Consider the following 54,545-nt stretch of genomic DNA (forward strand, 5'->3'; position numbering starts at 1 on the left):
AGCAGCGCCGAGTCGGCTTGCTCGAGGCTCAGCGGCGAGCGCCCGCGCGCTTCTGCCGAATCCAGCGTTCCGCGCTTGCGCGGCCCGCGCGGCTCGCCGCGCGCGGCGTCGTAGCTGATGATGAGCGTGTTGCGGTCGAACATCGCGCTCTGGAAGCGTGCGTAGGGGCACATGTACTTGCAGACCTGCTCGCGCAGCACGCCCGCATTGCCCCAGGTGGCGATGGAATAGAACAGCACCCAGAAGATTTCCCAGCCGGTCCAGGCGAACGGCCAGGTGCGCAGCGCCAGTTCCTTGATCGGGGTAAAGAAGCCGACAAAGGTGAAGCCGGTCCACAGCGCGAACACGATCCAGGCCGCGTGGCGGCTGCCGCGCTTGAGGATCTTCTCGCGCGTCCAGGGCGACTTGTCCAGGCGCAGGCGCGCGCTGCGGTCGCCCTCGAACAGCTGCTCCATCCCGATGAACACTTCCGTCCACACCGTCTGCGGGCAGGCGAAGCCGCACCACAGCCGCCCGGCCAGCGCGGTGAAGAAGAACAGGCTCATCCCGGCGATGATCAGCAGCACGGCGAGGAAGATGAAGTCCTGCGGCCAGAACGCCAAACCGAATACGTAGAAGCGTCGCGCCGGCAGATCGAACAGCACCGCCTGGTGGCCGTCCCAGGTCAACCATGGGAATACGTAGAACATGCCCAACAGCACGATCGTGGCGAGCTTGCGAAGGCGCTGGTAGCGCCCGTCGATCTCGCGCGACTGGATCTTGGGCTCGGCGACGTAGAGCGCGGTATCTACGCTGACAGGGATTTCCTTTTTCACTGCGGGGGCCGACAAGATCGCGGCCCTGCTCCTTTACGATCTTGGCAAGGGTCGGTTGAAGCGGATGCGCGGGTGCAGCAGCAGCCAGGTGAACAGGCTCGAACTGGCGGTCGCGATCCAGAACATGAAGAACCCGACCGAATAGCCAAACTCGCGCGGAATGTCGAGTTCCGGAAAGGTCATGTCACGCAGCGCCAGCGGATCGACGAAGGCAAAGAACACCATCGTCATCACGCAGGCCGAAAAGAAGCTCGGCCAGGCGATGGCTCCCACGCGCTGCACCAGTGGCAGCGCGCAGGGATAGTTGGGCTGGACCGGCTCGGTGCCTGACATCACTGCGCCCCGCCGCCGTGCGACTGGGCCCAGACCCATGCCGCGACCACGCGCGCGCGGGTCTCGCCGATGATCGGCTCGTGCGCCGGCATGGCGCCGTTGTGGCCCTTCAGCACCGCATCGCGGATCGTGCCGAAGTCGCCGCCGTAGAGCCAGATGTCGTCGCTGAGGTTGGGGGCACCGAGCAGCGGATTGCCGCCGCCGTCCGCGCCGTGGCAGGCGACGCAGACCATGTCGAACTTCGGCTTGCCGGCCGCCGCCATGGCGGCGTCCACGCGCTGGCCGGAGAGCGACTGCACGTAAACCGCCACCTCGCCGGCACCTTTCTCGCCGCCCACCACGTCGCCGAACGGCGGCATCACCGCCTGGCGGCCATGTCGCACCGTGGTGAGGATGTCGTCGGGCGAGCCGCCCCATTGCCAGTCGTCATCGGTCAGGTTCGGAAAGCCGCGCGCCCCCTTGGCGTCCGAGCCGTGGCAGGTGGCACAGGTGTTGGCGAATATCTTGCGGCCCAGCGGAATCGCCTCGGGATCCCTGGCGATCTCGTCGATCGGCAGGCCCTCGTAGCGCGCGAACGTGGCATCCAGCACCGCGCGCGCCTTGGCGGCATCGGCGTCGTGTTCACCCACCGAGGTCCAGCCGAGAGTGCCCACGAACGAGCCGAAGCCCGGGTACAGGACCAGATAGCCGATGGAAAACACGATGGTGATGTAGAACAGGTTGATCCACCAGCGTGGCAACGGTTTGTTGTATTCGGTGATATCGCCGTCCCAGACGTGCCCGGTCTCGTCCGGAGCCGGATCGCCGGGCCGCAGCGACGAGGTGCGCCACAGCAGCCAGACGCAGCCGCCGACGTTCAGGACGATCAGCGCGATGACATACAGCGACCAGCCGGCGCTCATGGGCCTTCTCCCTTCACGATCTCGTCTTCCAGCGGCAGGTGCGCCGCCTCCTCAAAATCCGCGTTGCGCCGTGAACTCCAGGCCCAGAAGCAGCCGTAGAGGAACAGCACCAGCAGCACCACGGTGACGATTCCGGTCACGGTGCCGCTGCTCATGGCGCGGCTCCGGCGGCCGCATCGACGCCGGGGCGCGGCGCATGCCGTCCCAGACCCTGCAGATAGGCGACCAGCGCGTCGAGCTCGGTCTTGCCCTCGACCGCGGTGGCGACGCCCGCGAGGTCTTCGTCCGAATACGGGTCGCCAAGCTTGCGCAGGGCGGTGATCTTCCGGACCACCTCGTCGGCGCGGATCGTGCGCTCGGCCAGCCACGGATAGGACGGCATGTTGGACTGCGGCACCACGTCGCGCGGGTTCATCAGGTGCACGATGTGCCAGTCGTCCGAGTAGCGCCCGCCGACGCGCGCCAGATCCGGCCCGGTGCGCTTGGAGCCCCACTGGAACGGGCGGTCGTAGACCGATTCACCGGCCAGCGAATAGTGGCCGTAGCGCTCGGTTTCGAAGCGCAGGGTGCGCACCATCTGCGAGTGGCAGTTGTAGCAGCCTTCGCGCACATAGACGTCGCGCCCGGCCAGCTCCAGCGGCGGATAGGGCTTGACGCCCGGTGCCGGCTCCACGGCTTCGGCCTGGAACATGAGCGGGATGATTTCCGCCAGCCCGCCCAGGGAGATGGCGGCGGCGATCAGCACCGCCATCAGGCCCACGTTGCGCTCGATCTTGCCGTGTCCGGTGACTTTTTCCTGACTCATGATCGTCTCCTCAACCGTGCGCCGGGGCCGGAACCGCCACCGGCACGATCCTGTCGGTCATGCCGTAGGTCCTGATGACGTTCCACGCCATCAGCAGCATGCCGCTGAGCACCATCACCCCGCCCAGGAAGCGGAACAGGTAGTAGGGATAGGTGGCCGCGACCGATTCGACGAAGGTGTAGGTCAGGGTGCCGTCGTCGCCGGTGGCGCGCCACATCAGGCCCTGCATGACGCCGGCGATCCACATCGAGGCGATGTAGAACACCACGCCGATGGTATGCAGCCAGAAGTGTGCGTCGATCCACTTGACCGAATACATCTGCTGCAGGCCCAGCACGCGCGGATACAGCGCGTAGAGCGAGCCGATCGAGATCATCGCCACCCAGCCCAGGGTGCCGGCGTGCACGTGGCCCACGGTCCAGTCGGTGTAGTGGGAGAGCGAGTTGACCGTCTTGATCGAAAGCATCGGGCCTTCGAAGGTGGCGATCATGTAGAAGCTCAGCGACACGATCAGGAACTTCAGGATCGGATCGGTGCGCAGCTTGTACCAGACCCCCGAGAGCGTGAGGATGCCGTTCATCGCACCGCCCCACGAGGGTGCCAGCAGGATCAGCGAGAACACCATGCCCACCGACTGCACCCAGTCGGGCAACGAGGTGTACAGCAGGTGATGCGGGCCAGCCCACATGTAGATCGAGATCAGCGCCCAGAAGTGCACGATGGAAAGGCGATAGGAATAGATCGGCCGCTGCACCTGCTTGGGCACGAAGTAATACATCATCGCCAGATATCCCACGGTCAGCAGGAAGGCCACGCCGTTGTGGCCGTACCACCACTGCGCCATGGCGTCGACCGCGCCGCTGTAGACCGGATAGGACTTCCACAGCCCGGCCGGCATCACCAGGTTGTTGACGATGTGCAGCAGCGCCACGGCGATCACGTAGGCACCGTAGAACCAGTTGGCCACGTAGATGTGCTTGACCCGGCGCTTGACGATGGTGCCGAAGAACAGCCAGCCGTAGGCCACCCAGACCACCGTGACGAGGATGTCCAGCGGCCACTCCAGCTCGGCGTACTCCTTGCTCTGGGTGATGCCCAGTGGCAGGGTGATGGCCGCGCCGACCATTGCGGCCTGCCAGCCCCAGAACACGAAGCTGGCGAGCCGGTCGGAAATCAGGCGCACGTGGCAGGTGCGCTGCACCACGTACAGCGAGGTGGCGAACAGCACCGAGCCGCCGAAGGCGAAGATCATGCCGTTGGTGTGCAGCGGGCGCAGACGGCCGTAGCCGAGCCAGGCGATGCCGTCGGTCATCTCGGGCCAGTAGAGCTGGGCAGCGATGATGACCCCCACCAGCATCCCGACGATGCCCCAGATCACGGTTGCAGCCGCGAACTGGCGCACCACCTTGTCGTTGTAGGTTTCATTGAGCGTTGTCGAAGACATGTTCGGCCTCGATGCAGGGACGGGGCATGGTGTGCCGTGGCAGGGGCGGCGCGCTTGACCTGAGTCAAATACCCGCGAAAGCGGCGCAGTTTACCGGATGCGATCGGCAACCTCACCCGTCCCAGGCCCGCTCGGATGGGGTATCCTCGGCCCCGGTGCGCCGGGCCCGCGCGGGCCCGGACCCAACAGCGGGAGGGCGGTCCATGCGTACTGTGCGGCAACTTCTGGAGTCCAAGTCTCCGGACATCCACTCCATCTCACCCGACGTCCCGGTGATCGACGCCATCCGCCTGATGGCCGAGAAGGGCGTCGGCGCGGTGCTGGTCATGCAGGGTGAAGCGCTGGTCGGCATCCTTTCCGAGCGCGACTACGCGCGCAAGATCGTGCTGGCCGGCCTGTCCTCGAAGCAAACGCCGGTACGCGACATCATGACCAGCAAGCTGATCACGGTATCGCCCGACGACGATGCGCAGACGTGCATGCAGACCGTGACCCGAAACCGCATCCGCCACCTGCCGGTGGTCGAGAACGGCCGGGTGCAGGGCGTCATCTCCATCGGCGACCTGCTCGCCGCAGTGATCGAGCAGCAACAGCACGAGCTGGACCAGTTGCAGCGCTACATCACCGGCTGAGCCGACGCCCCGGCATCAGCCTGCTGCCGATGGCGCAGCGTAAGCCGTCTCGCGCGTGGCGCGGAACGCCACCGCGGGCGCGCGCTCCTGCGCCAGCTGCAGGTTGACCCGCGTCGGTGCCAGATAGACGAGCTGGTCGGCGGCGTCCAGCGCGAGGTTCATCGCGTTCTTCTCGCGGAACTCCTCCAGCTTCTTCGCGTCCTGGCAGTAGACCCAGCGCGCGGTCGCCACGGAGACCGGCTCGAACACCGCCTCCACGCCGTACTCGTCCTTGAGCCGATAGGCCGCCACGTCGAACTGCAGGGTGCCGACCGCGCCCAGGATCAGGTCGTTGCTCATCAGCGGGCGGAAAAACTGCGTGGCCCCCTCCTCCGAGAGCTGCGTCAGCCCCTTCTGCAGCTGCTTGAGCTTGAGCGGATCCTTCAGGCGCGCGCGGCGAAACAGTTCGGGGGCGAAGTTGGGGATGCCGGTGAAGGTCAGCGGCTCGCCTTCGCTGAAGCTGTCGCCGATGGCGATGGTGCCGTGGTTGTGGATGCCGATCACATCGCCCGGCCAGGCTTCGACGGCCAGCTCCCGATCCGAGGCCAGGAAGGTCAGCGCGTTGGCGAGCTTCATTTCCTTGCCGCTGCGCACGTGCAGGGTCTTGATGCCGGGCTCGAAACGCCCCGAGCACACCCGCATGAAGGCCACCCGGTCGCGGTGCTTGGGGTCCATGTTGGCCTGGATCTTGAAGACGAAACCGGTGAGCCGCGGCTCCGCCGGATCGACGATCCGGGTGGTGGTGGCGCGCGGCTGCGGTGCCGGCGCGTGCTCGATGAAGAAGTCCAGCAGGAGCTGCACGCCGAAGTTGTTGATTCCAGAGCCGAAGAACACCGGCGTCTGGCGTCCGGCGAGGTACTCGTCCAGATCGAACGGATGGCTGGCACCCTGCACCAGTTCCAGTTCGTCGCGAAGATCGGCCAGCATGGATTCGCCGATGCGCTCGGCCAGCCCGGGCGCGTCGAGCGACGGGAAAATGGTCGAATCCTGCCGGGTGAAGTTGCGCCCCGGCTCGTACAGGTGGACCTCCCCGGTGATCAGGTGCACCACGCCCTTGAGGCGCTTGCCCATGCCGATCGGCCAGGTCACCGGCGCGCACTGGATGCCCAGCACGCTTTCCACCTCGTCGAGCAGCTCGATCGGCTCGCGGCCCTCGCGGTCGAGCTTGTTGATGAAGGTCATGATCGGCGTGTCGCGCAGCCGGCAGACCTCCATCAGCTTGATGGTGCGCTCCTCCACGCCCTTGGCCACGTCGATCACCATCAGCGCCGAATCCACCGCGGTCAGCACGCGGTAGGTGTCCTCGCCGAAGTCGGCGTGGCCGGGGGTGTCGAGCAGATTCACGATGCAGTCTCCGTAGGGGAACTGCATCACCGAACTGGTGACCGAGATGCCGCGCTCCTGCTCCAGCGCCATCCAGTCGGACGTGGCGTGGCGCGCGGCCTTGCGGCCCTTGACCGAACCGGCCATCTGGATCGCGCCGCCGAACAGCAGCAGCTTCTCGGTCAGCGTGGTCTTGCCCGCGTCGGGGTGGGAAATGATGGCGAAGGTGCGCCGGCGGCGCGCCTGCAGGGAAACGTCGGACATGGGGAAAGACGCCCGGCCGGGCGCGCAGGTCGATGAGGAAGGCGGTGATTATAGTCCTGCCTTCACGCGTTCCAGGCCACGACGAGCCGCCGTGCAGCCTCAAGTCAGTAAGGCCCCCTGTCTGCCGGACGCCGATTTCATCACCCCGCCGCCTCGCATCCAGCCAACCGCGAAGGCGCGGTCGATGCGCCCGGCCGCGCGTGGCGACACCTGTGGCAGGATGCGGCATCGCATCGGGAGTACGCACGTGCAGGACGCGACGCTGAAGCTGGAGAATGACGCGGAATCGGCGCTGCTTCCCGCGCAGGTCGGCCCCTACAGAATCATCGGCTTGCTTGGCGAAGGCGGCATGGGCCGGGTCTACCTGGCCCGCGAGAACCACCCGCCGCGCGAAGTAGCGCTCAAGGTGGTGCGCGGGCTGTCCGGCAACGCGCTGGCGCGCTTCCGGCGCGAGATCGAACTTCTTGCCCAGCTCGAACACCCGGGAATCGCGCGGCTCTATGCTGCCGGCCAGGACATCATCGCCGGCATCCCGATGCCCTGGCTCGCGCTGGAGTTGATCCGCGGCCAGGACCTGCGCGCCTGGGCCGAGCGCACCCGCCCCGACCTCACCGCCCGCGTGCGTCTCCTGATCGCGATCTGCCGCGCCGTCGAGCATGCGCACGCACGCGGCGTGGTGCACCGCGATCTCAAGCCCGGCAACATCATGGTGGACGTCGGCGGACAGCCGAAGGTCCTCGACTTCGGCGTGGCGCGGCTGCGCGACGCCGACGAGGAGATGACCCAGGCCGGACAGGTGCTGGGCACGGTGCCCTACATGAGCCCGGAGCAACTCGCCGGACACAATACCCGGGTCGACGCACGCAGCGACGTCTACGCGCTGGGCGTGATCGCCTACGAGCTGATCGGCGGCAGCCTGCCGCATCCGCGCCTGAGCACCTCCACCCTGTTCGAGGCTATCGACATCGTCCGTCGCGAAGAGCCCGCGCGCCTGCGCCGGTTGGCTCCGCAGGCGCGCGGCGATCTGGACAAGGTGGTGATGAAGGCGCTGGCCAGCGAGCCATCCCGGCGCTATGCAAGCGCCGGCGGGCTTGCGGATGACCTGCAGCGCATCCTCGGCCACCGTCCGGTGCTGGCGCGCGCCCCGACTCTCGCTTACCGCGCAAGTCGTTTCGTGCGCCGTCACCGCGTGCTCACCGTCGCCGCCGGCATCGTGTTCGTGGCGCTGGCAACCGCCACCCTGGTGAGCACGCTGGCGGCCCGGCATGCCCGTGCGGCGCTGGCCGAAGCCCAGGCACGCACCGCAGAACTGTCCGCGGTCAACCAGTTCGTCGAGCAGATGCTGACCCAGGCGGACCCGGAGCTGGAAGGTTCGCCCGACATGCCGCTGCGCCAGGTTCTGAGCGGTGCCGCGCAGACGCTGGACGCTCCCGGTACGCCGCCGCGCACGGCCGGCCAGGTTGCACTCCTGCTCGGTCGCACCTGGAGTGCTCTGGGCGAAAGCGCCACCGCGCAGGGATTTTTCGATCGCGCGCAGGACTTGCTGGATCGCGGATTCGGGCCGGACAGCCCGGAATCGGCCGAAGCGCGCTTCGCTCGCGTACAGGACTTCGCCCGCAGCGGCGAGCCATCCGACGCGATCGACCAAGCGCTGGCGCTGGAAGAAGCGCTGGCGCACATCGACGCGGAGTGGGCACGCCACCTGGCGCTGCGCGTGCGCCTGGTTCGGGCCGAGGCGCTGGAAGAAACCGGCAGCGTTGAAGCCGCCATCGCGCTCGACCGCGCCCTGCTGGCCGCCCCCCTGCTGCCGCAGCTTCCCGATGCCGCCGTGGTCACCGACGTGCTGCGCCACAACCTTGCCTATGCGTTGCTGCACAGCAACGGATTCACGGAGGCGGAAGCCCTGATCCGCCAAGTGCTCGATTCGGAAACCGCGCGCCTGGGTCCTGATCACCCGCAAACGCTCTACACCCGCAAGGTGCTGGGCCAGGCCCTGCACCGCCAGGGGCGTCTGGAAGAGGCCTCGCAGTGGTACGCCGAGGTCTACGCCCGACGCCGCGAGCGCTACGGCGACAATCACCCGCTCACGCTCGGCGCGGGTACCCAGTTGGCGGCCGCCTACAACACCCTCGATCGCCCCGCAGAAGCCGAGCCGCTGCTTCGTCGCGCGCTTGACAGCCGCATAGCGCGCGGCGAGGGCGACACGCGCGATGCGCTGATCGACCGGGTGATGCTCGTCACCACGCTCGACAAGCTCGGGCAGTCGGAGCGCGCGCTGGCGCTGGCTGACGAGGTGATCGCAATGGAGCACGGCACGCCGAATCGGGACACCCTGGCAGCCCGCAACGCGCGCGCCATGCTGCTGCTGAAGGCTGGCCGGATCGCCGAATCGCGCGCCGGCTTCGGCGAGCTCCTGCGGCTGGCACCGGACGTCGTCGGCCCCAATTTTCCGAACTGGCCGGTGTTCCTTTCCAACGCCGCCGCCGCCGACCTTGCGGCAGGCGACGCGCGCGCCGCGCATGAAAAGCTCGAACCGGCGCTGGTCCTGCTCCAAGCCAACCAGGGACCGAACCATCCGCGCACCCGCGAAGCCATCGAGCGCCTGATCGATGCTTCATCGCGGCTGGGATTGGGTGCCGAAGTGGAAGCGCTGCGCGCGCAGCTCCCGCCCGATGCGCCGTGACGCCAGCGGTCAGCCCGTCACGAATCCCTCGCCCACCGCATCCGGCCCCGCCGCTTCGCGCCGCACCGCGCTGACCCGCGCCAGCGCCGGCCCCTGCCAGAGCCATGCCTCCAGGGCATCGAGCGCGGCTTCGGGGCCGGCCGCCAGCACTTCCACCCGACCATCGGCCAGATTGCGCGCATGGCCGCAAAGACCCAGGGACAGCGCCTTGTCGCGGGTGGTGGCGCGATAGAACACGCCCTGCACCCGGCCTTCCACGAAGAAGCGCGCGGCCGTCATCGGGCGGATGCGTCGGCCGCGATGGCCTCGGCCAGCTCGTGCCCGGTCACCGGCCCGAGGAAGCGCTTGGCCACCCGCCCGTCGGGCGCGATCAGCCAGGTCATCGGCAAACCGCGCGGCGCGGGAAAATCCGCCGGCGGCTCGAACACATCGACGATCGCGATCGGATAGCTCACGGGATGCTCGGCCAGAAAGGCGCGCATCTCCTCCGGCGCGATGTCCTCGTAGGCCAGTCCGATCACCGTCACGTCGGTACGGGAAGTGGCAAAAGCGTCGAGATCCGGCATTTCCTTGAGGCAGGGACTGCACCAGGTCGCCCAGTAGTTCACCACGACCCAGCGATCGCGCTGCTGCGACAGATCGAAAGTGTCGCCATCGAGGGTGGCGATGCGAAGCTCGGGAACCGCGCCATCCTGCGCCACTTCGCTGGCGATCGCGCCCACGGCCGCGAGTCCGGATATCGCAAGGACCAGCCCGAAAAACCACGCCTTCATGTCATTCCTCCAATCCGTTCAGAATCTGCGCCACGCTGCGCCGCATCCGCTCGCGCAGCGGCGCGCGCAGCGCCTCCAGCTCGGCGGCCGCGCGCCGCCCGCTGGCGTCGCCACCGTCAGGCAAGGGAGCCTGCGTCAGCGGGATGCGCAGCGCGGCGCTTTCGTAGAGTTCGGCCAGCGGCAGGTGATTGAGGTCGCGCACCAGCGCATAGCCGCCGTCGTCCAGCCGCTGGATCACGCGCGCCTCGGAAAGCGCGGCCAGCAGGTGCATGAGGACATCGTCGCTGATCGACGGCTCAAGCTGCTGCAGGTGCGCCGTGTGCAGGCTGCTGCCGGTGCCCTGTGCCTGCGAAAAGCGCCCCAGCAGGCGCAGCAGGCCGTACAGCTCGAATCCCGCCGGCAGGCGCTGCTGCGCCGGCTGGTATCGAAACGCCGACAGCGACGCCGCCAGCGACGCGCCCAGCAGCACCACCACCCAGGAAACGTAGAGCCAGATCAGGAAAATCGGGACCACCGCGATCGCGCCGTACAGCGCCTGGTAGTTGGCGCGGGTGAGGTAGAGCGCGAAGCCCCACTTCGCCAGCTCGAACAGCAGCGTCGCCAGCGCGCCGGCGATGAGAGTGTGGCGGAATACCACGGTGCGGTTGGGAATCAGCCGATAGGCCAGGGTGAAGGTCAGCAGCTCCAGTCCCACCGGCAACACCCGCAGCAGGATCCCGTGCTGCGCCTCGTCGGCGAGCAGCGGCAGCGAGGTCAGATACGACGACACCGCGAAGCTGGCCACCGCCAGCAGCGGCAGGAGCGTCATCGCGGCCCAATAGATCAGCAGGCGCGAGAGCGCCCGCCGCGGCGCGCTGACGCGCCAGATGCGGTTGAAGGTGTCCTCGATGCGCGACAGCGTCAACAGCGCCGTCAGCAGCACCGTGATCGCACCCACGGCCGACAGCGTGCGGGCATTGCCGGCCGCTTCGGCAAGAAAGCTCGCCACGCTGTCGGCCGCTGTCGGCATGAAATTGGCGAAGATGAAGCGGGTGAGGTCTTCCACCCAGTTCTCGTAGATGGGGAACATCGAAACGATGCCGAACACCACCGCCGCCAGCGGCACCGCGGCGAACAGGGTCGCGTAGGCGAGCGTGGCGGCGGAATCGAAGCAGCGGTCCTCGATGAAGCGCCGCGCCAGGAAGCGCAGGAACGATCGCACCCGCTCGCGGTGCGGGTCGATCCATCCGAAGAGGTTGGGCAAGCCGGCCATGGACGGGAAGATACCGGGAAGAGGCGGTTGCAGCGTAGCCCTGCCGGGCCGGTCCGGGGGAGCCGGCATGACCTTCCGGCCAGGAGCCTGCGCGGTAGAAGCGTTCGAGGCGAGAAGCATCCTGTGCGAGGACAGTTTTTTGTTGCCGCCGTCCATGGCGGCAACCCTTCGGGCCATCGCTGCGCGATGTCAAAAACTTGCTCCAGGCAGTTTTTGACGGTTTGCAGGCCTGTAGCAGCGCTACAGGTCAAGAAGCGGCGGAAAAATGGACCGCACAGGGGGCTTCGCAGACCGGACAGTCTTCTGCCGCGCAGGCTCCCAGGGCGCGACTTCCGCAGGCCGGGCCGTTAGGCTTTGCGTTTTCCTTCCGGCAGCCCGCCCATGCTCGACGCCCCCCTTCCCCACGCCGCGCGTGTCGCCCTCCTCCGCCGGCGCGGCCCGGATCGCGCATGCAGGCCGGCGCCGTGAGCCGGCGCGCGCTGGCCGCGGCGTGCATCGTGGCGCTGTTCGCGCTGGCGCTGTTCTGGCAGCTGTGGTGGTTCGTTCCCGCGCGCGTGCCCGCATGGCTCGCCGCCGCGATCCACGCCGCGCCGATGCTGCCGGCGCTGGTCCTGCTCCTGCTGCGCCGACGCAGTGCGGCCTTCTGGGGCGGCCTGGGCGCGCTCTTCACCTTCAGCCACGGCGTCTCCGAAGCATGGGCCGATGCAGAGGTGCGGGCGGCGGCACTCACCGAAGTCGCGCTGTCGGTCGCGCTGGTCGTCGCGGCCAGTTGGGGCGGCCTGCGGCAGCGGTTCGCGCGCCGTCGCGGTGTATGATTGGCGGTCGACATTTTCGCGCACGGTGAATCCCCATGGACCGGCTCTGCATCGTCACCACCGGCGGCACGATCGACAAGATCTACTTCGACGACAAATCCGACTACCAGATCGGCGAGCCGCAGATCGGCCGCATCCTGAATGAGCTGGGCGTGGCGTTTTCCTTCAGCGTGATTCCAATCCTGCGCAAGGACAGCCTGCACATCTCCGATGCCGACCGCGAGCTGCTGCGCGCCACCATCGCGGCGCAGGAGGCCGAGCGCGTACTGGTCACCCACGGCACCGACACCATGGTGGCCACGGCAAAGGTGCTGGCGACGATTCCCGGCAAGACCATCGTGCTGACCGGCGCGCTCAACCCGGCGCGCTTCCGCGGCTCGGACGCCGAGTTCAACATCGGCTGCGCGGTCGGCGCGGTGCAGTGCCTGCCGGCGGGCGTCTACATCGCCATGAACGGGCGCATCTGGGATCCCGCCCGGGTGCGCAAGAACGTGGCGGCCAACCGCTTCGAGGCCGCCGCAGACTGACGCCGCACCGCGCGACGGCCCGCTCCCGCGCAGATCCATGAAAAAGCCCCGGCGAACCGGGGCTTTTTCTTTCTTCATGCAGCCTCAGGCCGCCGCTTACGGCGTGTAGCTCGCCTTCAGCGTGACGCCCGAGTAGGCCTTGTAGCCGCGCAGCATGATGTAGTAGGTGCCGGTCGAAGGCGTGGTCGCCGAACACGACTCGCTGTTGCCGGCCCTGTAGGGGCGGCAGTCGTAGGTCGAGGTCGTCGGCTGGGCACCGAAGCGCACGTACATGTCCGCATCACCGGTGCCGCCCGAGATCGAGATGCTGAGGTTCTTCGCCCCGGCCGGAACCGCGATGGTCCAGTACTTGGTGCTGCTGGCCGCACCCGAGATGCCCGTCACCGCCACGTTGTTGGCCAGCGCGCCGCCGTTGGCATTGGCACCGCCGCCGCTGACCGTCACCGAGGCGCTCTTGCTGTGCGTGGCGCCCTTGTTGTCGGTGACCGTGAGGGTCACGGTGTAGGTGCCACCCGCCGCGTAGGTCTTGCTCGGATTGGTCGCCGTGGACGTGGTGCCGTCGCCGAAGTTCCAGCTGCGCGAGGCGATGGAACCGTCGCTGTCGGTCGAGGTGTCGGTGAAATTCACCGTCAGGCCGCTCACGCTGCTGGTGAAGTTCGCCACCGGCGGCACGTTGGGTGCCGTGGTCGCGTAGCTCGCCTTGAGCGTGACGCCGGTGAAGGCGCTGTAGCCGCGCAGCATGATGTGGTAGGTGCCGACGCCGGGCGTGGCGAAGGTGCAGGTCTCGACGTTGCCGGCCCGGTACGGACGGCAATCGTAGGCAGAGGTGGTGGGCTGCGAACCGAAGCGCACGTAGAGGTCCATGTCGCCGGTACCGCCCGAGGTCTCGACCACCAGGTTGCTGGCTCCCGACGGCACCGCGATGCTCCAGTACTGGGTGCTGCTGGTCGCGCCGGAGATGCCCGTGACCGGAACGCCGTTGGTCAACGCGCCGCCACCGGGGCTGCCGCCGCCGCTGACCGTCACCGAGGCGCTCTTGCTGTGCGTGGCACCCTTGTTGTCGGTGACCGTGAGGGTCACGGTGTAGGTGCCCGCCGCGGCATAGGTCTTGCTGGGATTGGCCGCGGTAGAGCTGGTGCCGTCGCCGAAGTTCCAGCTGCGCGAGGCGATGGAACCGTCGCTGTCGGTGGAGGTATCGGTAAACGTCACCGTCAGGCCGTTCACGCTGCTGGTGAAGTTCGCCACCGGCGGCACGTTGGCGGTGCTTCCCTTGACCGCCATGACCGCCGCGTAGGCGTCGACGATGCCCGCACCGCAGCCGCCCGAGCAGGTGCCGGGCATGGCGCGCGCGGTGCTCTTCAGGGTGCTCTCGATCTGCGCCGGCGTGAGCGTGGTGGGCGAGGCGCTGATCATCAGCGCGGCGACGCCAGCGACGTGCGGGGTGGCCATCGAGGTACCGTCGTAGAAGGCGTAGGTCTCGGCCACCGGCCCGTTGGTACCGCTGTTGAGCGTGGAAAGGATGCCCTTGGCGGTGGTGGCGGTCTGGCAGCCGGTGAGCGTGGAGTTCGGGACGCAGGTTTCGCCGCCCGGCGCGGTCACGTCGATCAGCGTGCCGTAGTTCGAATACCAGGAGCGGTTGCCTTCCTTGTCGTTGGCCGCCACCGCGATCACGTTGTTGCAGTTGGCCGGCGAGGCACCGGACACGTTGACGTTGTCATTGCCCGCCGCGATGACCAGCACCGCGCCGCGCGACACCGCGCTGTTGATCGCATTCTGGGAGGTGGTGCCGCAGGAACCGCTGCCGCCCAGGCTCAGATTGATGACCTTGGCCGGGGTGGCGTTGGCGGGCACGCCGCTGACGCTGCCGCCCGAAGCCCAGATGATCGCATCGGAGATGTCCGAATCGTAGCCGCCGCCCTTGCCCAGCACGCGCACCGGCTGGATTTTGGCGTTGAAGGCGACGCCCGCGATGCCCTTGTTGTTGTTGGTGACCGCAGCAACGGTGCCGGCCACGTGGGTACCGTGCCAGCTCGACGGATAGCCGCCGGAGGCGTCACCCACGTCGGAGGGGTCGGAGTCGCGGCCATTGCCGTCACCGGCGACCGAAGCGGTGGAAATGAAATCGTAGCCGGCCACCACGTTGGCGTTGAGGTCGCTGTGGTTGGTGATGCCGGTATCCAGCACCGCGACCACGACGCCGCTGCCGGTGGAATGATCCCACGCGGCCGGCAGGTTCAGTCCGCCCACGCTTTCGAAGTAGTGCCACTGCTCGCCGTAGCGGGTGTCGTTGGGGACATACAGCGGCTGGTTGAGCCGATCGATTTCCACGTACTCCACGCCGCCCTGCTCGGCCAGCGCCTGCATGAACTTCAGCGCTTCCCCGGCATTGAGCTTGCGATTCACCATCAGCACTTCGCCACCCACCGCCAGCTGGCGCAGGCTGGACACCTCGGCCCCGAGCCGGCTTCCCGCAAGGCTCAAGGCACTGGCGCGCAGCGCACCGGTCTGGCGCGCGCCCTGGTCCTGGAACTTGATGATGAAGCGGTCGTAGGTTTCGGCCTGGTCGATGGCCGATGCCTGCAGGCGCGCACCGGCGAAGGTGACATCGGCCTGCGCGAACGCGAGACCCGGCAGACTCAACGCCAGCGCGAGCGCCACGGCATTGGCCCGCAGCGAGCGGAAGTTGCATGTATTCACGTGTGATCCCCAAAGGTTGGAAAATGAAGGTGCCGGGAATGACATCCCTTTCATCCACCGGACAGGCTCCCCGTTTCGACCATCCGCCCATGCCGCTTCCTGCGACCCGGCTTCCGCGGTTCCGCGCTCACTTCGATCAACCGTGAGCCGTTTGCCGAACCGTGGATATCTGCGAATGGCTGCGATCACCCCACTCCCCGGGAAACCGCGCCGCGGACCCTAGCAACGGAAAAAATGCGCTGTCAACCAAACCGTGAGCCGGCTCTCAGTCAGACCCGCAAAACCGCATGGCCATGCGGTTCCGTGCGCGCCATGCGAACAGGGGCTGGCGCATGATGCATCGCATCAATGCGCGAAGAATCGCCGCCGGAGGGCGGAATCTGACGCCCCGCGTCAGTCTGGACGTCCGCCGATCGTGCAACCAATCGTGCAACCAACCGGGCACGCCGCGGCGGGCGCGACCGCGGCAGACGGGGCGGCATCACGCCGATGCCGCGCAGCACGACGGGCGCGCCGCGGGAAGACTCACCACATGCCCGTTTCCAGACGCGCCGCTTCGGACATCAGCGACTGGTTCCACGGTGGATCGAACACCACTTCCACGTCGGCCTCGACCACGGTAGGGATCATCTCCAGCTTGCCGCGCACGTCCTGGGCGAGGATTTCGCCCATGCCGCAGCCCGGCGCGGTCAGGGTGATCTTCACCTCGATCCGGCGCGTGCCGTCGTCGCCATGGATGACCTCGCAGCCGTACACCAGCCCCAGATCGACGATGTTGACCGGGATTTCCGGGTCGAAGCAGGTGCGCATCTGTTCCCAGGCAAGGGCCTCGATGTCGGCGTCGGTGGCATCCTCCGGGACGCGCAGCGGCTCGGGTTTTTCCTTGCCGAGAGCATCCGCATCCTCCCCCGCGATGCGGAACAGGTTGCCTTCGACGAAGACGGTGAAGCTGCCGCCAAGCGCCTGGGTGATATAGCCGACGGCACCCGCCGGCAGGGTGACCTCGTCGCCCTGGGGAACCATTACGGCCTGGCAATCGCGTTCGAACGTCACCGGCTCACTGCTGCGGCTGTACATGTGTTGGCCATTTCGCTGAAAAGATGGTCCTGGGCCGGTTGCCGCGTCCTGCGGATCAGGTCGCGGCAACGCCGGTCGGACAACTCGCTATTCTACTGCACCCCGTCCGCATCACCGAGTCCGGAGCTTCCACGTGCGATATGCCCTGCTTGCCGCCGCCACGGCGCTGCTCGCCATTGCCGGCATGAGCGCCATCTGGAGCGCGGTGGCGCTGGTGCTGAAATCGCCCTGCGGATGGATGGCACCGGTGGCCGCGATCGATGTCGCGCTGATGCTGCGCCTGGCCGGATTGCGCGCCGACCGCGGCCGCGCGGCGCTGGCCCTGGGCACCACGCTGGCAACGCTCGCAACCAGTGCCTTCGTGATCGCCGCCATCAGCATCGGCCGTGCGTTCGGAGCGCTGCCGCACGAGGCGATCTGGCGCATCGACCCGCCGCTGGCACTGACCTGGTGGCGCTTCAACGCAAGCTGGATCGACGGCCTCGCCGCCGCGCTGGCGCTGCCGCTGGCCTGGCGGCTCGGACGCTGAGCCTGCGCGGCTTGCGGTGGCCGGGCGCTGTTGCCATGCTCCCGTCGATTCCCCGTGGACGTACCCCATGAACCCAGCCTCTGCGCGCGCCGAATCCGACGGCCTCATCCTGTTCATCGGCGGCGGCAACATGGGCCGCAGCCTGGTCGGCGGCCTGATCGCGCGCGGCACGCCGGCGGCGCGGATCGTCGCGGTCGACCCTTCACAGGAGGCGCGCGATGCCCTTGCCGCCGACTGGGGCATCGGCACCGCGCCCGACGCGGCGGCGGTGCTGCCCGATGCCGCGCTGGTGATGCTTGCGGTCAAGCCGCAGGTGATGAAGCCAGTCTGCGAATCCCTCGCCGCGGCCTTTCCGCCCCAGGCGGTGGCCGTCTCGATCGCCGCAGGCATCACCACGACCCAGCTCGATGCCTGGCTGGGCGGCGGGCGGGCGGTGGTGCGGGCGATGCCGAACACGCCGGCCCTGCTCGGTGCCGGCGCGACGGGTCTTTTTGCCAATGCCCGGGTCACTCCGGCCCAGCGCGCGCTGGCCGATACGGTTCTGGGCGCGGTCGGGGTGGGCGTCTGGCTCGACAGCGAAGCGCACATGGACCTGGTGACGGCGCTGTCCGGCAGCGGCCCGGCCTATGTCTTTCTGCTGGCCGAGGCCATGCAGGCCGCCGCGCAGCGCCTGGGACTGCCGCCCGAAGCGGCGCGCGTGCTGGCGGCGCAAACCTGCCTGGGCGCAGGGCGAATGCTGACCGAATCGGGCGAGGACGCGGGCGCGCTGCGCCAGCGCGTGACTTCGCCCGGCGGCACCACCCAGGCGGCGCTGGAAAGCTTCGCGCGCGACGGGTTCTCCGGCATCGTCGCGCGCGCAATCGAGGCCGCCGCGCACCGCGGCGCCGAACTTTCCGCGCAGGCGGGCCGCTGACCGTGTCCTACGTCAGCCAGGCCGCCCTGCTGCTGATCGAGGTCGTATTCGGCGTGCTGGCGCTGCTGTTCGCGCTGCGCGTCCTGGTGCAGTGGGCCGGGGTCAACTTCCACAATCCGATCTGCCAGGGCCTCTACCGTTTCACCAACCCCGTCCTCATGCCGCTGCGGCGCTGGCTCAAGCCATGGCGGCGCATCGATCTGGCCGCGGCACTCGTGACCCTGGCGATCGGATGCGTGAAGGCGGCGCTGACCCTGGCGCTCGCCGGGCGGTCACCGGCACCGCTCGCGGTCGCGCTGCTGGGGCTGGCGGAAACCATCGGCCTGCTGCTGATGCTCTACTTCTGGCTGATCCTGATCCGGGTGGTGATGAGCTGGATCGGTGACGGCAGCCGCCATCCGCTGGTACCGCTGGTGGTGCAGCTCACCGAACCGGTGCTGCGCCCGCTGCGCCGCGCGTTGCCGGCACCGGGTGGGCTGGACCTTTCACCGATGCTGGCGATGCTCGGCATCCTGCTGCTGCGCATCCTGCTGGTCGCGCCGCTGCAGGATCTGGCCGTATCGCTCGCGACCTGAGGCCGACGCCTACCTCTTCGGCCGCAGCATCGTTCCGGTGCACGCCGGCGCGCCGCAGCGACAGGGCCACAGCGCCTTCATCCGCGCCGTGTGCGGCACCTCCAGGCGGATGCCGTAGTCGTAGGCCAGCTCCTCGCCGGCGGCAATGTCGCGCAGGGCGTGGATCTCGATGCGGTCGCGCCGCCGATCATCGGGGTGCTCGACGACCTGCGCCTCGCAGTTGGGCGCGCAGCTGTGGTTGATCCAACGCGCGATCGTGCCACGCCGGCCGCCATCGACGATGTACTCGTCGTTGAGGGTGAAGAGGAAGGTGTGGCCGCTCTCCAGCGCATCGCCATAGCGCTCGTCGGCCTCCTCGTGGGTCATCAGGGTGCCGCCATAGCGGCACAGGACGGTGCCGCGGACAATGGCCTGCAGCGCAAAGACGCCGTTGCCGTGGATCGGCGAACGGCGGCATTCGATGGACTTTTTCATTCGGGATCGTTCACGCACCAATCGGCCGAACTCTAGCAGTTTCCCGCGCCACCCGCGGGCGCCGTTTTGCGCCTACACTCCGCCCATGGGAGCCGGGGCGCGCCAACTGGGGGCGGCAGCGATTCTGGTCAGCGCCTACGTAGCGCTGGCCTGGACTTCCCTGCTCGCCACCGGCCCCACCGAAGTCACCCTGATCTGGCCTCCCACCGGCATCGCCTTCGGCGCGCTGCTGTACTTCGGTCCGCGCTGGTGGCCCCTGCCCGCCGTCGCGGTGCTGCTGGTGCACCTGACGGTCGCGCCGGTGCCGGCTTCGTTCGTGCCCTGGTCGATCGCCGCCAACGTGGCCGGATGCGTGGGCGGCGTCCTGCTGGTGCGGCGGCTGCGTCCCGATGCGGTCAGGCGCTTCGACATCGCGTCCGGCAGCGCAATGATTCTCGGCGGGATATTTGCGGCAGTCAGCAGTGCGACGCTGGCAACGGCAGGCCTGCGGGTCAGCGGCATGACAAGCGCCGACGCGGTGTTCGCCGATGCCGCGCGCTGGGCCATGGGCGACCTGTTCGGCATCGTCACCATGACACCCGCCACGCTCCTGCTGCTGCACCATGCGTTCGAACGTCGCAGTCGGCCGCTGTCGCGCATGTCCCTGCGCTACGCGACGCGTACCGAACTGCACGCGTGGATCCTCCTTACCTGCCTGATCCTCCTCGGCGGGATCCTGATCGTCCGGGCGCTGGAAGCACACGCGCTGGCGATGGTCGGCCTGCCGCTGGCGGCCCTGACCTGGGCGGCGGTGCGGCTGCCGCCGATCGTGACTGCCGTCGCCAACGCCGTGGTGGCGGTGCTGCTCGCCACCGCCGTGACGCTCGGCCTGGCCGGCCCCGCACCGACAACGCCGATCGAGGCGACCATCCTGGCGGCCTTCCTGTGCGTCATCGCGATCATTCCGGTCACCCTCGCGATGGGCATGCACCAGAGCCGGATCGCGTCTGCACGGCTCCTGCGCCGCGCCACAACCGACCCGCTGACCGACACGCTCAACCGCAGCGCCTTCGAATACCAGGTGCGACGGGCGCTGCAGGTGCGACCGCTGCCGGCGCTGGCGCTGGCCTATATCGATCTTGACCGTTTCCGCCTGATCAACGACGCCTTCAGCCACGCGGTGGGCGACGACCTGATCTGCGCCGTGACCGGAGTGCTGCGCGCCAACCTTCCGCCGGGCGACGACCTGGCCCGGATCGGCGGCGACGAGTTCGCCGTGCTCATGCATGAGGTGGGTCCGGAAGCCGCCACGGCGCGGGCGCAGCGCCTGTGCGAGGCGGTGGCGGGCTACCGGTTCCAGACCGGCGGCCACGTAGCCGCCCCCACGATCAGCATGGGGCTGGTTCCCGTCACCGGCGGACAGACTGATTTCGGCAGCCTGCTGGCACTGGCCGACACGGCCTGCTTCGCGGCCAAGGAACAGGGCGGCAATCGCGTGCAGCGCGTGGAACCGGGGCAGCGCGACATCGTGCAGGCGAGCTCGGACACGATGCGCTGGGCGCTGCGCCTGGGGCAGGCCATCGAGGTGGACCACTTCGAGCTGCACTGCCAGTCGATCTCGCCGCTGCAGGCGGCCGCCGATGGGCCGCGCCACTTCGAGGTGCTCATCCGACTGCGCGAGCCGGGGCAGAAGCTGGTCCTGCCGGGGCAGTTCATCGCGGCCGCCGAACGCTATGGCCTCGCGGCCCGGCTCGATCGGCACGTGCTCGACACGACCCTGCACTGGTTCAACCGGCATCCCGAGCATACGCGCGGAGTCCGGCTGTGTGCGATCAACCTGTCGGCCAGCTCGCTGCAGGACGAGCACTTTCTCGACCATCTGGCCGCCCGCCTGGCCGCCAGCGCCCTGCGCCCGGATCAGCTTTGCTTCGAACTGACGGAAACCAGCGCCCTGGTCGACCTGGCCCGCGCGCAGCACTTCATCGCCGCGGTGCGTTCGCTCGGCTGCCGCTTCGCGCTGGACGACTTCGGCACCGGATTCTGCTCGTTCGGCTACCTGCGCTCGCTCGACGTGGACTTCTTCAAGATCGACGGCAGCTTCGTGCGCGAGGTGGAACACTCGCCGCTGGCCTACGCCATCATCCGCTCGATCACGGACATCGGCCGGGTCATGCGCAAGCAGACCATCGCCGAATGCACCGAGAACGAGGCGGTCCTGCAGCGGCTGGCCGACCTGGGCGTCAACTACGCGCAAGGCTATGCCATCGACCGCCCCACGGTGATCGATCGCTATTTCGACGAGGTCGCTCCGGCGCACGCGCACGCGCAGGCAGGCGCGTGATGCGCTACGGGTAACGCGATTCCATCGCTGCCGCCTCGAACTCCAGCCGCGTTCCATCCGACGCGATGAGGCGCATGTGCTCGCCTTCGCGCTGGAGGATGAAAGGGTGCGCCAGCAGAGGCAGGAAGGCGCGCTCGACCTCGCCGCCCTCGCCTTCGCAGTACCTCTTCGTGCTGCCGGGAGTGCCCAGGTCGAGGCGGTTGCCACGGAGCGTGTAGCCGGAAAAGTAGCGGTTGCAGCCGGCGTAGCCGAAGGCACGGCCCTCGCCGAAGCCGAGCGTCACCGTGCGCGCATGCGCCAGCGCCAGCGCCGCCAGCGGACCGCGATCGGCAGTGGACAGGTGTCAGAACTGCCCGTCCAGCGGCCTCGATCCGCCGCCCTCCGTCACCTCGTGCGACGCGGCATCCGCAGCATCGGAAACCGGCGCGGTGCCGCATCCCGCCAGCGCCAAGACTGCCGCCATCGCCATGCCCAGCCGGCTTGTATTCATGCTCTTTCCGGCACAAGCGGACCTGCGCCCGCGCCGCGCAATCCGCCCGGTCAGCGCTTCTTGCTCAGTGCGCCCCACAGCACCAGCAGGATCACGGCCCCCACCACCGCGCCGATGAATCCCGCCGCCTGCCCCGCCTGGTACAGACCCAGCGCCTGTCCGCCCCAGGTGGCCAGAAGCGAGCCGCCGATGCCAAGAAGGATGGTCATGATCCAGCCCATCGGGTCATTGCCCGGTTTGATCGCGCGCGCGATCAGGCCCGCGACGAGGCCGATCAGGATGGTGCCAAGAAGATTCATCATGGTGTGACTCCTTGCGTACGGTGGATCGAAGGTTCAGCAGCAGGATGCATGATCGCCGAAGCGGCTGTCGCCGGCAGCCGCGGCGGCACCGCGGGTCAGGCCCTGGCCGCTGGCCGCATGGTGCGCCGCCAGCACGTGCGCCACCGCGCTGGTCACGCGCTTGCCGGTGGGAATGTGCAGGAATTCGTTGGGACCATGAGCGTTGGAGTGCGGACCCAGCACGCCGGTGATCATGAACTGCGCGCCGGGGAACTTTTCGCCCAGCATACCCATGAAGGGAATCGTGCCGCCCTCGCCCATGTACATCGCCGGCTTGCCGAAGAAGGCCTGCGACGCCTCGGCGATCGCCGTGGACAGCCAGGGCGACATCGCCGGTGCGTTCCAGCCGGTCGAGGACTTCTCCAGACTGAACTCGACCTGGGCACCGTAAGGCGGAGAATCGAGCAGCAGCCCGCTGAGAATCTTCCCGGCGGTTTCGCCGTCCAGCGTCGGCGGCAGGCGCAGCGACACCTTCACCGCCGTGGTCGGGCGCAGCACGTTGCCGGCGCTGCCCAGCGGCGGCAGGCCGTCGACGCCGGTGATCGCCAGCGCCGGACGCCAGGTGCGATTGAGCACCAGTTCGGTCAGGTCGCTGGCGACCGGCGTCATGCCCGCGAGGAAGGGAAACTTGTCGAACACCTCGCTGCCCAGCACCTCGGCCACGCGCTGCGCCTGCTCGACGCGCTCGGCCGGGATTTCGACGAAGAGATCGTCGATGCGGATCGTGCCGGTGGCCTGATCCTCCAGCCGATCGAGCAGGCTGCGCAGAATGCGGAAGCTCGATGGCACGATGCCCGAGGCATCGCCAGAGTGCACGCCTTCCGACAGCACGTTCACCCGCAGGTTGCCGCCCGCCATGCCGCGCAGCGAGGTGGTGCACCACAGCTGCTCGTAGTTGCCGCAGCCCGAATCCAGGCACACCACCAGCGAGGGCTTGCCGATGCGCTCGGCCAGATGATCGACGTAGAACGGCAGGTCGTAGCTGCCCGATTCCTCGCAGGCCTCGATCAGCACCACGCAGCGGCAGTGCGGTGCGCCCTGCTCCTGCAGCGCCATGATCGCCGCCAGCGATCCGAAGATCGCATAGCCATCGTCCGCACCGCCGCGCCCGTAGAGCTTGTCGCCCTTGATCACGGGCTTCCACGGACCGAGATCCTCGGCCCAGCCGGTCATTTCCGGCTGCTTGTCCAGATGCCCGTACAGCAGCACGCAGTCATCGCTTGCCGGATCGGTGCCGGGAATGTCGATGAAGATCAGCGGCGTGCGCCCGGCCAGACGCACCACCTCGACCTGCATCCCCGGGATCGGCTGGGCGCGCGCCCAGCGCTCCATCAGGTCCACCGCCTGATCCATGTAGCCGTGCGCCACCCAATCGGGATCGAACAGCGGCGATTTGTTCGGAATCCGGATGTACTCGACCAACTGGGGAACGATGTCCTCGTCCCATTTGCGCGAGGTGAAACGATCAATGCGGGCGGTATCCATGGCCGGCTCCATCGGGGAAAGGCGCAATTCTACCGCGCCGCGCCGTGCGCCTGTTCCACCGCCCCGCGCGACCGCGCTACCCTCGCCGCATTGCAACCACCCGCTCGCAACCATGCCCGCCATCGTGCACCTGCTGCCTGCCAACGAATACCGCCGCGAACGCTGGCGCAACGGACAGGGCTGGACCCGCGAGATCCTGCGGGTGCCGGAGGCGGAGGATTTCATCTGGCGCGCCTCGATCGCGGAAATCAGCCAGGACACCCTGTTCTCCGCCTATCCCGGCTATCGCCGCAGCCAGGTCCTGCTGCTGGGCGATGCCCTGCGCCTGGGCTTCAGCGACGGGCGTCGCGTCACCCTCGAAGCCCCGCATCAGCGCTACGAATTCGACGGTGCCGAAGTAGTCGCCTGCCACCTTCCCGCCGGCCCGGTGCAGGTGTTCAACCTGATGTGGGATCCGCAGCGGCTGGATGCCCGCCTGCTGCACCGGCCGCTGGTCGGACCCATGGTGTTCCTGCCCGAACAGGGCGTGCGCTGGCTGGTCCACCTCATGGCCGGCCACGCGCGCCTGCGTGCGCAGGGCACGCTGGCCCTGTCTGCCGGCGACAGCCTCCTGCTCGAACCCATGCCCGGTGATCGCCTGGTGCTGGAAGGCAGCGGCGAGGCGCTGGTGCTGCGGCTGGCAACCCGCGCCGATCCGGCATCCCCCTCGTCCGACCCGTCCCGGAACGCACCACAGACCGAACCGCCCGCGCCCGATCCACGCACACCGCCCGATCCGGCATCGGCCGCACCATCCGAGCCCGATCCAGCTTGACGTCTGCCCCGCGAGCCGATCTAATAGCGCGCTCGCTGCAGCCCGCCTCGCGCCTGCATCGCATCTTCAGTACCTGGCCCGGTAGCTCAGTTGGTAGAGCAGCGGATTGAAAATCCGCGTGTCGGTGGTTCGATTCCGCCCCGGGCCACCATCCACATACAAAGAACCAGCCCTCGCGGCTGGTTTTTTGTTGGGCGGAAACATCACCGGCGCGCTGCTGGTGCAGTCGGCCACGGGGCAGGCCGGTCGCCCGATCATCCTGGTCGTCCCTGCCGACTTGGCACGGGTCACGCGCGCCGCGGTGAACACGCTGCACGCATGGGCGGCGCTGCCGCTGTCCGCCGAAAGCGGTCGATTTGAACCTGAAGGACTGGATCGCACGGTGCCTGGCAAGGCGCTTGCGTTGCAAGGATGAGCGCAACGGTGACCGAGGGTCTGGTCCCGCGATGAGCGGGGCCACGGCTGCCCGCTAGCGCCGCGGGATCGCCCTTTTCGCACCCGACTTGTCCGGACCGAACCCGCAGGCTCGACGCAGCTGTCCGCGCAGCGGAGCGGACGCAGTCCGACTGCGGCGCGCCGCTGCCGCCGCGCGAAGTTTCGGGCCGTTGCGCCGCGCCGTCAGTGCTCGTGCGCTTCCGCGCGCATCGCGTCCTCGCGGGTGCGGTGCACGGTGCCGGGGGCGTGGTGCGGCGGCGAGTAGATCGTGACCAGACGCAGGCGCTTGCTGCCGGTATTGCGGATGTCGTGGGGCGTGCCCGCGGGCACCAGCAGCATCGAGCCCTTTTCCAGCGACTGGGACGCTCCCGCGACCACCGCTTCGCCGCTGCCCTTGGCGACCACGAAGATCTGGTCGTTCCCGCCGTGCACCTCCTCCCCGATGGCCTCCCCGGGTTCCAGGCACATCAGCACGATCTGCGAATGCTTGCCGGTGACGGCCTCACGCCGGAAGTCCTTGTTGCCCTTGGCCAATTCCTTGATCGAAACAGGGTCTTTGCTCACGGGTCACCTCCGGTCACGGAATCGACAGACTGGCACGATCGGAGCACCGGCGCAATCATCGGGACGCGCGAGACGACCTGCGCAATCGCCATCGGATCCGACCCGGCAAACCACCGTGCGCACGCGTGGCGGCACGTTGCGAAGCGGCGGTTTCAATCTGCGGAAAACTTGAGCCTGCGACACCTGCCCGTACGGATCAGACCACGTCGTATCGTTGCGGTGACGCTGGTCCGGACATGGCAGTTTCGATGCTCCCTTGTTGACAGCGCTTTGCTGAGGTAGTAGTAAAACCGCGGGTATGCCGCAGTCATGCAAGGGGAGACGCATGGCCCTGCAAGAGGTTGTCTGGATCATCGCCCTGACGGGAATCGGGCTGGTCGCACTCGGATTCCTTTTGGTCATTCTGCAGGCCGGCAAGCCTGCAGACGACGAGGCAGCACGCAGGTCCGCACGCAATGCGCGGCGGCTGCAGGCATGGCTCTTCGGCATCCTGCTGGTGGGCTTCACTGTCGGCACCTGGGCGACGCTGCGCCACTATCCGATTCCACACCAGAAAAAACCGCTCGCGGCCCAGCAGGTCGTCGACGTGGTGGGGCGACAGTGGTCCTGGCAGATCACGCCATCGACCGTCGAGGCCGGCAGCGCCGTGGAGTTCCGCGTCACCAGCGCGGATGTCAACCACGGGTTCGCGCTGTACTCGCCGGACGGCCGCATCGTGAGCCAGACCCAGGCGATGCCCGGCTACACCAACAAGCTGCTGCACACCTTCGACACCCCGGGCAAGTACACGGTCATGTGCCTGGAGTATTGCGGACTGGGGCACGCCCCGATGACGGCCACGATCAACGTGGTGGCCAGCCTCGCGTCGGCGCAGCCGGCTGCAGGTGAAGCCCCCGCCGCGGGGGAGGCGGCGGCAGGCGAGCCGGTCGCCGCCAGCGGCGAACAGGTGTACGCCACGCACTGCGCGGCCTGCCACCAGCCGAGTGGCCAGGGCCTGCCGGGCATCTACCCGCCGCTGGCCGACAACGCGGCAGTCAACGACGCCGATCCGACCGCACACATCCACGCGGTGCTTTACGGGCTGCAGGGCAAGGTCATCGGCGGAGTCGCCTATCCGGTGCCCATGCAGCCGTTCAAGGACATCCTCAGCGATGAGGACATTGCCGCAGTTGTCAACCACGAGCGCAGCGCCTGGGGCAACCACGGTGACCCGGTCACGCCGGCACAGGTGACAGCGCTGCGCAGCGCGGGCCAATAAGGGGGTCGACCATGGCATCACTCACCCTGTATCCCGAAGAAGAGCGCCTGCGCGGCGGGGAACGCGTGGCGTTCAACTGGTACATGATCAGCGCGGCGATCCTGCTGGTGCTGATGATGACCTTCGGCGTGACCATGCGCATGGCGCAGGCGCGCTGGATCGGCGTGCCGCCGGACTGGTTCTACAAGCTGCTGTCGATGCACGGTGCCGGCATGGTCGGCACCATGGGCATGGTGACGATGGGGGTGATGTGGTACTTCCTGCGCAAGTACGTGCGCCTGCACCTGTGGGCCTTCGTCGCCAATTACGTCCTTTTCCTGATCGGGGCGCTGTGCATCATCGCCTCGATCTTCCTGGGCAACTACGGCGGGCTGTGGACCTTCCTGTATCCGCTGCCCACCAGCAGCATGGGCCTGTGGACGCCCGGCGCGGCGGCGCTGTTCATGCTGGGCTACCTGTTCATCGGCGTCGGCGCGCTGCTGTTCTACTTCGACGCGGCCGCAGCCATCATCAAGGTGCACGGCAACCTGGGGCGCGCGCTGGGCCTGCAGTGGCTGTTCGGCGGCACCATCGATTCGGATCATCCCAAGACCGTGGTGGCCAGCACCATGGTGATCATCGCCAACTCGATCGGCATCATCGCCGGTGCCGTGGTGCTGGTGATGGGACTGGTCAACATCTACTTCCCGCAGGTCACGCTCGACGCGCTGCTGGCCAAGAACCTGATCTACTGGTTCGGGCACATGTACATCAATGCCACGATCTACATGGGCGTGATCGTCGTCTACGCGCTGCTGCCGCGCTACACGCAGAAGCCCTATCCCATCTCGCGTCCGTTCCTGTGGTCGTGGGCGGTAAGCACGGTGTTCGTGATCGTCGTCTTCCCGCACCACCTGCTGATGGACTTCGCCCAGCCGCGCTGGCTGTCGATCATGGGCCAGGTGGTGTCCTGGGGCGCGGGATTCCCGGTTTTCCTGGTGACCGTCTATGGCGCGCTCACCAACCTCTACCAGTCCAACATCCGCTGGAACCTGCCCTCCAGGCTCATGATCCTTGCGATGTTCGGCTGGGCGGCCGGCATCGTCCCGGCGATCCTCGACGGCACGATCCGCAACAACCTGGTGATGCACAACACCCAGTGGGTGCCGGGGCATTTCCACTTCTACCTGCTGATCGGCGTGCTGCCGATGTGCCTGGCGCTGATGTTCCACGTCATGGGACGGCGCAGCGATGAGCAGGTGCCGCCGAACTCGACCGCGGACAACCTGATCGGCCTGGCCATGCTGCTGGTCGGCGGGCTGACTCTCGCGTTCTCCTTCCTGCGCGGCGGCCTCGACAGCGTCGCCCGGCGCATGGACGTGCATCTGGATGCCTGGCTCGGTTCCGATGTGGCCGGCGCGATCGGCGGAAGCCTGGTCCTGCTGGCGATGCTGTACTTCGCGATCCGGATCACGGCGGGCCTCTTGCGCAAGCCGGCGGCGGGAGGATCCGGTGCGGGTGCTGCGGACGCTGCTGGCTAGCCTTCTGATCGTCGCCGCAGGGATCGCAACGCTCGCCGCGGTTACCCACGGATTTCGCGCATTCACTGTGGAAGGCGCACGGCGGATCGCCGTGAGCGAGCACCCGCGCGCGCTGCCGGCGGCCTCGCTGCAGACCGCCGGCGGCGACACCATCGAACTGGCCAGCCTGCACGGCCGCTGGCTGCTGGTGGACTTCATCTACACCCGATGCCTCACGTACTGTTCGGTGCAGGGCAACGAGTTCGCGCGCCTCGAAACGCGGCTTTCCGGACCGATAGCGGACGGCAGGGTCGCGCTGCTGAGCATCAGCTTCGACCCGTCGCACGACGATCCCGCGCAGCTCGCCGACTACCAGCGCCGCTCGCGCAATCAGGGCCCCGGCTGGATCGCGGCGCGGCCGACGAAGGCGGGCGAACTCGATGCGCTGATGCGCTCGTTCGGCGTCATCGCGATCCCGGACGGACTCGACGGCTACGTCCACAACGCGGCGATCAACGTGGTGGATCCCGCCGGCCGACTGGTCGCGATCCTGGACTGGAACGACGCCGCCGCAGCCGAACGCTACGTGCGTGCGCGGCTGCAACCATGATGACCACCTCGACAAACCGGCGCGCGTGGGCGGGCCTGCTGCTGTGGGGCCTGCTCGCGCTGCCGCCGGTGCGGCACGCGCTCGAATCCACCATGACGCTGCACATGCTGGCGCAGATTCCGCTGCTGGCCGTGGCGGGATCGCTGCTGGCGGGCGCGCTGCCGCCGCGCGTCGCGGTGGCGGTGGCGCGCTGGGATGCCGGCGGCATCTGTGGTTTCCTGCTGGCATCGCTGGCCGGCCTGGTCTGGATGATCCCGCGCGCGCTGGACGCGGCGATTGATGCGCCGATGGTTGCGGCGGCGAAGTTCCTCGCCGTCCCCGTGCTGATCGGACTGCCGCTCGCGCTGAGCTGGCCGCGCATGGGATTCGTGGTGCGCGGCGTGTTCCTGGCCGAAGCAATCGCCACCGCGTTCCGGGTCGGCTGGCTGTACCTGGCCCTGCCGCAGCGGCTGTGCGCCAACTATCTGCTTGCCGACCAGCAGCAGGTCGGCAAGGCCCTGCTTGCGGCGGGAGCGGCGCTCAGCCTGTTTCTGGCCTGGAAGCTGCTGTGGGGCAACATCAGGATCGACGATGCGGGATAACGGTGCCGGGCCGACACCATTGGCGGCCAGTGTTTCAACGCGTGATTCCGCCATCGGCTGGAACCGGACTCAGCCGGACCTGCCGCAGCGGCGGGAAAAACTCCTTGGCGCTCATGTGCGCAAGCGCGCGGTCGCCCGAGGCCTCGATGCAGCCGACCGCGCGCGTAGGCCTGCCATTCGGCCTGCATCTCCGCGAACTTCTCCGGGTGCTCGGCAGCGACGTTGCGCTGCTCCAGCGGATCTTCGCGCAGGTCGTACAGCTCCCATTCGCTCGGTCCGCAGGGCGGTGCCAGAGAGCGGGGCGGCGCTGCGGAATGGTGGGCCGTGATGGGATCGAACCATCGACCAATGGATTAAAAGTTCGCTTTGAAATCAATAAGTTATTGAAATGCAAGCGAAGTCTTGCGAAGGCTGGTGAAGGCGAAAGAAGTTACGAATCAGCAGCTTGGCGAAGGTGCGCAGAACTGCGCGGTGTACCGTCAGTGTACTTTTACGCCTTCTGGCTCACGCCAACGCCTAGTCTTGCCGTCAGGCAGAGAAGCAACCACCAGCGCCGGCTCAAGGCCGATGCCGTGCGTTCCAAGCAGCAGCCCAAACGCCTCCAAGGGATAGACGTTGGCGCCAAAGGCGCTGATCCGGGCGCGGGCTTTCGGTCTGATTCGTAGCAACATAGGTTTACGATACCATCAGCTACTGCAGTCAAGTCCATACGGATCGCGATTGATCCAGAACAAGCATACTTCATGATGAAACGGAAGTGAAAATATGAATATAATTTCCGTCACAGGTCTTCGCCCATTGGGTATCAAAGTGCCACAGGTCGTACGCTATATGGATAAAGCATGGGTTCAGCACTTTTTCGAAACCGGAGAACTGCTTCTAACGACTTTTCAGAATTGCAGAGTACATGAAGATGCTAGTCGCCGCGATAACGACGAAGGCGTTGCGAGGTTTAGCCTTGAAAACAACATCTCATCGATGAGTGGGAACATTCGGGCGGGTAGCAATAGCTATATGCTCTGCGGAAGCCTGGTCGAATCAACTGAATTATCAACCAAATTTGAGGCGGATGCATATTTTCTGATCAATGACCCAATTCAATTCGCCGACACCATTGCAAGGTGGCTGCCAGGCTTTGCAGAGGGTCATCTCGGGCCATGCATCTATCGTCCAGAACGACGAATAAATAGAAAGGTGGATAGTCAGCTTCTTCCGGAACCACCCTTCCCAATTGATAGGCCAGAAGTGGACCCATCACAAGCAGATCTTAATGATGCGATGAACAAGCTCAGGGCCGATGCCGGAAAAAACATTCACCAGGCACTAGGATTCGACCCGCTTTTTTGCAAAGACCTCTCTTTTGCAAGTGAGGCGGAGTTTCGCTTCGTTTGGACTATTGCAGATGAAGTGAATGACAAATTGGTAATCAAGTGCCCTGCCGCAATTCAGTTCTGCAGCACACATATACCAATTAAAAAGCCCTATCAAGCAACAAGGCCCAAGGACGGTTCCGGCTTCTTTGTGGCAACCTCCACTCCTCCTTGCGAGGAGCAGTCGTAAAGTTGGTTGCAAGCGGCAAACCACGTCTCTCGTTCGTTACGCTTACAGCCCTTCATCTGTATGGCTCGGAGGGTTCGACCCGACATCACTACCCAGATCATCGATGATTCCCACCGATCCAACCGCTTCGCCTTATGAGGCACGACGGCGCGACACCCCTTTCGTCGGCGCGAACGGCTCAGCCAGCCTCCTCCATCAACCTCCATCCACCCACTCCGGCGCCCGCACCTGCCAGTCGTTCTCGAACACCAGCTCACACTGGATGCTGGTTGCATCGCCAAGGTCGAGCTGCATGTCACCCACGACCTGGCCGGCGTAGTTCTCGGTCAGGAGGTCGAGCAGGTCGCTCTTGTAGCGGCTGTCGGGGTTGTCGAGGTGCTCGCCCTTGGTTTCCAGCACCAGCAGGCGCTGGTTGCCGGATGCGCCCTGCACGGCGACCACCAGGTCGGGGTAGATCTTGTGCTTGCGCCAGCCCTGCAGGCCGTACTGGCTGCGCGCCACGTTGCGGAACCACCAGCGGGTGGCGGCTTTGCCGTCGAGGTAGCAGGCGACGTTGCGTTCCAGGCGGTTCATTCCGTCTTCGGTGGCCGGTATGAACAGGCTCTTTTCGACCGGCACATTGTCCGCGTCCCGCGTCAGCAGGCGCACGGGTTTGTCCAGCATGGCATCGAACTCGCGCGGCACTTCGTAATTGCGCCCGTCGGTGTGCAGGCTGAACTGCACGCGGCCGGCCGCAATGTCCTTGCGGAAGACGTCTTCCGCCATGCGGTCGAGCTGCTCGGCCAGATACAGGCGCAGCTGATCGACGATCAGGCTGGTGCGCTGGCCGATCACTTCGACATCTACGCCTGCAGCCTGCAGTTCCTGCAACAGCCGATCCACCAGCGCCCAGGCCTGCCACGCGTTCGGAATCAGGTCGCTGATGGATCGGCAGACGTGCGCGGTGTCGAACCCCGGAATCTCCCGCACGGTGTCGCGGTCCTCCACGCGCAGCAGTTCGCGATCACCGCTCAAGCCGATGCGCAGGATTTGGGATGCCGCTTCATCGCCTCCCTTGGCCAAGCGCTCGGCCAGCGGCCGCATGTCGATGTCCAGAGGCTCGGTGCGGGCCAGCAGGTCCATCTCGTAGTCCAGCTCGCGCGTCGCACCGTCGTCCACCCAGCGCACCACCGGCAGGAAGATGCGCAGCTTTTCCATTCCCTTGCGGCGCTGCAAGCGCGTCGCCTCATTCGCGCTGCCGCCGCCCGTTTCCTTCACCTGCGTGACCAGATCGCCCATGCCGTCCTGCTCCAGGCCGTTCTTGATCGCCCCCACCACGTCACGGGTCGAACTGTGCAGGCACAGCACGTAGCACTCGTCGAGCGCCGCAATGCCGGTTTTCTCCGTATCGGGCTGGCGCAGGATGCGGCCGATCAGCTGGGTAAGCGCCCCTTGGCTGCTCACTGGCGCAAGCGAGCACAGCACGTAGGCGAACGGGCAGTCCCAGCCTTCCTGCAGTGCCGACTTGGTGATGATGAAGCGCACCGGATTGGTGGGGCTGAGCAGGTCCTGGCGCTCGGGTGACTTCAGGTCGTCGCGCTCCGCGCTCTTGATGGCCACCTCATCCTCGCGCAGGCCGAGCGTAAGCAGGTACTCGAATACGTCTTCGGCGTGGACCCGCTGGCCGTCGCGCTGCTCCCTGCCGGTACGCTCCACCTGCACCAGGCAAATCGGGCGGATGTAGCGCGCGGTATCGGCGCGCAATCGCTCTGCATCCGCGTGCAGCCCGTTGAGACGTTCCAGCGCCTCACGCACGCAGGCGCGCCAGTCGCTGCCGGCCTTCACGGCGACGTTGATCGGCAGCTTCACCATGTTCTCGGCATCGAGCGCAGTGCCGCGCACGTCGCACAGCCAGTTGGCATAGACCGGCGGGTTCTCCCTCGGGCGATCCGTCGGGGTGGCGGAAAGCTCCAGCACGAAGCGCGGGTTGAAGCCGTAAAGCGTGTTCATCGCAAGGGACGAATAGCCCTTGTGGCCCTCGTCGAGCACCACCACCGGACGAATTGCCCGCAGCGCGTTGCCCAGCGAGTCCTTGACCACGAACCACTGCATCGCGACATCGCTGTAATGATCCAGATTCGGGACCTCGCGCAGCCAGCGCGCGTGGCCCTCGCGGTCGTCCGCAACCGGAAAGAAGCCGTGCACGCTGCCGCGATCCCGGAACAGGCGCAGCGACTCCTTGGTTTCCCGGTTCGCCGACTGCAGCATCAGCAGCATCACGCACAGGTTGCCGTCCACGTCGGCGCGGCTGAGCGGATCGTCCTTCTCCAGAATCCGCGTACGCCCGCCGCTGGCCTGGTCGAGCATGTGCCGATAGGGATGCTCACGGTCGCGCAGCGCCTTCCGGGTCTGCGCGTAGATCGCCTCGTTCGGGCATATCCACAGCACGAAGCCGGAGCGGGCCTCCAGCCACTTGTCGAAGATGCGCGACACGGCGGCCACGGCGAGCAGGGTCTTGCCACCGCCCGTCGGCACCTTGAGACACACGCTCGGCACCGGCCGCCCAACACCATCCACTCGCGGGCTGAACGGTACTGCGGACCGGGCCGCCGGCAGCTTGCCGCCCGCCTGCATCGCCTTCCACGCCTCAGCGGTATAGTCGGCCACCTGAATACCGATCCCTGGATTGGCGGCGGCCAGCTCGGCCTGCTTGCGCGAACGAACCGCCTGGGTCGCCAGCTCAGTCAGGTAGTCGTTCAGCGTATTCAGGACGCCTTCCTGAAAATCCTTGAATTTCATTCAGATAGCCTCAAATCTGCGGCCAGTCACCCGTTTTCTGGGCACTTGCATCAGGCAAGGATTGCCGTACCACAGGCAGTACCTAGCCCCTTCGGACCGAACCGTCTCCGTATGGTGTGCTTGCCGGGCAATCGCCCGACTCGGCCGAAGGTGCGATGAAGGGAGCGACCATGTCGCTCCCTTTGTTTTTGGGCTCAGCGGAAATCCCATACGTCGCGCCGCTGTAGTCAGCACTCCCGCGCTCTCACCGCACGTCATTCCCGTATCCACCCTCACCGTCATTCCCGCGAAAGCGGGAATCCAGTTCTTCCGCTTTGTACGTCCATGGATTCCCGCTTTCGCGGGAATGACGGCGGTGTTGTTTTGAATGACGGCGGTGTTTTTTGGAGTGACGGGAGTGCTCGCAGGTATGACGACCGCAAAAGGCGCGCAATCTCCCGCCTTCTCGAAGGGGGTGATTTCATGGACATGAGAAATCAGGGATTCAACCACTGGAATCTCCGCTGATCTCCGGCCACAAATCACGCCAGGCCGGGTTTTCCCGTTCGATCATCTCGATCTTCCACGCACGCTCCCACTTCTTGAGCTGCTTTTCACGAAGAATCGCCGATTCCATTGTGGTCGCCTGTTCGTACCAGACCAGCTGGTGCACGCGATGTTTTCGAGTGAATCCTTCGGCTGCATCCGTTCGATGCTGCCAAACACGCTGAACCAGATCCGAGGTGACACCCACATACAACGTGCCATGGCGCTTGCTGGCCATCAGATAGACAGCGGGCATACGCTCACGCATGACACTCACGAATGCACTCGCTCGCCACCTGCCGGCCCTTGCCACTTCCGTAGCCACCCCCACTGCCAGCCCCGAATCCATCCACGCACGTACCCTTTCCGTCATTCCCGCGAAAGCGGGAATCCATGGGTGGGCGAAGCGGAAGAGCTGGATTCCCGCTTTCGCGGGAATGACGGCCGTGGTCGCGGGGATGACGATGTCGTGACGGGAAGGCCAATGTTGTGCCGGGAAAGACGACGGAGGGCACCTGCATTTTCACGCCTCAGCCCTTCTCGATGCGGTACAGGGCATAGGGCAGCGGCGCGTGCTCCACGCCCAGCTCCAGCAGCTTCTTCTGCGGCACGAAGCGGGCCGGGGCGAAGACCAGGTGCGGCTTGTCGCGTCCGGTGGCGGCGATCTTCTCGGCCAGCGCCAGGGTCAGCGCGGCGTCACGGGACTTCAGGAAGTCGAGATCGGCGCGATAGATCAGCCACACGTGGTACTGCGCGCTTTCGCCCAGATAGCCGTCGGCCTCGCGCAGGCGGGCCGGGTCGAGCGGCTGGCCGGTGGCGGTGTGGAACAGGTAGCCGCCGAAGGCCTCGAAATCCGGCAGCGAAGCGCCGCTCAGAAGGTCGTCCAGCGCCAGCGGTGCGCCCAGCGTGCAGTAGCTGAAGCCGCCGCCCAGCCCCTCGGCGCGTTCGGCAACGGATTTTTCCCCGGTGACGATCAGATCGCCGTCCTGCACCGTGGACTTGATCGCATCGAAGCGCCCTTCGTGCTGCTTTTCGACCAGCGCGGCCTGCAGCAGCAGCTGGTTGGCCTTCTTCAGCTTGGAGAACGTCAGCTTTTCGCGCAGCAGCTCCTCGCGCTGGGTGCCGGTGAAGGCATAGCCCTCGATCACCCGCCGCACGCGCTCGGCGGTGAGGCTGTCGGCGTAGTCCTCGCATTCGACCAGGATGAACTTGCGATTGCCGCCGTCCTTGGCGTTCTGCGCCAGCACGGCGTGGGCGGTGGTGCCGGAGCCGGCGAAGGAATCGAGGACGATGGCGTCTTCCTCTGTAGCGATCTCGAGAGCACGCTGAATCAAGGCGACTGGCTTGATCGTTTCGAGAGTCTTCCGGCCCATGATTGCAAGCAACTCTGCTTGAGCATCTCGAGTGCTGCCAACGTCTCTTGCGAACCAGACTGTTTCCGCTGATCGTCGGTCTTGATCCTTCAGGAAGATTTTTCGAATAATCCGCGTTTCATCATCAACGAAGAGCACCTCTCCTCGGTCGATCTTTACCTGCATCGTCTCGGGCTTCCATCTCCAGCCCTTTTCAGGAGGGGCGATGAACTTTCCGGACGGAGTCGGTAGGGGATATTTCAAGTTTGGCCGGTCGAGTGAATTCCGAACATCGCCAGTTCGCCACTCCCCTCGGGGATCATCGTCCGGGTTGGAGTATGCAAGGTTATGCTCCTCCGCGCGTTCAAGTCCGAGAATCTTGAATTCCTGTTTCCCGTACACCAACAGATGGTTGTGGCTCACGGAAAAAACATCCGTGTAGCCCTTGCCTTGAACGCTATGCTGCCAGACACAACTTGCGACGAAGTTCTGCTCGCCGAAAATCTCGTCGAGCATCACGCGCGCATGATGCACCTCGTTGTCGTCGAGCGTGATCCAAATCGAGCCGCGCTCGCTCAGGAGTTCGTGCAGCAGCTTCAGCCGCGGCCACATCATGCACAGCCACTTGTCGTGGCGCAGCATGTCCTCGGCGTTGACCGGGTTGCCGTCCAGCCATTCCTTGATCAGCGGGCTGGCGACGTTGTCGTTGTAGGCCCAGCCTTCGTTGCCGGTGTTGTAGGGCGGATCGATGAAGACCAGATCCACCTGGCCGGCGTAACGCGGCAGCAGGCTCTTCAGCGCGTGCAGGTTGTCGCCGTGGATGATGAGGTTGTCCGGGTCCTCGCCGCAGGAGCGCGACGCATCGTGCACCAGCGGCCGGAACGGCACCGTCAGGTGGTGGTTGTAGACGAATTCCTTGCCCTTGAAGTGCAGCTCCGGCATTGCGTGCAGCCCCTGTCACCCGGCCCATGCCGGAACAGGCATAGCTTAGCGTCTGGGCGCCGGGATTCCTGCCGGCAGAACCCGCGCTGTCCTCACCCGAACCGGGAATCCCGCGTTCGCGGCAACGATGTGGGCGCAGGAGGCGGGGTGGCGCTGCGGAATGGTGGGCCGTGATGGGATCGAACCATCGACCAATGGATTAAAAGTCCACTGCTCTACCGCTGAGCTAACGGCCCGGTGTGCTGTGCGGCCGGGGGGAGCCGGCGCTCTTTCGCAGTCGGGGCACCGCAGGATGCGGCGCGCGAAAGGGATCGAAGTTTAGTGAGGCTGCGCCCGCGGGACAAGCGCGGGGCGCATCGCGTGCGGGTCAGGAGGCCGGTGCGTAGCGGGTGGGATCGGCCATTCCCGCCGCGTCGAAGCCCGCCGCGCGCAGGCGGCAGGCGTCGCAGCGCGCGCAGGCGCGGCCTTGCGCATCGGCCTGGTAGCAGGAGACGGTGAGGGAAAAATCCACGCCCAGGCGCGCGCCCTCCTGCGCGATGGCGGCCTTGCTCATGGCCATGAGCGGGGCGTGCACGGTGAGGCGATGGCCTTCGACGCCGGCGCGGGTGGCGAGGTTGGCGAGCGCTTCGAAGGCACGGATGAATTCGGGGCGGCAGTCCGGGTAGCCGGAATAGTCCACCGCATTCACGCCGCAAAAAAGATGCTGCGCGCCGAGCACTTCGGCCCAGCCCAGGGCGATCGACAGCATGATGGTGTTGCGCGCCGGGACGTAGGTGATCGGGATGCCCTGTTGCGGGGATTCGGGCACGTCGATGTCGGCGGTGAGCGCGGAGCCGCCGATGCTGCGCAGGTCGACGGCGACGGTCTTGTGTTCCACCGCATGCTGCGCCTGCGCCACGCGCGCGGCGGCGTCCAGCTCCGAGGTGTGGCGCTGGCCGTAGCGCACGCTGAGCGCGTGGCAGGAAAATCCCTGCTCGCGCGCCATGGCCAGGACCACGGCCGAATCCATGCCGCCGGAAACCAGCACGACTGCTTTTTTCACGAGCGTCTCCATCCGCAGGGGGTCAGCGCCCCGGCTCGTCGTTCCACAGGAGTTTGTGCAGCTGCATCTGGAAGCGCACCGGCAGGCGGTCGGCGACGATCCAGTCGGCCAGGTCGCGTTCGGAAAGCTGGCCCTTGCTGGGCGAGAACCAGACCGTGCAGCGCGTATCGAGCGCTTCGCGGCGCAGCACGTCGACCGCCCAGTCGTAATCGGCCCGATCGCAGATCACGAACTTGACCTGGTCGTGCGCGGTGAGCTGCGCAAGGTTCTGCCAGAGGTTGCGCGCCGCCTCGCCCGAGCCGGGCGTCTTGATGTCGAGGATGCGCGAAACGCGTGTATCGACGGGGGCGATATCGATCGCGCCGGAGGTTTCCAGGGAAACCTCGAAGCCGGCGTCGCAGAGGCGTTCGAGCAGGGGCAGGCAGCGCCTTTGCGCGAGCGGCTCGCCGCCGGTGACGCAAACGTGACGCACGCCGAACGCGCGCGTCTGGGCAAGCAGCGATTCGATGCTGCGCCATTCGCCGCCGTGGAATGCGTAGGCCGTGTCGCAGTAGGAGCAGCGCAGTGGGCAACCGGTGAGGCGGATGAAGACCGTCGGCCAGCCGGCATCGCGGGCTTCGCCCTGCAGGGAAACAAAGACTTCGGTGATGCGCAGCCGCAGCACTTCGGTGTCTGCGGCGTCCATGTTCCGCTCTGCGCCGAAGATCAGCGGTTTTCCAGCCGCAGCGCCCGCAGACGGCCCTGCGCGAGACGCGCCACGGTGCTGTCGGGGTAGGTCTGGATCACCTGGTTGAGCGTGGACTCGGCCAGGTCCCACTGGCGCAGCTCATAGTGGCAATAGCCCACCTTGAGGAGCGCGTCGGGCACCTTGTTGCTGGCCGGAAACCGGGCCAGGAGGCGCTCGAACGTGACCAATGCGATCTGGTAGTTCTGGGTGACGTAGTAGGACTCGCCCAGCCAGTACTGCGCGTTGGGCGCGAACTCGCCGTCGGGATACTGCGCCAGGAACGACTGGAAGCGGCGAGCCGCCTCGGCGTACTGGCCGTTCTTGAGGGCGTCGAAAGCAGTGTCGTAGACGGCACGTTCGGCCGCGGGATCGGCCATCGGTTCGAGCACGGCACCGGCCGCACCGCCGTCCAGCGGCTGCGACTGCACGCCGCCATCGACGGGCGCACGCACGTCGGGCTCTTCCATCACCGAACCCACCACGCCGCCGAGCGTGCCGCCGGTGGCCGTTGCGGGCTCGCGGTCGATCAGAGGCGCAGCGGTACCCGAACCGCCTTCCAGGCGCTCCAGGCGGGAATCGAAATCGACCGCGAGATCGCGGTTGCGGCGCTCCATCTCGCGCAGCTTGAAATCCTGTTCCTCGAGCATGCCGCGCAGGGCCTGCACTTCGGACTGGAGCTGGGTCAGGCGGTTGAGCAGTTCGAGGTTGGCGTTGGCATCGGTCGCCGGAGCGGCCTGCTGCTGGCGTTCGAGCTGGGCGACGCGGTCGGCCAGGCTCAGGCGACCGCCCTGTGCGAAGGCCGCAGAAAAACACGCAGCAGTGGCCCAGAGGACCACTGCTGCGCAGGTGACGCTGAAATGACGCGACATCGACATCGATTACTTGGCGGTGTACACGATCTCGACGCGACGGTTCTGGCTCCAGCACGACTCGTTGGACGCCGTGCAGGTCGGGCGCTCTTCGCCGTAGCTGACGACGTTGAGCTGGCCGGCCGAACCGCCGTTGGCCTGCATCGCCGAGGACACGGCGTTGCCGCGACGCTCGCCCAGGCCCATGTTGTACTCCCGGGTGCCGCGCTCGTCGGCGTTGCCTTCCAGGGTGATGCGGGCGGAAGAACGGTCGCGCAGGTACTTGGAGTGGCAGGACACGATCGCGGCGAACTCCGGCTTCAGCACGTCCTGGTCGAAGTCGAAGTAGACCACGCGCTGGCGCAGGCAGGAATCGGTGTCGAGGTCGGCGGGCGTGTAGCGGCCGTCGGAAACCGGGGTGGTGTCGACCACCGGAGCCGGCGTGGGCTCGGGCGGCTGCTCGACGGGCTTGGTCTTCTTGGTGCAAGCGCCAACGGACAGGACGAGGACGGAAACGAGGGCAATACGGAACAGGGTGTTCATTGCGGCGCAATCCTTGGAGGCGTGAGGTGATCGGGAACGAATCGTTTAATTATTGAACATAGCCCGTCCAGCGAGTTACCGCTGCCTGAACGGCGACCAGGCGGGCTCCCGGACGTCGCCATCGGCTAGAACCAGACGCTGCCGTACCCGCGCATCGCTGGATACGACATACAGCACGCCGCGCTGGTTCTCGCGCGCGGCGTACAGAATCATGCTGCCATTCGGAGCGAAGCTCGGCGACTCGTCCAGGTTGCCGGGTGAAATGAAACGCACCTCGCCACCGCTACCGTGGAGCCTGTCAAGAACCGCGATACGATACACGTTTCCGGCCCCTTGCGCCATGGCGATGCGCCCACCCGGCTCGAGCGAGGCGCGTGCGTTGTACTGGCCGCTGAAGGTCACGCGCTGCGCTTCGCCGCCGGCCACGGGAACCTCGTAGATTTGCGGCTTGCCGCCGCGGTCGGAGGTGAACAGGATGCTGCGCCCGTCGATCGAGAACACCGGCTCGGTGTCGATGCTCCAGTGGCTGGTGAGCTGGGTCAGGGCGCGGCTGGCCAGGTCCATGACGTAGATTTCCGGATTGCCGGTGCGCGAGAGCGCCAGCGCCAGGCGGGTGCCGTCGGGCGAAAACGCCGGCGCGCCGTTGATGCCCTTGAAACTGGCCACCACCTCGCGCGAGCCGGTGGACAGGTCCTGGATATAGATGGACGAGGAGCCGCGCTCGAAGCTCACATAGGCCAGACGCCGGCCGTCCGGACTCCACGCCGGCGACAGCAGCGGCTCGCGCGAGCGCACCACGGTCTGCGGGTTGTAGCCGTCGGCATCGGCGATCATCAGCGAGTAGGTCATGTCGCGCCCGGTACCCACGGCGGTCACATAGGCCATGCGGGTCCAGAACGCGCCGCGCACGCCGAGGATTTTCTCGTAGACCTGATCGGCCACCTGGTGCGCGATGTCGCGCATGTTGCCGGGGCGGCCGTTGAGCGCGAGCCCCAGCAGGCGCTCCTGCTTGGCCACGTCGAACAGCTCGAACTCGGTGCGATAGCCGCCGGAAGGATCGTCCAGGATGCGCCCCACCAGAAGGTAATCCTGCTTGAGCAACCGCCAGGTGCCGAAGTTGACGTCGGACTGGCGCAGCGGGCGCTCCACCAGGTCGCGTTCGGCCAGGGTGCGGAACGAGCCGGAGCGGTTGAGGTCGGCGCGCACCACCGCCGCCACGTCGGTATCGGGCGCGACCTGCACGCCGAGATAGTCGAACGGCACCACGGCGATGGGCAGCGCCGCCGCGCTGCCGCGGATCGGATCGATTTCCAGCGTTTGCGCCTGCAGCCCGCGCAGCGGCAGCAGGACGACGGCAAGCAGCAGGAGGATGCGGATCATCGGACACAGACCTCGACGGGATAGCAGAAGGGGATGTTGAGCTTGCGTTGGAACACGCTTTCGTAGCCGCGATACGGTAGCGCCTCGCGCATGAGCGCCGCTTCAATGGAGCGGCGGGTGATGTCATCGGCCGGGCAGCGGGCGAAGTCCAGACCGCTCACCTGGCCGCCGACCATCTGGGTAACGCCGACGTAGCAGCGCAGGCCGGGGCGCAGGCTGTCGGGGCGCAGCCAGTTGCGGTCCACCTGCTGCTGGATCGCGAGCTGGTAGCGGCCCAGAAGACCATCGTCGGTGCCCTGGTTGCCGAGGCGATCGGACGGCGGCGCGGTGGAGGCCGGCGCGGAGGAAGCGTCCGCCGCTTGCTGCCGCATGTCGGTGATCTGCCTGAGTTTTTCCTCTTCCAGGCGGCGGCGTTTCTCGGCCTCCTCGCGCTGGCGGCGGATATCGGCGAGCTGCTTGTCGCGCTCGGCCTGCTGCTGGGCGAGGCGCTGGCGGCGCTCGGCCTCCTGCTGCTGCTTCTGCTCTTCCAGCAGCACCTGTTCCTGCCGACGCCGCTCTTCCTGCTCGCGGCGCGCGTCTTCGGCCTTCCGGGCCGCTTCACGCACGATGCGCTCCTGGTCCACGGCGTCGGGCTTGGGCACCGGGGCCTGCGGTGTGGGCTGGGGTGGCTGCACCGCCTCCTGCGGCTTGGGTTCGGGCGTGGGCTGCGGGCGCGGCCGGGACTGCGGCGCGGCGGGTGTCGGACGCGGTGCGGCAGGCGGTGCCGCCAGCGTGTCGGTCAACACCGCTTCGATCGTGCCGCCGGCCACGGACAGCGGCTGCGGCGTGCGCTGGAACAGCAGCCCGACGAAAAGGAACCCGAGCAGCAGCAGGTGCAGGCCCAGCGCCTGCAGGATCGCGAGCAGGTTGTCGCGGCGCTCCTGCATCGGTTCAGCGCCCCGCCTTGCCTGCGGATTCGCCCATGAAGGTGATGCGCACCACGCCGGCGCGCTGCAGCGTCGCCATCGCACCATAGATCAGCGAATACTGTGCGCCCATGTCGCCGGCAATGTAGACGGCGGTCTGGGGATCCTGGCGTACGAAGGCGGCGATGCGGGCTTCCAGCGCGGCTTCGTCCAGCTCCTCGGCCTGCTGGCCCTGCAGGGTCAGCAGGTAGCGCCCGTCTTTCGTGACGCCCACGATGATCGGATCCTTGGGCGCTTCCATGGCGCGCGCGTTGGCCTCGGGCAGCTTCACGTCCACGCCCAGCCGCAGCAGCGGCGCGGTCACCATGAAGATGATGAGCAACACCAGCATCACGTCGATGTAGGGAACGACGTTGATCTCGGCTTTCAGCCGGCGACGTTTGCGAAGGCGCATGCTCATGGAATCACCCTGGCTCGGACGCGCGCCGGCGGGCGCGCTGCGGACTCGAAGAACGGTGGAACGGCGGCGGCGGGGCTATGCGAGGCTCAATACTCGTCGTGCGGTGCCTGCCGCTGCAGGATCGAGCTGAACTCCTCGGCGAAGGCCTCATAGCGCACGTTGATGCGATCGACCTTGGTCGCGAAGCGGTTGTAGGCCCACACCGCCGGGATGGCGGCGAACAGACCCATCGCGGTGGCGACCAGCGCCTCGGAGATGCCCGGGGCCACGGTGGCGATGGTGGCTTCCTTCATCGAGGCCAAGCCGTGGAACGAGATCATGATGCCCCACACCGTGCCGAACAGGCCGACGTAGGGGCTGATGGAGCCGACGTTGGCGAGCAGTTCAAGATTGCTCTCCAGCCCATCGACCTCGCGCGCGAGGCTGGCGCGCATCGCGCGCTGCGCGCCCTCGATCTGGGTGCGCGAATCCATGCCGCGCTTCTGCCGCAGGCGGGCGAACTCGCGGAAACCGGCTTCGAAGATGGCGGCAAGCCCGGTCGGGCGCTGGTCACTTCCGGAAACTTCGCGAAACAGCGCGGCGAGGTCGCCGCCGGACCAGAACCGTTCCTCGAAATCGTCCGCCGCGCGGTTCGCGCCGCGCAACACGCGGTGCTTGCGGAAGATGATCGCCCAGGACGCCACCGAGGCCAGGAGCAACAGGACAATCACCAGCTGCACCGGCAGGCTCGCGTGCAGGATGAGCTGGAGGTAATCCAGCCCGGCGTCCGGTGCCGCGGGCAGGCCCGGAATGGGCGCATCCGGCAGCGGCGAAGCGCCAGCCGGGGCGGCGGACTGCAGCAGGGCCAGGAACATCATCGTCAGCTCACCTCGGTCATCGAATTGCGGAATTGCGCCTGCAGCCCGTCGGGCAAGGCACGCGGGCGGAACGTGGATGCCGCAAGGCAGGCCACGCGGACTTCGGCCTCCAGCAGCACCCGCGCGTCGCAAGGGCGGGCAATGCGCTGGGCGAACGTCACGCTGGCCCGCCCGACCCCGACGAGGCGGACCTCGACCTCGAGCGCGTCATCCAGCCGCGCCGGTGCCAGGAAATCCAGGCGCATGCCGCGCACCGCGAACACCACGTCGTCACGATCGCGCAGCGCCTGCTGCGAAACGCCAAGCGCGCGCAGCCATTCGGTCCGCGCGCGCTCCAGAAAACGCACATAGGCGGCGTGGTACACCACCCCGCCGGCATCGGTATCTTCCCAGTAAACCCGTATCGGCAGGCTGAACGCCTGTGCCTCGGGAATCGGGAATCGGGAGTCGGGAGTCGGCGCGACCGGCGGAGACGGCATCAGAACAGCGCCCCCGATTCTCCATTCTCCATTCCCGATTCACGCGCCCGAGGCACCAGCCCAAGGTGCCGGTACGCCTTGGCGCTGGCCATGCGGCCGCGCGCGGTGCGAATCAGGTAACCCTGCTGGATGAGGTAGGGCTCGATCACGTCTTCCAGCGTGCCGCGCTCCTCGCTCAGCGCCGCGGCGAGGGACTCGATGCCGACCGGGCCGCCGTCGAAACTCTCGATGATCATGGTCAGCATGCGCCGGTCGAGCTGGTCGAAGCCTTCCGGGTCGACTTTGAGCATGGCCATCGCCGCGTCGGCGATGGCGCGGGTGATGACGCCATCGCCCTTGACCTGCGCGTAGTCGCGCACCCGTCGCAGCAGGCGGTTGGCGATGCGCGGGGTGCCGCGCGCGCGGCGCGCGATCTCGCCCGCGCCCTCCGGTTCGCAGGGGATCTCGAGGATCTGCGCGGAACGGCGCACGATGCGGGTCAGCTCATCGACCGTGTAGAACTCCAGCCGCTGCACGATGCCGAAGCGGTCGCGCAGCGGCGCGGTGAGCAGGCCCGCGCGCGTGGTGGCACCGACCAGGGTGAAGGGCGGCAGATCGAGCTTGATCGAGCGCGCGGCCGGGCCTTCGCCGATCATGATGTCGATCTGGTAGTCCTCCATCGCCGGATACAGCACCTCCTCCACCACCGGCTGCATGCGATGGATCTCGTCGATGAAGAGGACGTCGTGCGGCTGCAGGTTGGTCAGGAGTGCGGCCAGATCGCCGGCCTTCTCGATCACCGGGCCGGAGGTCTGGCGCAGGTTCACGCCCAGCTCGTTGGCGATGACGTGCGACAGGGTGGTCTTGCCCAGCCCGGGCGGGCCGAAGATCAGCACGTGGTCGAGCGCTTCGCCGCGCTGCTTCGCCGCGTCGATGTAGATGCGCAGCTGTTCGCGCACCGCCTGCTGGCCAAGGTACTGGTCGAGCGTGCGCGGACGGATGTGGGCCTCGGCCGCGGCGTCCTCGGAGGTGGCATCTGCGGCAATGATGCGATCGGAAGTCATCTGGCCATTGTCACCCAAATCCGCTGCGCGTGGGTCGCATCCGCCGCGTGCCACCCCGCCGCCGCGTCCGGCGATGTCACCAGCCAATGGTGATGTCACCTGCGGCAGGTATCATCGCACCCCATGACGGCCCCACCTCTCGACAACGCACCCATCACGCAGTTGCTGCGCGCCTGGTCGGACGGCAAGGACGGTGCCTCCAACGCACTGGCCGATCAGGTCTATGCCGAGCTGCACCGCATTGCGAGCGTGCAGCTGCAGCGCGAGCGCCGGCCGCAGCTGGAGGCGGCCGAGCTGGTCCACGAGGCCTGGATGCGGGTGGGACAGGCGCATGTCGCCTTCCCCACCCGCCAGCACTTTTTCGCCTTCGCCGCGCTGCAGATGCGCCGGCTCCTGGTCGACCTTGCGCGCAGCGCCCGGGCGCGGCCCGGGCAGTCGGACCCGGCCACCCTGAGCCTTCGCCTGGTCGATCCTTCGCCGCAGCCCGCCGATCTTGCGATCCTCGGCAATGCGCTCGACCAGCTGGAAAAACTCGATGAGCGCAAGTCGCAGGCGTTTGCGCTCGCCGAACTTGCGGGATTCCCGCACGATGAAATCGCCGAGATCCTGGCCATCTCGACCGCCACGCTGGAACGCGACCTGCGCTTCGCGCGCATCTGGCTTGCATCGAGACTGGCATGAGTACCGCCATCCGCTGGCAGCGGCTCCAGGATCTGTTCCACGCGGCCTGCGAGCTGCCGGCGGACGCACGCGACGCCTTTGCGCGAAGCAGCGCAAGCGACGATCCGCTGCTGCTGGACGAGCTGCTGCGCATGCTCGACATCGAGAGCCAGGCCACCCACCGCATGCGCAAGCCCGCCGTCAGCGTGATGGAGCTGCTCGCCTCCAATGCCACGCTGCCGCCCGGCACCCGCTTCGGCCCCTGGGCCATCGACGAACCGCTTGGCCACGGCGGCATGGGCGCCGTGTACCTGGCCCATCGTGCCGACGGTGCCTACCAGCGCCAGGTGGCGCTCAAGCTCATCGACCGCATCGGGCTGGACAGCCAGCAGCGCGCGTTCTTCGAGGTCGAGCGCCAGATGCTGGCGCAGATGCGTCATCCGGTCATCGCGCTGATCCACGATGCCGGAACCGACGCCGATGACCGCCCCTGGCTGGTAATGGAATACATCGAAGGCGAGCCGATTTCGCGCTACTGCGAAAATCACGCGCTGCCGCTGCGCGAGCGCCTTGCGCTGTTCCTGCGCGTATGCGACGGAGTCCAGCATGCGCACCAGAAAGGCGTGGTGCACCGTGACATCAAGCCGGCCAACGTGCTGGTGGAAGAGGTTGACGGCATCGCGCGCCCGCGCATCATCGATTTCGGCATTGCGGCCGGTATCGGAGGCACCGCGCAGGCCGCGGGAACGCCGGGCTACATGAGTCCCGAGCAGCGCGATCCGAACGGCCGCTGCGACAGCCGCTGCGACGTGTACGCCCTGGGTGCACTGCTGTACGAGCTGATGGCGGGCGAACGGCCGCCCGCGGAAAACGCGGGGCCGGATGCCCCCACGCCCTCGCACCGTCTGGCGACGATCCCTGACGACACCCTCCGAGCCCACGCGCGCCAGTGCGGATCCACGCCGGCCGCCCTGCTCAGCACGCTGCGCAGCGACCTGGACTGGATCGTGCGCAAGGCGATGGCGGAAGATCCCGAGCAGCGTTACGCATCCGTCGCGCTGCTGGCTGAAGATCTGGGCCGCTACCTCGACGGATACCCGGTCAACGCCGCACCGCCGCGCCGCGCCCAGGCGGTGCGCAAGTTCATTCGCCGCCATCGCATCGGCACCGTCGCCGCCGCAACCGTGCTGCTGGCCCTGGTCTGCGGCCTCGTCGCGACCACCTGGGCGCTGCAGCGGGCCGAACGCGAAGCTACCCGTGCGCGCGTGACCTCCGACTTCCTCGGCAGCGTGCTGTCGAGCGTGGATCCGGACTTCGCCCGCGATCTCGATCCCACCCTCATGCTGCGCGTGCTGGATGACGCCGCCCGGCGCACCGCGGTGGAGCTGGCCGAAGATCCGGAAGGCCGGCTCGCGGTGGAGCTGGTGATTGCCGAGAGCTACACCGGCATCGGCCAGCCGCGCAAGGCGATCCCCCAGCTTCAGGCCGCACGCGAACAGGTCAACGCGCGCTTTGGCAGCGACAGCCACGAGGCGCTGCTGGTGGCGCAGCGCCTGGGCAGTGCGCTGGTCGATGCCGGGCAGTACGCCGAATCCGAAGCCGTGCTGCGCGAAGCAATCGACGTCGCCAGCCGCGATCCGCGCCGGACCGGCCCCACGCTGGAAGCCGACCTGCGTTCACGGCTGAGCTGGACGCTGCGCCAGCGCAGCCAGATGGAAGAAGCCATGGTGCAGGCACAGCGCGCCTATGACGCGCTCGAGGCGCGCGTTCCGGAAAACCACCCGCAGCTCCTCGATGCCGGACTGCGCCTGTCCATCCTGCTGAGCGATGCGGGAAAATACGACGAGGCCATCGCCCTGCTGCAGGAAATGATCGCGCGGCGCGCGGAAGACCTCGGCATCGACCACCCGCGCGTCCTGAACATGCGGCTGAGTCTTTCGGTCTTCCACCTGCAAAAGCGCGACTACGCCGGCGCGGAAACCATCCTCAAGGCGATGCTGGAGCCGGTCGCGAGCCAGTTCGGCGCAGACTCCCCGACCCTCGCCATGGTGCACGGCAACCTGGGCGGCGCGCTGCGCCAGCAGGGTGGAGTGGCCAGGATCGCCGAGGCGGGACCGCACTACCGCTTCGCCTACGAACATTCCCTGCGCCACAACGGGCCGGACGCACCGATGACCGTGATAGTGCGCGGCAACCACGCCAACTGGCTGCGCGACAACGGCCAGGCGCAGGAGTCGCGCGATGAGCTGCTGGCGGTACTGGCGCTGGCTGAAACGGTATTCGGCCCGGAAACCAGCGCCACCGCCGAGACCCTGCGCGGGCTGGGCCTGTCGCAGATCGCCCTGGGCGATCTGGCCGCGGCGCGCGCCAGCCTGGAGCGCTCGCTGGCCATCCACATCACGCTGTTCGGCAATGCGGACGGGCCGCTGGCGCGCATCCGCGAATCCATCGCCAAGCTCGAAGCGGCCGAAGCTGCGGCACCTTAGGGAAGGTCTGAACAAGGCTCCACCGTCATTCCAGCCAAGGCTGGCCGTTTCTGACAGCGGAAGGCCTGTCCAATCCATTCCAAAACAGCAACATGGACCCGGCCTTCACCGGGATGACGACTTGTTCAGAGGTGCCTCAGCGCGCGAGGAAGCGCGCCAGCCGGGCGGCATCGAACGGCCAGTCGAGCTCCACACCCGAGTCCCCGCAGCGCAGCACCGGAACGCGCGCACCGTAGCGCGCCTCGAGCGCGGCGTCCCCATCGATGAAGAGGCTTTCGAAGTCGGGCGCGCCGGCGCTTGCGAGCACGTCCAGCGCCAGGTCGCACAGGTGGCAATCATCGCGCTGGAAGAGGATCAGGTTCACGGATTGCCGGGGTTCACATCGCGTTGGAGCAATCGCTCTAGAATAGCGGGTTCTCCCCGGAGTGGTGGTCATGGCCGTCAGCATCTTCGATCTTCTGAAAATCGGTATCGGCCCGTCCAGCTCGCACACCGTCGGCCCGATGCGGGCCGCGACGCGCTTCGTCGACCACCACATCCGCGACGCCGGGCTGATGGAGCGGGTGGCGCGGGTGCGCGCCGAGGTGTTCGGCTCCCTCGCACTGACCGGCCGCGGCCACGGCACCGACAAGGCGCTGATGCTGGGGCTGGAAGGCCATGAACCCAACCGCATCGACCCGGACATCGTGCCGGCCACGCTGGAGCGCATCCGCGGCGAGAAGGCCCTGATGCTGGGCGGCGTCAAGCGCATCGGCTTCGAGGAAAAGCGCGACCTTGCGATGAACAAGCGGCAGAAATTGCCGTTCCACACCAACGGCATGCGCTTCACCGCCTTCGGTGCGGACGACGCGGTGCTGGCCACGCGCGACTACTACTCGGTCGGCGGCGGCTTCGTGGTCAATCCCGACGAGGCCGCCGCCGACCGCATCGTGCCCGACACCACGCCCCTGCCCTATCCGTTCCACAGCGGCGACGAACTGCTGGCACAGGCGCGCGACAGCGGGCTTTCCATCGCCCGGATCATGTTCGCCAACGAGGAGGCCTGGCGCTCGCCGGAGGAAATCCGCACCGGCCTGCGCGAGATCTGGTCCACGATGCAGGCGTGCGTGGCGCGCGGCATCCGCGCCGAGGGCAACCTGCCCGGCGGCCTGCACGTCTCGCGCCGCGCGCCGGCGCTGTACCACGAACTGCTGTCGCGCCCGGAGGCGGCGATGCGCGACCCGCTCACCACGCTCGACTGGGTGAACCTCTATGCGCTGGCGGTGAACGAGGAGAACGCCGCCGGCGGGCGCGTCGTGACGGCGCCGACCAACGGTGCCGCCGGCATCATCCCGGCGGTCGGCCACTACTACGAGCGCTTCATTCCCGGTGCGAGCGAACAGGGCATTTTCGACTACCTGCTCACCGCCGGAGCCATCGGCATCCTCTACAAGGAAAACGCCAGCATCTCCGGTGCCGAAGTCGGCTGTCAGGGCGAGGTCGGCGTGGCCTGCTCGATGGCCGCCGGCGGCCTGACCGCCGCGCTGGGCGGCACGCCTTCGCAGATCGAGAACGCCGCGGAAATCGGCATGGAGCACAACCTCGGCCTGACCTGCGACCCCATCGCCGGACTGGTGCAGATTCCCTGCATCGAGCGCAACGCGATGGGTTCGATCAAGGCCATCAACGCCTCGCGCATGGCGCTGCGCGGCGACGGCAAGCACAAGGTCAGCCTCGACAAGGTGATCAAGACCATGCGCGACACCGGCCGCGACATGATGGACAAGTACAAGGAAACCAGCCGCGGCGGCCTGGCGGTGAACGTCATCGAGTGCTGAGCGCGGAATCGCGAGCAGGATCGCTCCCGCAAAACCAGGCGCTTGTGGAGGTTTCCGGACCAGCTCGACGCTCCGAAAACACCCTTGCGCAATCCGCCCCGGCTCCCGGTCCGGAAACGTTCGCAAATTCCACAGACTCTGACGGAACGCATCGCGCCATGCCCGCCGCACCGACGCTCTGGACCTATCTGATACCGGTCCTGCTTCTGGCCTGCTCCAATCTGTTCATGACCTTCGCCTGGTACGGGCACCTCAAGTTCAAGGGCGCGCCGATCCTGCTGGTCATCCTGGTCAGCTGGCTGATCGCCCTGCCCGAATACCTCTTCCAGGTGCCGGCCAACCGCATGGGCCACGCGGTCTACACCCTGCCCCAGCTCAAGACGATCCAGGAGGTCATCACCCTGACGGTCTTCATCGGCTTCTCGGTCTGGGTCATGGGCGAGCCGATCAAGTGGAACCACCTGGCCGGCTTCGCGCTGATGATCGTGGCGGCCTGGCTGATCTTCCGGGCCTGACCGCCCGCAGCCGCCGGCGTGCCAGTCTTGCGGGGAAGCGCTAGGAGCCCGCGTGTCCGCCATCCGCCTGCAGGCGCTTGACCTCGCGCCACAGCGCTTCCTGTGCCTCCAGACCCAAGGCGTCGAAGGCCAGCCCGCGCGATGCGGCAAGCGACTCCATCGCGCGGAAGCGCCGCTCGAACTTGGCGTTGGCCTGCCGCAGCGCCGCACCGGGATCGACCCTGGCGTGACGCGCGAGGTTGACGCAGACGAACAGCACGTCGCCGATTTCGTCCTCCAGCCGCACGGGATCCGCGCCCTGCGCCAGCTCGACCTCGACCTCGACGATCTCCTCGCGCAGCTTGTCCAGCACCGGCGCGACATCGGGCCAGTCGTAGCCGGTTCGCGCGGCGCGCTTTTGCAGCTTCAGGGCGCGCAGCCACTCGGGCAATCCCGCCGCCACGCCCGCGAGCGCGCTCGGATCGTCATCGGTGGCGCGCCGCTCCTCGCGCTTGATCGCCTCCCAGTTCGCGGCCACTGTCTCGGCGTCGTTCGCATCCGCATCGCCAAAGACGTGCGGATGGCGGCGGACCAGCTTGTCGCGCAGGCCGCGCGCCACGTCGTCGAAATCGAACGCGCCCTCTTCGCTGGCCATCTGCGCGTGGAAGATCACCTGGAACAGCAGGTCGCCCAGCTCATCCTTGAGCGCGGCGCGGTCGTCGCGGGCGATGGCGTCGGCGACCTCGTAGGCTTCCTCGATGGTATAGGGCGCGATGGAGGAAAAATCCTGCGCCCGGTCCCACGGGCAGCCGCGGGCGGGATCGCGCAGGCGGGCCATGATGGCCAGCAGTTCATCCATCGAGGCCATCGATCCACGCCTTCCAGGGCAGGTCGGCATCGCCCAGCGCGATGAAGTCCGGATTGAGCAGCGAGGGGCCGCGGTTGTAGCGCAGCGGCTGGCCATCGAGCCCCAGCACCGCGCCGCCCGCCGCTTCCAGCACGCACTGGCCGGCAGCGGTGTCCCACTCCGAGGTCGGCCCGAAGCGGGGATAGACGTCGGCGCAGCCTTCCGCGATGCGGCAGAACTTGAGCGAAGACCCCAGGCCCATGCGCGCATGCTCACCGATCGCATCGAGCGCGCGCGCGGTGCGCGCATCCAGGTGCGAGCGGCTGGCGGCAACGCGCAGCGGAGCCTGCGCCGGGCGTCGGGTTGCCAGCGCCATGTCGCGATCCACGTTCGCTTCGCGCAGCCAGCAGCCCACGCCGCGACGCGCATGCACCAGATAATCGAGCACCGGCGCATGCACCACGCCCAGCACCGGCACGCCGTCCTCGATGAGCGCGATGTTCACGGTGAACTCGCCGTTGCGCTTGACGAACTCGCGGGTGCCGTCGAGCGGATCGACCAGCCAGTAGCGCGACCAGGTACGCCGCGTGTCCCAGTCGATATCGGCCCCCTCCTCCGACAGCAGCGGCAGGTCCGGTGCCAGTTCGGCCAGGCGCTCGGCGATCACGCGATGGGCGGCAAGATCGGCGGCGGTGAGCGGCGAACGGTCGCTCTTGGCCTGAACCGGGAAGTCGGTGCCGTAAACCGCGAGGATCGCGCTGCCGGCCTCGCGCGCGATGGCGACGAGTGCGGCCTGCCACGCCTGCGGGATCGGCGCGTGGCTCATGTCGGCACGGCCATCGCACGCGGGGCATCCGCGGGCAGGCTGCCGGCGTCGCGCTGGTGCAGGTATTCGCGCACGATGAAGGCGGCGGCCAGCGAGCGGCCGTCCGAGCAGTCCTCGCGCAGCATCAGCCGGTCGAGCTCGTCCAGCTTCCACGGCACCACTTCCAGTTCCTCGGGCTCATCGCCGGGCAGGCGCTCGGGATAGAGGTCCTCGGCCAGCACCAGCCAGCTGTGGTAGGGCATGTAGGCCGGAACCAGGGTCATCTCGCGCAGCACGGTGAGGCGGCGCGCGCCGAACCCGGCCTCCTCTTTCAGCTCGCGCACCGCCGCCACTTCCAGGGACTCGCCCGGATCGATGCGCCCCTTCACCAGCCCGAGCTCGTAGCGGTGCACGGCGCAGGCGTATTCACGCACCAGCAGCAGCGTGCCGCGATCGCGCATCGCGGCCACCACCACCGCGCCCTGGCCGCGCGGCACCATGCGCTCGAAGGTGCGCTCGGCATTGTTGGAAAAGCGCAGGTCGACGCGCTCGATCTGGAAGCGCCCGCCGTAATCCAGGGTGCGGCGGGCGAGGATGTCGGGAAGTTTACGCATCGTTCCATCCGTGAAAGCGCTCGCGCACGCCGGCGTGCAGCGCCGGAACGGCGGCCAGCACGCTGCGCGTGTCGAGATCCGGCGGAGCGCCGGAAAGGTCGGTGAAGACGCCGCCGGCCTCGCGCACGATGACGGCCAGGGCCGCCACGTCGAGGATGCTGACGTCCGATTCGATCACCACATCCACGCTGCCCTGGGCGAGCAGGTGGTAGTGCAGGAAGTCGCCGTAACCGCGGCCGCGGTTGGCTTCGACCAGAAGCTGGCCGAGCGCGCTCCAGCGCGGGCCCTGCGCGAGGGACTTGAGGTTGCCGGTGGATACCACCGCCTGCGCGACCTCGGCAGTCTCGGCGACCCTGAGCGGCACGCCGTCGAGGAAGGCACCACCGCCGCGCCGCGCCCAGGCCATCTGGCCGAACTGGCTGGCGCAGGAGACGCCCAGCACCAGCTCGCCGCGATGCATCAGCGCGATCTGGGTGGAGAACACCGGGTTGCGCCGCACGAAGCTTTTGGTGCCGTCGAGCGGATCGACCAGCCAGAGGAAGTCGCCCTCGCCTTCGCGCCCGGCCTCCTCGCCGTGAATCGCGTGGTCCGGAAAGGCCTCGCGCAGCACCGCGCGAATGGCGCCCTCGGCCTCGATGTCGGCCTGGGTGACGGGCGTGGCGTCGGGCTTGAGCGTGACCTGCGCGCCGCCGCGGTAATACCCGTCGATGATTGCCGCCGCCGCGCGCGCGGCGCGGCGCGCCACGTCGAGCGCGCGATCGAGAAACGCAGCATCGGGCGCAGGTGCCGAGGTCAAGATCCCTTCCCTGCCAGCCCGCCCTTCACCTCGTACACCACGCTGCCGTCGGGCTGCATCTGGCCGATATGCCGCAAGGCGCGCTGCACCTGCGGATCGTCGTCGCGCGCGCGCAGCGTGGCCCGGGCCTCGAAGCCCATGAGGGTGGTGCGGAACGAGCCGTCCAGCGCCAGCGGGCCATCGCCCTGATCACCCAGGGTGCCGCCGAAGCCGCCGCCGTCGAGCGCGCCGAAGCGGGCCTGCAGGGTTCCGAACGTGGCCTGCTCGCCTCCGCTCACGCCGGCGTCGCGCCAGGTCGCCTGCCCGGTGAGCGCCACCGGCACCCGACCGCGAAGCTCCAGGTCTTCGATCACGAGATCGACATTGCCGACCAGGGTCAGGGCCGGGACATCCAGCAGCCGCTCCATGCGCGCCGCCGGGAACCGCACCTTCGCCCCTGCGATGCGCACGCTGCCGTCGCGCGCGGCGACCACGCGGCCGGTGCCATCGAGCGCCTGCCCCTGGAGCGCCAGGTCGGCATCGATCTGCCCGCGCAGCAGACCCGCAGGATGCACGGTCCATTGCAGCCGCCCCAGGTCCGCGCCATTGCGCAGCACACGCTCGGCGCGGCCCGACCAGACCGTGCCGGCGACCTCTTCCAGCTGCACCGGCAGCCTGGACGACGGCAGCAGGCGCACGGCCAGCTTCGCGGGGAAAGTCGCCGCCACGATCGCCAGCACGACGATCGCCAACACCAACAGCCAGAACAGACGCTTCATCCTCAACCTCCTGGGCGTTCAAGCACGACCCGCGCATCGACGCGCCCGACGCCGGTGCTGCGCGTGGCGCTGAAATCGCTGATCGAAATCCCCTGCCCGGCCTGCAGCGCAGCCAGCCAGTCGACCAGGGCATCAAATCCCGCGCCTTCGAAATAGACCCGCACCTGCGCGGCGCTGACCGGCTCCACGCGCAGCAGCGCCTCGCCGACGCCCGAAGCGCGCGCGGTGGCATCCACCAGCGCCAGCAGGGAACGCCCGTCGCGCGCGGGGGTAGCGGTGGCATCACGCAGCTGCGGCACCACGGCGCGCAGGTAAGCCAGATCATTGGCGGCCGCCGTGGTGCGCAAGCGCGCCGCATCACGCGCCTCGCGCAGCGGCTCCCACGCCAGCAGCCACAGCGCGATGAGGAGGAGCGCGCCGGCACCCATCGCAAGGACGCGGCGGTCGCGCGTCGCAAGGCCTTCCCAGAACTGCCGCAGCGCGTTCATCGGCCGCCCTCGCGGACGCGCAGCTTGCCCTCGACTCCGCTGCTGCCCGGCGTCATCGCGGTCAGCTCGG

General features: G+C 67.5%; 58 protein-coding genes and 2 tRNA genes (2 of these 60 cut by a window edge). 20 read left to right on the forward strand and 40 right to left on the reverse strand.

From position 1 onward, the window contains the following. The 6 genes in view from WB794_RS01735 to ccoN are tightly spaced (at most 33 nt apart) and all read right to left on the reverse strand, a layout consistent with a single transcriptional unit that may run on beyond the window. A protein-coding gene (locus tag WB794_RS01735; protein ID WP_337334119.1) for a 4Fe-4S dicluster domain-containing protein crosses the window boundary here: on the reverse strand, positions 1-815 show its 5' portion. 757 nt of this gene lie to the left of the window's left edge; the window shows 815 of its 1,572 coding nt (coding positions 1-815); its start codon is at positions 813-815; its stop codon lies off the left edge, out of view. 33 nt (positions 816-848) lie between these two features. Further along, the gene (locus WB794_RS01740) at positions 849-1,148 is read right to left on the reverse strand and encodes a hypothetical protein (protein ID WP_337334120.1); all 300 of its coding nucleotides are present in this window, start codon (positions 1,146-1,148) and stop codon (positions 849-851) included. Continuing rightward, positions 1,148-2,050, reverse strand: a complete 903-nt coding sequence (ccoP, locus tag WB794_RS01745) for a cytochrome-c oxidase, cbb3-type subunit III (RefSeq protein WP_337334121.1) — start codon at positions 2,048-2,050, stop codon at positions 1,148-1,150. Before ccoP ends, WB794_RS01740 begins: the two co-directional genes overlap by 1 nt. Beyond that, the gene (locus WB794_RS01750; RefSeq protein WP_337334122.1) at positions 2,047-2,205 is read right to left on the reverse strand and encodes a cbb3-type cytochrome oxidase subunit 3; all 159 of its coding nucleotides are present in this window, start codon (positions 2,203-2,205) and stop codon (positions 2,047-2,049) included. Before WB794_RS01750 ends, ccoP begins: the two co-directional genes overlap by 4 nt. Further along, positions 2,202-2,855: a cytochrome-c oxidase, cbb3-type subunit II gene (gene ccoO, locus WB794_RS01755; RefSeq protein ID WP_337334123.1), complete on the reverse strand. Its 654-nt coding sequence runs from the start codon at positions 2,853-2,855 to the stop codon at positions 2,202-2,204. Before ccoO ends, WB794_RS01750 begins: the two co-directional genes overlap by 4 nt. A 10-nt stretch (positions 2,856-2,865) precedes the next feature. Next, entirely contained in the window at positions 2,866-4,299 is a 1,434-nt protein-coding gene (ccoN, locus tag WB794_RS01760) for a cytochrome-c oxidase, cbb3-type subunit I (protein WP_337334124.1), read from the reverse strand. Between the two features lie 203 nt (positions 4,300-4,502). On the opposite strand from ccoN, the gene WB794_RS01765 reads away from it, so the two are divergent. After that, positions 4,503-4,931 (forward strand): CBS domain-containing protein, encoded by a 429-nt coding sequence (locus WB794_RS01765; RefSeq protein ID WP_337334125.1) that lies wholly within the window; start codon positions 4,503-4,505, stop codon positions 4,929-4,931. 15 nt (positions 4,932-4,946) lie between these two features. On the opposite strand, the gene WB794_RS01770 is transcribed toward WB794_RS01765, so the two are convergent. Further along, positions 4,947-6,557 carry a peptide chain release factor 3 gene (locus tag WB794_RS01770; protein ID WP_337334126.1) on the reverse strand — a complete coding sequence of 537 codons (1,611 nt, stop codon included), beginning with the start codon at positions 6,555-6,557 and terminating at the stop codon, positions 4,947-4,949. 247 nt (positions 6,558-6,804) lie between these two features. Between WB794_RS01770 and WB794_RS01775 the strand changes: the two genes are divergently transcribed. Then, positions 6,805-9,240, forward strand: coding sequence for a protein kinase domain-containing protein (locus WB794_RS01775; RefSeq protein ID WP_337334127.1), 2,436 nt, complete (start codon positions 6,805-6,807; stop codon positions 9,238-9,240). Positions 9,241-9,249: 9 nt separating this feature from the next. On the opposite strand, the gene WB794_RS01780 is transcribed toward WB794_RS01775, so the two are convergent. From WB794_RS01780 to WB794_RS01790, 3 genes are read right to left on the reverse strand one after another with little or no spacing between them, the layout of a single operon-like run. Continuing rightward, on the reverse strand, positions 9,250-9,519 hold the full coding sequence (locus WB794_RS01780) for an acylphosphatase (protein WP_337334128.1): 270 nt from the start codon (positions 9,517-9,519) through the stop codon (positions 9,250-9,252). Further along, entirely contained in the window at positions 9,516-10,013 is a 498-nt protein-coding gene (locus WB794_RS01785; RefSeq protein ID WP_337334129.1) for a TlpA family protein disulfide reductase, read from the reverse strand. Before WB794_RS01785 ends, WB794_RS01780 begins: the two co-directional genes overlap by 4 nt. A 1-nt stretch (position 10,014) precedes the next feature. After that, the gene (locus WB794_RS01790) at positions 10,015-11,265 is read right to left on the reverse strand and encodes a YihY family inner membrane protein (protein ID WP_337334130.1); all 1,251 of its coding nucleotides are present in this window, start codon (positions 11,263-11,265) and stop codon (positions 10,015-10,017) included. Positions 11,266-11,714: 449 nt separating this feature from the next. Here WB794_RS01790 and WB794_RS01795 point away from each other — a divergent pair, with 449 nt between their 5' ends. After that, complete coding sequence (locus tag WB794_RS01795; protein WP_337334131.1) at positions 11,715-12,080, forward strand: DUF2069 domain-containing protein; 366 nt, start codon at positions 11,715-11,717, stop codon at positions 12,078-12,080. A gap of 35 nt (positions 12,081-12,115) precedes the next feature. Continuing rightward, entirely contained in the window at positions 12,116-12,607 is a 492-nt protein-coding gene (locus tag WB794_RS01800) for an asparaginase domain-containing protein (protein WP_337334132.1), read from the forward strand. A gap of 96 nt (positions 12,608-12,703) precedes the next feature. Here the strand turns inward: WB794_RS01800 and WB794_RS01805 are convergent, their stop codons facing one another. After that, on the reverse strand, positions 12,704-15,304 hold the full coding sequence (locus WB794_RS01805) for a S8 family serine peptidase (protein WP_337334133.1): 2,601 nt from the start codon (positions 15,302-15,304) through the stop codon (positions 12,704-12,706). Between the two features lie 525 nt (positions 15,305-15,829). After that, positions 15,830-16,381: a putative Fe-S cluster assembly protein SufT gene (sufT, locus tag WB794_RS01810; protein ID WP_337334134.1), complete on the reverse strand. Its 552-nt coding sequence runs from the start codon at positions 16,379-16,381 to the stop codon at positions 15,830-15,832. Between the two features lie 133 nt (positions 16,382-16,514). On the opposite strand from sufT, the gene WB794_RS01815 reads away from it, so the two are divergent. The 3 genes from WB794_RS01815 to WB794_RS01825 all read left to right on the forward strand — a co-directional run bounded on the left by WB794_RS01815 (position 16,515) and on the right by WB794_RS01825 (position 18,398). After that, entirely contained in the window at positions 16,515-16,910 is a 396-nt protein-coding gene (locus tag WB794_RS01815; protein WP_337334135.1) for a hypothetical protein, read from the forward strand. Positions 16,911-16,977: 67 nt separating this feature from the next. Beyond that, positions 16,978-17,823 (forward strand): pyrroline-5-carboxylate reductase, encoded by an 846-nt coding sequence (gene proC / locus WB794_RS01820; RefSeq protein WP_337334136.1) that lies wholly within the window; start codon positions 16,978-16,980, stop codon positions 17,821-17,823. Between the two features lie 2 nt (positions 17,824-17,825). Then, entirely contained in the window at positions 17,826-18,398 is a 573-nt protein-coding gene (locus WB794_RS01825; protein WP_337334137.1) for a YggT family protein, read from the forward strand. A gap of 9 nt (positions 18,399-18,407) precedes the next feature. On the opposite strand, the gene WB794_RS01830 is transcribed toward WB794_RS01825, so the two are convergent. Then, complete coding sequence (locus tag WB794_RS01830) at positions 18,408-18,872, reverse strand: SET domain-containing protein (RefSeq protein ID WP_337334138.1); 465 nt, start codon at positions 18,870-18,872, stop codon at positions 18,408-18,410. A gap of 85 nt (positions 18,873-18,957) precedes the next feature. On the opposite strand from WB794_RS01830, the gene WB794_RS01835 reads away from it, so the two are divergent. Then, complete coding sequence (locus WB794_RS01835) at positions 18,958-21,192, forward strand: putative bifunctional diguanylate cyclase/phosphodiesterase (protein ID WP_337334139.1); 2,235 nt, start codon at positions 18,958-18,960, stop codon at positions 21,190-21,192. 4 nt (positions 21,193-21,196) lie between these two features. On the opposite strand, the gene WB794_RS01840 is transcribed toward WB794_RS01835, so the two are convergent. The 4 genes from WB794_RS01840 to WB794_RS01855 are packed head-to-tail and all read right to left on the reverse strand — an operon-like array spanning position 21,197 to position 23,508. Further along, positions 21,197-21,475, reverse strand: a complete 279-nt coding sequence (locus WB794_RS01840) for an META domain-containing protein (protein WP_337334140.1) — start codon at positions 21,473-21,475, stop codon at positions 21,197-21,199. Positions 21,476-21,535: 60 nt separating this feature from the next. Beyond that, complete coding sequence (locus tag WB794_RS01845) at positions 21,536-21,682, reverse strand: hypothetical protein (RefSeq protein WP_337334141.1); 147 nt, start codon at positions 21,680-21,682, stop codon at positions 21,536-21,538. A gap of 50 nt (positions 21,683-21,732) precedes the next feature. Beyond that, positions 21,733-21,984 carry a GlsB/YeaQ/YmgE family stress response membrane protein gene (locus tag WB794_RS01850; protein WP_337334142.1) on the reverse strand — a complete coding sequence of 84 codons (252 nt, stop codon included), beginning with the start codon at positions 21,982-21,984 and terminating at the stop codon, positions 21,733-21,735. Between the two features lie 33 nt (positions 21,985-22,017). Then, entirely contained in the window at positions 22,018-23,508 is a 1,491-nt protein-coding gene (locus WB794_RS01855) for a M20 family metallopeptidase (protein ID WP_337334143.1), read from the reverse strand. A 112-nt stretch (positions 23,509-23,620) separates the two neighbouring features. On the opposite strand from WB794_RS01855, the gene WB794_RS01860 reads away from it, so the two are divergent. The 3 genes from WB794_RS01860 to WB794_RS01870 all read left to right on the forward strand — a co-directional run bounded on the left by WB794_RS01860 (position 23,621) and on the right by WB794_RS01870 (position 24,737). Continuing rightward, positions 23,621-24,322, forward strand: coding sequence for a HutD/Ves family protein (locus tag WB794_RS01860; protein WP_337334144.1), 702 nt, complete (start codon positions 23,621-23,623; stop codon positions 24,320-24,322). Positions 24,323-24,397: 75 nt separating this feature from the next. Beyond that, positions 24,398-24,473 (forward strand) — tRNA-Phe (locus WB794_RS01865). After that, positions 24,441-24,737 carry a hypothetical protein gene (locus WB794_RS01870; RefSeq protein WP_337334145.1) on the forward strand — a complete coding sequence of 99 codons (297 nt, stop codon included), beginning with the start codon at positions 24,441-24,443 and terminating at the stop codon, positions 24,735-24,737. The genes WB794_RS01865 and WB794_RS01870 overlap by 33 nt, the downstream gene beginning before the upstream one ends. A 203-nt stretch (positions 24,738-24,940) precedes the next feature. Here WB794_RS01870 and WB794_RS01875 read toward each other — a convergent pair whose 3' ends face one another. After that, the gene (locus tag WB794_RS01875; RefSeq protein ID WP_337334146.1) at positions 24,941-25,321 is read right to left on the reverse strand and encodes a cupin domain-containing protein; all 381 of its coding nucleotides are present in this window, start codon (positions 25,319-25,321) and stop codon (positions 24,941-24,943) included. Between the two features lie 325 nt (positions 25,322-25,646). Between WB794_RS01875 and WB794_RS01880 the strand changes: the two genes are divergently transcribed. The 5 genes from WB794_RS01880 (at position 25,647) to WB794_RS01900 (ending at position 30,829) form a co-directional block, all read left to right on the forward strand. Continuing rightward, positions 25,647-26,579, forward strand: coding sequence for a c-type cytochrome (locus tag WB794_RS01880; protein ID WP_337334147.1), 933 nt, complete (start codon positions 25,647-25,649; stop codon positions 26,577-26,579). Between the two features lie 11 nt (positions 26,580-26,590). Continuing rightward, entirely contained in the window at positions 26,591-28,099 is a 1,509-nt protein-coding gene (locus tag WB794_RS01885; RefSeq protein WP_337334148.1) for a cbb3-type cytochrome c oxidase subunit I, read from the forward strand. A 91-nt stretch (positions 28,100-28,190) separates the two neighbouring features. Then, complete coding sequence (locus tag WB794_RS01890) at positions 28,191-28,688, forward strand: SCO family protein (protein ID WP_337334149.1); 498 nt, start codon at positions 28,191-28,193, stop codon at positions 28,686-28,688. Next, complete coding sequence (locus WB794_RS01895) at positions 28,688-29,269, forward strand: hypothetical protein (RefSeq protein ID WP_337334150.1); 582 nt, start codon at positions 28,688-28,690, stop codon at positions 29,267-29,269. Before WB794_RS01890 ends, WB794_RS01895 begins: the two co-directional genes overlap by 1 nt. Before the next feature lie 765 nt (positions 29,270-30,034). Further along, positions 30,035-30,829, forward strand: a complete 795-nt coding sequence (locus WB794_RS01900; RefSeq protein ID WP_337334151.1) for a hypothetical protein — start codon at positions 30,035-30,037, stop codon at positions 30,827-30,829. A 195-nt stretch (positions 30,830-31,024) separates the two neighbouring features. Here WB794_RS01900 and WB794_RS01905 read toward each other — a convergent pair whose 3' ends face one another. From WB794_RS01905 to ruvB, 14 genes are all read right to left on the reverse strand, one after another. Continuing rightward, entirely contained in the window at positions 31,025-33,607 is a 2,583-nt protein-coding gene (locus WB794_RS01905) for a DEAD/DEAH box helicase (protein WP_337334152.1), read from the reverse strand. A 484-nt stretch (positions 33,608-34,091) separates the two neighbouring features. After that, positions 34,092-34,400 carry a GIY-YIG nuclease family protein gene (locus WB794_RS01910; protein WP_337334277.1) on the reverse strand — a complete coding sequence of 103 codons (309 nt, stop codon included), beginning with the start codon at positions 34,398-34,400 and terminating at the stop codon, positions 34,092-34,094. A gap of 262 nt (positions 34,401-34,662) precedes the next feature. Beyond that, on the reverse strand, positions 34,663-36,354 hold the full coding sequence (locus tag WB794_RS01915; RefSeq protein WP_337334153.1) for a site-specific DNA-methyltransferase: 1,692 nt from the start codon (positions 36,352-36,354) through the stop codon (positions 34,663-34,665). A gap of 233 nt (positions 36,355-36,587) precedes the next feature. After that, positions 36,588-36,662: transfer RNA gene (locus WB794_RS01920), tRNA-Lys, on the reverse strand. A 131-nt stretch (positions 36,663-36,793) separates the two neighbouring features. Continuing rightward, a complete protein-coding gene (gene queC / locus WB794_RS01925; protein WP_337334154.1) occupies positions 36,794-37,468 on the reverse strand; it encodes a 7-cyano-7-deazaguanine synthase QueC in 675 nt (224 codons plus the stop codon). A gap of 22 nt (positions 37,469-37,490) precedes the next feature. After that, positions 37,491-38,153 carry a 7-carboxy-7-deazaguanine synthase QueE gene (gene queE, locus WB794_RS01930; protein WP_337334155.1) on the reverse strand — a complete coding sequence of 221 codons (663 nt, stop codon included), beginning with the start codon at positions 38,151-38,153 and terminating at the stop codon, positions 37,491-37,493. A gap of 20 nt (positions 38,154-38,173) precedes the next feature. After that, complete coding sequence (gene ybgF, locus WB794_RS01935; RefSeq protein ID WP_337334156.1) at positions 38,174-39,070, reverse strand: tol-pal system protein YbgF; 897 nt, start codon at positions 39,068-39,070, stop codon at positions 38,174-38,176. 3 nt (positions 39,071-39,073) lie between these two features. Further along, the gene (gene pal, locus WB794_RS01940; RefSeq protein ID WP_337334157.1) at positions 39,074-39,586 is read right to left on the reverse strand and encodes a peptidoglycan-associated lipoprotein Pal; all 513 of its coding nucleotides are present in this window, start codon (positions 39,584-39,586) and stop codon (positions 39,074-39,076) included. 75 nt (positions 39,587-39,661) lie between these two features. Continuing rightward, positions 39,662-40,966 carry a Tol-Pal system beta propeller repeat protein TolB gene (tolB, locus tag WB794_RS01945; protein WP_415926628.1) on the reverse strand — a complete coding sequence of 435 codons (1,305 nt, stop codon included), beginning with the start codon at positions 40,964-40,966 and terminating at the stop codon, positions 39,662-39,664. Further along, complete coding sequence (gene tolA / locus WB794_RS01950) at positions 40,963-41,892, reverse strand: cell envelope integrity protein TolA (RefSeq protein WP_337334158.1); 930 nt, start codon at positions 41,890-41,892, stop codon at positions 40,963-40,965. Before tolA ends, tolB begins: the two co-directional genes overlap by 4 nt. A gap of 4 nt (positions 41,893-41,896) precedes the next feature. Beyond that, the gene (locus WB794_RS01955) at positions 41,897-42,331 is read right to left on the reverse strand and encodes an ExbD/TolR family protein (RefSeq protein WP_337334159.1); all 435 of its coding nucleotides are present in this window, start codon (positions 42,329-42,331) and stop codon (positions 41,897-41,899) included. 86 nt (positions 42,332-42,417) lie between these two features. Then, positions 42,418-43,188 carry a protein TolQ gene (gene tolQ, locus WB794_RS01960; protein WP_337334160.1) on the reverse strand — a complete coding sequence of 257 codons (771 nt, stop codon included), beginning with the start codon at positions 43,186-43,188 and terminating at the stop codon, positions 42,418-42,420. A 2-nt stretch (positions 43,189-43,190) separates the two neighbouring features. After that, positions 43,191-43,667 carry a tol-pal system-associated acyl-CoA thioesterase gene (gene ybgC, locus WB794_RS01965; protein WP_337334161.1) on the reverse strand — a complete coding sequence of 159 codons (477 nt, stop codon included), beginning with the start codon at positions 43,665-43,667 and terminating at the stop codon, positions 43,191-43,193. Further along, complete coding sequence (ruvB, locus tag WB794_RS01970; protein ID WP_337334162.1) at positions 43,667-44,710, reverse strand: Holliday junction branch migration DNA helicase RuvB; 1,044 nt, start codon at positions 44,708-44,710, stop codon at positions 43,667-43,669. Before ruvB ends, ybgC begins: the two co-directional genes overlap by 1 nt. A gap of 123 nt (positions 44,711-44,833) precedes the next feature. Here ruvB and WB794_RS01975 point away from each other — a divergent pair, with 123 nt between their 5' ends. Both WB794_RS01975 and WB794_RS01980 read left to right on the forward strand, forming a co-directional pair. Next, a complete protein-coding gene (locus tag WB794_RS01975) occupies positions 44,834-45,391 on the forward strand; it encodes an ECF-type sigma factor (RefSeq protein ID WP_337334163.1) in 558 nt (185 codons plus the stop codon). Further along, positions 45,388-47,856, forward strand: coding sequence for a serine/threonine-protein kinase (locus tag WB794_RS01980; RefSeq protein ID WP_337334164.1), 2,469 nt, complete (start codon positions 45,388-45,390; stop codon positions 47,854-47,856). Before WB794_RS01975 ends, WB794_RS01980 begins: the two co-directional genes overlap by 4 nt. A gap of 136 nt (positions 47,857-47,992) precedes the next feature. On the opposite strand, the gene WB794_RS01985 is transcribed toward WB794_RS01980, so the two are convergent. Continuing rightward, entirely contained in the window at positions 47,993-48,220 is a 228-nt protein-coding gene (locus WB794_RS01985) for a glutaredoxin family protein (protein WP_337334165.1), read from the reverse strand. A gap of 70 nt (positions 48,221-48,290) precedes the next feature. Here WB794_RS01985 and WB794_RS01990 point away from each other — a divergent pair, with 70 nt between their 5' ends. Further along, positions 48,291-49,673, forward strand: a complete 1,383-nt coding sequence (locus WB794_RS01990) for an L-serine ammonia-lyase (RefSeq protein WP_337334166.1) — start codon at positions 48,291-48,293, stop codon at positions 49,671-49,673. 158 nt (positions 49,674-49,831) lie between these two features. Beyond that, the gene (locus WB794_RS01995; protein WP_337334167.1) at positions 49,832-50,188 is read left to right on the forward strand and encodes a DMT family protein; all 357 of its coding nucleotides are present in this window, start codon (positions 49,832-49,834) and stop codon (positions 50,186-50,188) included. Positions 50,189-50,228: 40 nt separating this feature from the next. On the opposite strand, the gene mazG is transcribed toward WB794_RS01995, so the two are convergent. The 7 genes in view from mazG to gspL are tightly spaced (at most 2 nt apart) and all read right to left on the reverse strand, a layout consistent with a single transcriptional unit that may run on beyond the window. Beyond that, positions 50,229-51,035 carry a nucleoside triphosphate pyrophosphohydrolase gene (gene mazG / locus WB794_RS02000; protein ID WP_337334168.1) on the reverse strand — a complete coding sequence of 269 codons (807 nt, stop codon included), beginning with the start codon at positions 51,033-51,035 and terminating at the stop codon, positions 50,229-50,231. Further along, positions 51,019-51,840, reverse strand: a complete 822-nt coding sequence (gene cysQ, locus WB794_RS02005; protein WP_337334169.1) for a 3'(2'),5'-bisphosphate nucleotidase CysQ — start codon at positions 51,838-51,840, stop codon at positions 51,019-51,021. The genes mazG and cysQ overlap by 17 nt, the downstream gene beginning before the upstream one ends. Continuing rightward, on the reverse strand, positions 51,837-52,433 hold the full coding sequence (gene nudE, locus WB794_RS02010; protein ID WP_337334170.1) for an ADP compounds hydrolase NudE: 597 nt from the start codon (positions 52,431-52,433) through the stop codon (positions 51,837-51,839). The genes cysQ and nudE overlap by 4 nt, the downstream gene beginning before the upstream one ends. Then, a complete protein-coding gene (locus tag WB794_RS02015) occupies positions 52,426-53,229 on the reverse strand; it encodes an inositol monophosphatase family protein (protein ID WP_337334171.1) in 804 nt (267 codons plus the stop codon). The genes nudE and WB794_RS02015 overlap by 8 nt, the downstream gene beginning before the upstream one ends. Next, entirely contained in the window at positions 53,226-53,987 is a 762-nt protein-coding gene (gspN, locus tag WB794_RS02020; protein WP_337334172.1) for a type II secretion system protein N, read from the reverse strand. Before gspN ends, WB794_RS02015 begins: the two co-directional genes overlap by 4 nt. Positions 53,988-53,989: 2 nt before the next feature. Further along, a complete protein-coding gene (gene gspM, locus WB794_RS02025) occupies positions 53,990-54,475 on the reverse strand; it encodes a type II secretion system protein GspM (RefSeq protein WP_337334173.1) in 486 nt (161 codons plus the stop codon). Continuing rightward, positions 54,472-54,545: the final stretch of a type II secretion system protein GspL gene (gene gspL / locus WB794_RS02030; protein ID WP_337334174.1), read on the reverse strand. It continues 1,105 nt past the right edge of the window; only the last 74 of its 1,179 coding nucleotides appear in the window; the start codon falls outside the window, past its right edge; its stop codon occupies positions 54,472-54,474. Before gspL ends, gspM begins: the two co-directional genes overlap by 4 nt.

The organism is Denitratimonas tolerans, assembly GCF_037203605.1.
In the GTDB taxonomy this organism is placed as follows: Bacteria; Pseudomonadota; Gammaproteobacteria; order Xanthomonadales; family Xanthomonadaceae; genus Denitratimonas; species Denitratimonas tolerans.

Bases quoted from the DNA above. Each gene is read 5' to 3' on its own strand.
- WB794_RS01780 (WP_337334128.1), bottom strand. From the start codon at position 9,519: ATGACGGCCGCGCGCTTCTTCGTGGAAGGCCGGGTGCAGGGCGTGTTC.
- queE (WP_337334155.1), bottom strand. From the start codon at position 38,153: ATGGACGCCGCAGACACCGAAGTGCTGCGGCTGCGCATCACCGAAGTC.
- ccoO (WP_337334123.1), bottom strand. From the start codon at position 2,855: ATGAGTCAGGAAAAAGTCACCGGACACGGCAAGATCGAGCGCAACGTG.
- WB794_RS01750 (WP_337334122.1), bottom strand. From the start codon at position 2,205: ATGAGCAGCGGCACCGTGACCGGAATCGTCACCGTGGTGCTGCTGGTG.
- WB794_RS01955 (WP_337334159.1), bottom strand. From the start codon at position 42,331: ATGAGCATGCGCCTTCGCAAACGTCGCCGGCTGAAAGCCGAGATCAAC.
- WB794_RS01850 (WP_337334142.1), bottom strand. From the start codon at position 21,984: ATGATGAATCTTCTTGGCACCATCCTGATCGGCCTCGTCGCGGGCCTG.
- tolB (WP_415926628.1), bottom strand. From the start codon at position 40,966: ATGATCCGCATCCTCCTGCTGCTTGCCGTCGTCCTGCTGCCGCTGCGC.
- tolQ (WP_337334160.1), bottom strand. From the start codon at position 43,188: ATGATGTTCCTGGCCCTGCTGCAGTCCGCCGCCCCGGCTGGCGCTTCG.
- ruvB (WP_337334162.1), bottom strand. From the start codon at position 44,710: ATGACTTCCGATCGCATCATTGCCGCAGATGCCACCTCCGAGGACGCC.
- WB794_RS01770 (WP_337334126.1), bottom strand. From the start codon at position 6,557: ATGTCCGACGTTTCCCTGCAGGCGCGCCGCCGGCGCACCTTCGCCATC.
- WB794_RS01790 (WP_337334130.1), bottom strand. From the start codon at position 11,265: ATGGCCGGCTTGCCCAACCTCTTCGGATGGATCGACCCGCACCGCGAG.
- ybgC (WP_337334161.1), bottom strand. From the start codon at position 43,667: ATGCCGTCTCCGCCGGTCGCGCCGACTCCCGACTCCCGATTCCCGATT.
- WB794_RS01800 (WP_337334132.1), top strand. From the start codon at position 12,116: ATGGACCGGCTCTGCATCGTCACCACCGGCGGCACGATCGACAAGATC.
- mazG (WP_337334168.1), bottom strand. From the start codon at position 51,035: ATGGCCTCGATGGATGAACTGCTGGCCATCATGGCCCGCCTGCGCGAT.
- ccoN (WP_337334124.1), bottom strand. From the start codon at position 4,299: ATGTCTTCGACAACGCTCAATGAAACCTACAACGACAAGGTGGTGCGC.
- pal (WP_337334157.1), bottom strand. From the start codon at position 39,586: ATGAACACCCTGTTCCGTATTGCCCTCGTTTCCGTCCTCGTCCTGTCC.
- WB794_RS01785 (WP_337334129.1), bottom strand. From the start codon at position 10,013: ATGAAGGCGTGGTTTTTCGGGCTGGTCCTTGCGATATCCGGACTCGCG.
- WB794_RS01900 (WP_337334151.1), top strand. From the start codon at position 30,035: ATGAATATAATTTCCGTCACAGGTCTTCGCCCATTGGGTATCAAAGTG.
- ccoP (WP_337334121.1), bottom strand. From the start codon at position 2,050: ATGAGCGCCGGCTGGTCGCTGTATGTCATCGCGCTGATCGTCCTGAAC.
- gspM (WP_337334173.1), bottom strand. From the start codon at position 54,475: ATGAACGCGCTGCGGCAGTTCTGGGAAGGCCTTGCGACGCGCGACCGC.
- WB794_RS01910 (WP_337334277.1), bottom strand. From the start codon at position 34,400: ATGCGTGAGCGTATGCCCGCTGTCTATCTGATGGCCAGCAAGCGCCAT.
- WB794_RS01885 (WP_337334148.1), top strand. From the start codon at position 26,591: ATGGCATCACTCACCCTGTATCCCGAAGAAGAGCGCCTGCGCGGCGGG.
- gspN (WP_337334172.1), bottom strand. From the start codon at position 53,987: ATGAAGCGTCTGTTCTGGCTGTTGGTGTTGGCGATCGTCGTGCTGGCG.
- WB794_RS01795 (WP_337334131.1), top strand. From the start codon at position 11,715: ATGCAGGCCGGCGCCGTGAGCCGGCGCGCGCTGGCCGCGGCGTGCATC.
- ybgF (WP_337334156.1), bottom strand. From the start codon at position 39,070: ATGTCGATGTCGCGTCATTTCAGCGTCACCTGCGCAGCAGTGGTCCTC.
- WB794_RS01740 (WP_337334120.1), bottom strand. From the start codon at position 1,148: ATGTCAGGCACCGAGCCGGTCCAGCCCAACTATCCCTGCGCGCTGCCA.
- WB794_RS01975 (WP_337334163.1), top strand. From the start codon at position 44,834: ATGACGGCCCCACCTCTCGACAACGCACCCATCACGCAGTTGCTGCGC.
- WB794_RS01845 (WP_337334141.1), bottom strand. From the start codon at position 21,682: ATGAATACAAGCCGGCTGGGCATGGCGATGGCGGCAGTCTTGGCGCTG.
- WB794_RS01860 (WP_337334144.1), top strand. From the start codon at position 23,621: ATGCCCGCCATCGTGCACCTGCTGCCTGCCAACGAATACCGCCGCGAA.
- WB794_RS01980 (WP_337334164.1), top strand. From the start codon at position 45,388: ATGAGTACCGCCATCCGCTGGCAGCGGCTCCAGGATCTGTTCCACGCG.
- WB794_RS01855 (WP_337334143.1), bottom strand. From the start codon at position 23,508: ATGGATACCGCCCGCATTGATCGTTTCACCTCGCGCAAATGGGACGAG.
- sufT (WP_337334134.1), bottom strand. From the start codon at position 16,381: ATGTACAGCCGCAGCAGTGAGCCGGTGACGTTCGAACGCGATTGCCAG.
- nudE (WP_337334170.1), bottom strand. From the start codon at position 52,433: ATGCGTAAACTTCCCGACATCCTCGCCCGCCGCACCCTGGATTACGGC.
- WB794_RS01895 (WP_337334150.1), top strand. From the start codon at position 28,688: ATGACCACCTCGACAAACCGGCGCGCGTGGGCGGGCCTGCTGCTGTGG.
- WB794_RS01830 (WP_337334138.1), bottom strand. From the start codon at position 18,872: ATGAAAAAGTCCATCGAATGCCGCCGTTCGCCGATCCACGGCAACGGC.
- WB794_RS01880 (WP_337334147.1), top strand. From the start codon at position 25,647: ATGGCCCTGCAAGAGGTTGTCTGGATCATCGCCCTGACGGGAATCGGG.
- WB794_RS01765 (WP_337334125.1), top strand. From the start codon at position 4,503: ATGCGTACTGTGCGGCAACTTCTGGAGTCCAAGTCTCCGGACATCCAC.
- WB794_RS01905 (WP_337334152.1), bottom strand. From the start codon at position 33,607: ATGAAATTCAAGGATTTTCAGGAAGGCGTCCTGAATACGCTGAACGAC.
- tolA (WP_337334158.1), bottom strand. From the start codon at position 41,892: ATGCAGGAGCGCCGCGACAACCTGCTCGCGATCCTGCAGGCGCTGGGC.
- WB794_RS01990 (WP_337334166.1), top strand. From the start codon at position 48,291: ATGGCCGTCAGCATCTTCGATCTTCTGAAAATCGGTATCGGCCCGTCC.
- proC (WP_337334136.1), top strand. From the start codon at position 16,978: ATGAACCCAGCCTCTGCGCGCGCCGAATCCGACGGCCTCATCCTGTTC.
- WB794_RS01835 (WP_337334139.1), top strand. From the start codon at position 18,958: ATGGGAGCCGGGGCGCGCCAACTGGGGGCGGCAGCGATTCTGGTCAGC.
- cysQ (WP_337334169.1), bottom strand. From the start codon at position 51,840: ATGAGCCACGCGCCGATCCCGCAGGCGTGGCAGGCCGCACTCGTCGCC.
- WB794_RS01995 (WP_337334167.1), top strand. From the start codon at position 49,832: ATGCCCGCCGCACCGACGCTCTGGACCTATCTGATACCGGTCCTGCTT.